The following is a 54,611-nucleotide window of genomic DNA, read 5'->3' as shown; positions in this document are numbered from 1 at the left end:
TCGCAGCATGGGGCGGCTCTCGTCGGTCTTGTCGGCCACCAGGTTGGTGTCGCGCAGCAGGGCCAGCACATGGCCGTTTTCCATGCCGTGCTCGCGGCCGCGGTTGATGGCCACGACCTGGTTCTGGGACGCAAACGTCACCGCGTTGCCGTAGACCGAGACGATCTGCCCCGCCTGGGTGCTGCCAGGGGCACGAGGGACGTAGTTGCTGAACTCGCGCGGCGGCTCGGGCAGCAGGCGGTCGCCCACGCGCATTTCTTCCTTGGCCTGCACGATGTCGATGGTGGCGGGCACCAGTTCCGTCGCCGGGGCTGCGGAGGTGTTGGCCGTTGACACCGGCTGGACGGCGACGCGGCCTTCTTCGCGGACGAGATAGGCCTTGCCCACGTATTGCGCCTCGTAGGCCAGCACCTCGCCGGTGCCGGGATCCTTGAGTGGCACCGCGTTGCGGAAGACGCGGAAGTGGCGCGGTTTGCCGGCGGCCAGGCTCAGGGATGCGCCGTCGGTGCTGCTGCCGTAGCTGCCACGGGCGTAGGCCCGGTCGCCCAGGCTGAGCAGCACGCGGTTTTCAGGGGTGGCGACGATGCGCGGCGCGCGCGCAAAGGTGGCTTCGTCCACGATCAGGGGTTCGGCCAGGAAAGCTTCGATGTCCTGCATCGAGATCGGCGGAATGGCCGAGTCGGACAGGCTCTCGGAGCGGATGCGGGGCGAGACACGCACGGTGGCGGGTTCGCCGCTGCCCGGCCGGCGGGTGCTCAGGCGGGCGCGGCCATTGGATTTGTCGAGGTACAGCACCTGGCCCGGGTAGATGCGGTGCGGGTTCCTGATTTCGTCGAGGTTCATGCCCCAGAGCTCGGGCCAGCGCCACGGGCTCCTGAGGAAGATGCCGGAGATGCGCCACAGCGTGTCACCGCGCACAACGGTGTAGCTGTCGGGCGCATTGGGGGCCAGTTCCGATAGGGCAACACCCGTCTCGGCGACCTGGTTGGCCGTGGCCCGCTGCCCGGCGGTGATGGGAAAGTTCTGGGCCCAGACGCTGTTGCTGACCAGTGCGGCGAAAAGGACAGCAGCTCCAGCCAGCGGATACAGGCGATGCGGCGAACGGAGTTGGGCGGTCTGGCAGGTGTTCAATGGCATGTGTGGGCCCCTGGGGCAGACGCCATCGCCTCGGAAGTCCGCAAGGGTCGGGACCGGGGTGAGACGGCGCTTTTTATCTTGACAAGTCGCATTTGATTTTGCGCCCAAGCCCTTGATTAGGCAATGTTTATGGCGTTTGGGCCGTGCGGGCGCCGCCAAAAGTGGCGAAAATAACGACAAACCTGCCGCCTTGTCACCGCAGCGCCCGACCCCACGTGGTGGCGGTGATCCGGAACGTCCGTCCCATTTTTGACTCCACCGAGACATGAATCCGCCCGAGCTGCTCAACATCCTGCGTTATCCCGACCCGCGCCTGAACACCGTTGCCCGGCCGGTGGCGGCGGTGGACGCGCGCATCCACCAGCTGATCGCGCGCATGTTCGCCACCATGTACGACGCCAGCGGCATCGGTCTGGCTGCCACGCAGGTGGATGTGCACGAGCGGCTGATCGTGATCGACGTGAGCGAAACCCGCGATCAGCCGCTGGTGCTGATCAATCCCGTGATCGAGTGGTCCAGCCCCGAAACCCGCAAGGGTGAAGAAGGCTGCCTGTCCGTGCCCGGCATCTATGACGGCGTGGAACGCTCGATCGCCGTGCGCGTGCGCGCGCTCGACGGGAGCGGCGTGGAGCGCACGCAGGAGGCTGAAGACATGCTCGCGGTCTGCATCCAGCACGAGATGGATCACCTGATGGGCAAGGTGTTCGTGGAATACCTCTCGCCACTCAAGCGCAACCGCATCAAGGGCAAGTTGCTCAAGGCGCAACGCGAGACGGAGCGGGTATGAACCTCGTTTCGGGCAGGCGTTACCGGCTGCTGGCGCTGGCCTTCGGGCTGGTGTTGCTGGCCGGCTGCGCGGGCATGCCCGAGCGCGTGCCCCCGGGCAGTACCCGGGCACAGATCGAAGAGCGGCTCGGGCGACCGACGGCGGAACACCGCTTGCCCGACGGCACGCGTCTGCAGTACTCCCGCCAGCCGGCCGGCGCGCAGGTGTACAACCTGGACCTGGGGCCGGACGGCCGTTTGCGCCGCCTGGAGCAGGTCATGGACGTCGCCTGGCTGGCGCGCATCAAGATCGGACGCTGGAACCGCGAAGACCTGCTGCTGCACCTGGGCCGACCGGCCCTTGTGGAACAGGTGGCGCGGTTTGATGGCGACATCTGGACCTACCGCGTCATCGATCACGTCTGGCGACGCCGGGTGCACATCCACCTGGACCGGGCCGGTGTGGTGCAGCAAGTGATGTACACCGACGAACCGATGCCCGACGACCGAACGCCCTGAGCGTGGGTCCGCGGCCCCCGGTGCCGGTGCCCGGGCCTTTATCCTTCTTCGCATGAAAATCATCTTTGCCGGTACGCCGGAGTTTGCCCGCGTGGCGCTGGAACGGCTGCTCGCGGCCGGTTTTGAGATCCCGCTGGTGCTGAGCCAGCCGGACCGCCCGGCGGGGCGCGGCATGAAGCTGCAGGCCTCGCCGGTCAAGCAGTGCGCGCTGGCGCATGGCCTGGCGGTGGCGCAGCCGCGCAGCTTGCGCCTGGATGGCAAGTACCCTGAGGACGCGGCCGCCGCGAGGCAGGCGATCGAAGCGGCGAACGCCGATGCGATGGTGGTGGCCGCCTACGGCCTGATCCTGCCGCAGTGGGTGCTGGACGACATGCGGGCGAGCGGGACCCGCCGGCTGGGCTGTTTCAACATCCACGCTTCGCTGCTGCCGCGCTGGCGCGGCGCGGCACCGATCCACCGCGCCATCGAGGCCGGCGATCCGCACACCGGGGTGACCATCATGCAGATGGACGCCGGGCTCGACACCGGCGACATGCTGCTGGTCGAGCGCCTGCCCATCGCGGCCGATGACACCACCGGCAGCCTGCACGACCGCTTGGCGGTCCTGGGCGGGCGCCTGATGGTGGAGGCGCTGGAGCTCGCGGCCTGTGGCGGACTGCGTCCGGTGCCGCAGCCGGCCGACGGTGTGACCTACGCCCACAAGATCGAGAAGGCCGAGGCGGCGATCAACTGGGCCCTGCCCGCGGCCACCATCGAGCGGCGCGTGCGCGCGTTCAACCCGTTTCCGGGCGCGGGCACGGCCCTGGCGGGTGAGGCGATCAAGGTCTGGCGCGCGCACGCCGAACCGGACAACCCTGTTGCCGCCAGCGCCGGCCAGGTGCTGAGCGCCGATCCCCGTGGCATCCGGGTCGCGACGGGCGACGGCGTGCTGGTGCTGGACGAACTGCAGCGCGCGGGCGGCAAGCGCCTGCCCGCGGCCGATTTTCTGCGCGGGTTTGCGCTGACACCCGGGCAGGTGCTGGACGCACCGGCCGCGGAAAGCGCCGCGGCCTGATGTTCTACCAGCGCGAACACCGCCAGCGGGCGGAATTCTGGGAAGGCGTGCGCGACCAGGGCACGGTGGCCATGGGCATCGGCGCCTGGGGCCTGATGACCGGTGTGGCCATGGTCAAGTCGGGGCTGTCGGTGCTCGAAGCGCTGCTGATGACGCTGATCGTCTACGCCGGCAGCGCCCAGCTGGCCTCGGTGCCCATGATCGCGGCCGGCGCGCCGCTGTGGGTGATCCTGGCGGCGGCGTTCTGCGTCAACCTGCGTTTTGTCGTGTTCTCGGCGCACCTGCGGCCCTACCTGATGCACCTGCCGCGCTGGCAGCGGCTGGCCAGTGGTTACGTGACCGGCGACCTGAGCTACGTGTTTTTCGCCCGCCGTTTTCCCAAACCCGGCCAGTCGCCCGACGAACTGGCGCGTCAGCAGGCCTACCTGATGGGCAATTGCGCGGTGAACTACATCGCCTGGATGGTGGCCAGCGTGGCCGGCATCGTGCTGGCCAACGCGATTCCCACGCAATGGGGGCTGGGGTTCGCCGGCATCCTGGCCCTGCTGGGCGTGCTCAGTTCGCTGGCGTCGTCGCCGCTGCGCATCGTCTCGGCCACCGTGGCCGGGGCGGCCGCCGTGGTCGCCTGGACGCTGCCGCTCAGGCTCAACATCCTGGTCGCCATCGCCTGCGCGGTGGCGATCTGCCTGGTCCTGGAGAAGGCGCTGCCGCACGGCCCTGCCCAGGGAGCGCCCCATGTTTGACCTCGACCCCTGGACCCTGCTCACCATCCTGGCGCTGGGCTGCATCACGGTCATCACGCGCGGTTTCTTTTTTCTGTCGGACAAGCCCTGGACGCTGCCGCACTGGGCCCAGCGTGGCCTGCAGTACGCGCCCATTGCCGCGCTGGCCGCCGTGGTGGTGCCCGAGATCGTGATGGTGCAGGGCGAGCTGGTGCGCACCTGGCAGGACGCGCGCCTGTTCGCCGCCGCCGCCGGGGGCGCCTGGTTCTACTGGCGCCGCGGGGTGCTGGGCACCATCGTGGCCGGCATGCTGGTGTACCTGCCGCTGCGCATCGGGCTGGGGTGGTGAAAGGCCGCGGCGCTGGCTTAAGGCCAGCTTAAGCAAGGTGCGTCAAAATGGAGGGCTGCTCTTTTTGCCACTGGCGGCCTTGTTGGTGCTGCGACGCCGTGTTGCGATTTTGTGAATGTTGATGAAACCCATGACAGACTCCCGGCCGACCGCTGCCTCACCCCCATCGCCCGGCGAGGCCGCACCCCTGGTGTCGGTGCTGATTCCCGCGAAGGACGAGGCCGGCAACATCGGTGCCCTGGTCGACGAAATCGTGAATGCCCTGCAGCCGACCTGCGGCTTTGAAATCGTGCTGGTGGACGATGGCAGCAGCGATGGCACCGACCAGCACTTCCTGCAGCGCTGCCTGGCCCGCGGCGCACGCGCCCAGCTGCTGCGCCACGAACGCAGCTGCGGGCAGAGCACCGCGATGTGGACCGCTTCGCGCCACGCCCGCGGGCGCTACCTGGTCACCATCGACGGCGACGGGCAGAACGACCCGGCCGACATCCCGGCCCTGGTGCGCCAGGCGCAGGCGCTGGAGGCGGGTGGCGAACATTTCTGCATCGCGGGCTTTCGCCACCAGCGCAAGGACACCGAGTGGAAGAAGCTCCAGTCGAAGATCGCCAACGCCGTGCGCCGCCAGATCCTCGATGACGGCGTGCCCGACACGGGATGTGGACTGAAGCTGATCCCGCGCAGCACCTGGGCCTTGTTGCCCTATTTTGATCACATGCACCGCTACATCCCGGCGCTGGTGCGTCGCGCGGGTGGCCGCATCGCCGTGGTGCCGGTGAACCACCGCCACCGCACGGCCGGGGTGTCCAAATACACCGCCTGGAACCGCGTGTGGGTGGGCATCGTCGACCTGTTTGGCGTGCGCTGGCTGGTCCGGCGCAGCAAGCAGCCGGTGCTGGAACGGGTGGAAACCGTCGGTGAAATCTAGCGCCAAACTGCTCGTCAAGCCGCTGGGGCTGACGGCTGTGCTGACGCTGGCCTTTGTCTCCCTGCACTATGGCTGGTGGGGGTCGTTCACCGAAGAAGACCTGCTGCGCCAGCTGTTCCAGCAGCACTGGGCCGTTGCCTGGCCGGCGTTCGCCCTGGGCGGCATCCTCTACACGGCCGTGGGCGGCCCGCGCCAGGTGCTGGCCTTCAGCTGTGGCTACCTCATGGGTGGTTTTGTGGGCGGGGTGGTCAGTGCCCTGCTCACCGGATTCGGGGCGCTGCTGACCATGGCCGTGGTGCGCCAGATGGGGATGCACTGGATGCGCCAGCGCCACGGTGACCGGATCGAGTTCTTGCGTCGGGTGCTGGCCGAAGACACCTGGCTCTGGATCTGCATCGTCCGGCTCATGCCGGTGGGCAGCAATCTGGCGACCAACGTGGCCGCCGCCCTCGCCGGCCTGAGCCGCCGCGGCGTGTTCCTGGGCAGCCTGCCGGGTTACCTGCCGCAGTCGCTGCTGTTCAGTTACGCCGGCCGTGGCGTGGCGCTGCAGGACAGCTCGAAGATCTGGATGAGTTTTGCCCTGCTGGTGGGCTCCAGCGTGCTGGCCTGGTACCTGTACCACCACGGTTTCAAGCAGCGCATGGAACAATGGAAAGTCACCCCCGCGCCGCCTGCGGCGTCACCCCCTCCAGGGGGCGCAGCCAGCGGCCCGGCAAAGCCGGTTCCGCGGCTGCCTCGGGGAGATGGCGCTACGGACTTGACTGAGAACCATCCCCATGACGCCTGACGCCACCGCACGCCGCCAGGCGCTGTTCTGGCTGGCGGCCACGGCCCTGGTGCTGCTGGCCGGCATCGGCCTGCGATACCCCTGGCCGGCCGACGAGCCGCGGTTTGCGCAGATCGCGCGCGAGATGGTCGAGAGTGGCCAGTGGCTGTTTCCGACCCGCGGCGGCGAGTATTACCCGGACAAGCCACCGGTGTTCATGTGGCTGAGCGCGCTGTTTTTCCAGCTTGTCGGCAACCTCAAGCTGTCGTTCCTGCTGCCCAGCGTGTTGGCCTCGATCGGCACGCTCTGGCTGGTGCACGACCTGGGCCGCCGCTTGTGGAATCCGCAGACGGCGCTGTTCGCCGTGCTGGTGCTGGCCTTCACGCCGCAGTTCCTGCTGCAGGGCAAGGCGGCGCAGATCGATGCCCTGGTCACCTTCTGGATCACGCTGGGCTGCTACGGTCTGCTGCGCCATTTCCTGACCGGTCCGCACTGGCGCTGGTACTTCGTGAGCTGGGTGGCCATGGGCCTGGGCATCATGACCAAGGGCGTGGGTTTCCTGCCGCTGCTGATGCTGCTGCCGCTGGGCCTGTGGAGCCATGCTCCCCCCTGCGCCGCTCCGCGTCTTCCCCCCGAAGGGGGGACCGCACCTGCGGCCCGGCAAAGCCGGTTCCGTGGTGCGTGCTGGAGCTGGCGCCTGCTGCTCGGTGTGCCGGTGATGCTGGCGGTGATCGCGCTCTGGCTGGGGCCGATGCTCTGGCAGGTGCACAGCGTTGGCACCGACACGATGGTGGCCTACCGCAACGACCTGTTGTTCCGCCAGACCGGCGAGCGCTTCGTCAACGCCTGGCACCACGTCAAACCCTGGCACTACTTTTTCACCCAGGCGATCCCGGTCGTGTGGTTCCCCTTGCCGATCGTGATGCTGGTGCTGATCAGGCCCCTGGTGGCGCTGCTGCGGCAGGATGCCAAGCTGCGTGTGCTGCTGGCCTGGGTGGGGCTGGTGCTGCTGTTTTTCTCGCTCAGCTCGGGCAAGCGCGAGGTCTACATCTTCCCCGCGCTGCCCATGTTGTCGCTGGTGGTGGCGGTGCTGTGGGCGAACGGCCGGGAGCTCCCGCTGGCGAAGAAGCTGGACGGGTTTTTCCGCTGGTTGATGCCGGGCATCGCCGCCTTGCTGACCGGTCTGGGTTTGATGATGTGGCTGGCACCCGAGCGTTTGCCCGGCAAGCTGCAGGACTACACCGACATCGTGGGCGCTGTCGCCGTGCCCCTCACGGGGCTTGGCGTGACCCTGATCGTCGTGCTCTTGTGGCTGCGCCGCTCCGACCTGTTTGTCCGTCTGGCCGCGGCCAGCCTGGTGGGCTGGCTGTTCGTCGCGCTGCTGGTCTGGCCGAGGGTGGACCCTCACCGCACGCCCCGCAACATGATGCTGCAGGTCGAGCAGCGTCTGCCCCCGGGCGCCGAGCTCGGACTGATCTATTTCAAGGAGCAGTTCCTGCTCTTCAGCCAGCGCCCGCTGACCCACTTCAGCTACCTCGCCCCGCTGCAGCAGCAGGAGCGCAACGCCTGGCTCTGGATGCGCGAGGCCCCGGGCCGCCACCTGCTGGTGCCCACCGGCGCCGGACTCGGCTGTTTCGACGAGTCGCGTGCGGATTCCCTGGGCGAAGCGCACCGGCGCGAATGGGTGCTGCTCGGGCCCGATGCGGTGCGGGCCACCTGCGAGCCGCCGCAGCGCCTGCAGCGCTACCACTACCAACCCGACACCCGCGGGGTATTGCCATGACCGAACCGATCCCCGGGCCCGGCCGGAAAATCCTGGTGACCGGCGCTGCCGGCTTCATCGGTTTCCACCTGTGCCAGCGCCTGCTCGACCAGGGTTTTGAGGTCGAGGGCCTGGACAACCTGAACGCCTACTACGAGCCCACGCTCAAGCAGGCCCGCCTGCAGCAGTTGCTGGACCGGCCCGGCTTCGTGTTCCACCGCCTGGACCTGGCCGACCGCGATGCCATGGCGCGGCTGTTTGCTGAAAACCGCTACGACGCCGTGCTGCACCTGGCCGCCCAGGCCGGCGTGCGCTATTCCGTTGACCACCCGATGACCTACCTGGACAGCAACCTGGCCGGCATGCTGACGGTGCTGGAAGGGTGCCGTCACAGCGGGGTGCGGCACCTGGTCTATGCCTCGTCCAGCTCCATCTACGGCGCGGCGCGCCAGATGCCGCTGCGCGAGGACATGGTCACCGACCAGCCGATCTCGCTCTACGCCGCGAGCAAGAAGGCCAACGAACTCATGGCCTACAGCTACAGCCACCTCTATGGCATCCCGGCCACGGGTCTGCGCCTGTTCACCGTCTACGGCCCCTGGGGGCGCCCGGACATGGCGATCTTCAAGTTCGTGCGTGCCGTGCTGGCGGGCCAGCCGATCGATGTCTACAACAACGGCCAGATGCGCCGCGACTTCACCTACGTGGACGACGTGGTAAACGCCGTGCTCAAGGTCATGGCCGTGCCGCCGGTGGCCACGGCAGACGCGCCCGCCCACCGGGTGCTCAACGTGGGCAACAACGGGCCGGTGAGCCTGCTGGACTTCATCGGCTGCATCGAAAAGGCCACGGGCATCGAGGCCATCAAACATTTCATGCCGATGCAGCAGGGCGATGTGCCCGAGACCTGGGCCGACACCACGGCGCTGGAAAAGGGTTTCGGCATCCGCCCGAACACCGATCTGCAGCTCGGTGTGCAGCGCTTTGTGGACTGGTACCGCGCTTACTACGGCGACGCGGCCACAGCCTGACCCGCATCCCCAGCAAGCCAGGGCCGAACCCCCAGCCACCCGGCCAGGCTGACGCTGGCGCAGGTCAGCAGCGTCCACAGCGTGTGGCTGGGCGGGTGTGCGCCGCGCAGGGTCTGCGCCGCACCGGCGAGCGCGCCAGCCACCAGGAAAAACATCAGCCAGCGCCAGCCGGTCGCGGCCTGGCGCTGGACCGCCCGGGGTGGCAGCAGCCAGGGCAGGCACAGGGGCAGGAAGGCCAGGGCGCTGGACGCGTGACCGCCGGGGAAGCAGCGGCCAGGCCCCCCGTCCGTGTCCAGGAAGTTCCAGTGCGACACGTAAGACGCGCCGCCACCGAAGGCCTGCAGCGCCCAGGGACAGCTGGTGAGGCTGTGGACCTTCACCAGATTCACCGCCAGCAGCGACAGCGCCACCAGCACCACCACGGTGAGGCGCTCGCGCCGGTCAATGGCCGGGCCGGGCCAGGTGGGTGGCCACAGCACCCACAGCCCGAGCAGCAGGTAGAAGCCCAGGGCGAGCTGCCGCAGGCCATCGTGCAACACCTGTTCCAGCAACCAGTGGTGGCGCCAGGGAAACCCCTTGGGCGTTCCGATGGCCTGCAGCACGGGCAGGTCCAGGCCCGAGAGGTCCCACAGCAGGGTCAGCCCCAGCACCGCCAGCAGGCCTTTCAGCAGATGCATGACGGACGGTGAATGGGCCAGCAGGGAGCGGGTACAGGGACGGTTGTGCATGGGGCAGCATCGTGCGCGGCGCACTTTAAGAGCCGCTTAAGCGCGGTCCGGATAATGGAACTCTTTTGTCACCGGGTCCCTGGCCCGCCCCTGAAATGCGCGCACTTGTGGTGGAAGACGATCCCGGCATCGCCAGCGGTCTGAGCGATTCGCTGCGCCAGGCGGGTTACGCGGTGGACGTGTGTTCGACGCTCGATACCGCCTGGGCGGCCCTGGCGGTGGAGCCCTTTGACGTGTTGCTGCTCGATCTGGGCCTGCCCGATGGCGACGGGCTGGACCTGCTGGCGCGCCTGCGCCGCCTCGGTGAGCGCAACCGGCCCCACGAAGCGCTGCCGCGCAGCGACATGCCGGTGCTGATCATGACCGCGCGCGACGGTGTGAGCGACCGCATCAGTGGCCTGGACAGCGGGGCCGACGACTACATCGTCAAACCCTTCGACGCCAACGAACTGCTCGCGCGCTTGCGCGCCATGCTGCGGCGGGCGAGCGGGCGCAGCAAGCCGTTGATCGAACATGGCGATCTGGTGCTCGACCCGGCCGCGCGCACGGTGGAGCGCGCGGGGTTGCCCGTGGCGCTGGGCGGGCGCGAGTTTGCGCTGCTGCTGACGCTGCTGCAGGCGCGGCCCCAGGTGCTGTCCAAGGCCCGGCTCGAATCGGCGCTGTACGGTTTTGGCGAAGCGCTCGACAGCAACGCGATCGAGGTGCACGTGCACCACCTGCGCCGCAAGCTGGGTGAGTCGCTCATCAAGACCGTGCGTGGCGTGGGCTACTTCATTCCCCGCGAAGTGGCACCCGCCGCCGCGCCGAAGCGGTCGGACCCCGCATGAACCCGGTGGCCGCTTTCCCATCGCGGCAGCCCGTGCTGCGCCGCTACATCCTGAGCTGGACGCTCGGCGCGCTGCTGCTGGTGTGGCTGACCCTGATCGCCGTGGCCTGGTCCACCGGGTTCCGCGAGGCGCGCAAGTTTTCGGACGGCCAGCTGGTGGCGGTGGCCAAGCTGTGGATCGAAGCCTCGCCCACCGGAGCCAGCCAGAACGTGGTGCCGGCGTCGGCCGGCCTCGAACATGAGTACCTGCAGGACGTCGCCGTGCTGGCCTGGGAGGATGGCCGCCTCGTCGTCGACACCCACCGCGTCGCGCCCGGGCTGGACATCACGGACCTGCCCCCGCGGGGGTTCCGCACCCTGACGTTGCAGACCGAACACGGCCTGGGCGACTGGCGCAGCTTCGGCGTGCGCCTGAACATGGACGGGCGCGAGCGCCGCGTGCTGGCGCTGATGGACATGAAGAAGCGTGGCGAGCTCGGCAAGGACATCGCCGAACACGTGGCGCAACCCGCGATCCTGATCCTCCCGCTGGTGGCCTTGCTGCTGTGGTGGACCATCCGGCGCGGTTTGCGTCCGCTGGACCAGCTCTCCAGCGAGGTGGCCGCGCTCGACGGGTTCGCCGGTCAGCGGCTGGACACCCGGCACCGTTTTCGCGAATTCACCAGCACGGTCTCGGCCATCAACACGCTGGTCGATACCTTGCAGAAGCAGGCGCAGCGCGAGCGCGAATTCGCCTCCGACGTGGCGCACGAGCTGCGCACGCCGCTGGCGGTCATCGCGCTGCAGGCCCGGGCCGCGCAGGCGGACGCCTCGCCCGAACGCCTGGGCCGGCTGGAGCGCGAGTCCCTGCGCGCAGGGCGCATCCTGTCGCAGCTGCTGGATCTGGCGCGCGCGCAGCGCACCGGCAACGGGGGCCCGTCCAACCTGCTGGAGACGCAGGACGTCGAGCTTGGCGAGCTCGCGGCGCGTCTGATTTCGAACCATGCGCAGCTGGCGTACGAGACGGGTCACGAGCTGTCCCTGCAGCAGCCCGAGCAGCCGGTGCGCGTATCGGCCCAGCCCATGTTGCTGGAGCTGGCCCTGCGCAACCTGATCGAAAACGCCCTGCGCCACACACCCGAAGGCACCCAGGTGTCGGTCGAGATCTGGCGCTCATCCGACGGATTCGGTGTGTCCGTGTCCGACGACGGTCAACGCGCGGGCTCGGGTGCCGTCACCGCAGCGTCCGAGCCCGGCCTCGGTCTGGGCCTGCGCCTGGTGGGGCGCATCGCCGAGCAGATGGGCGCCACGCTGGAGCGCGATGCGGGCGAGCCGCCCATGAGCACGCGGTTCAATCTGCGCTGGGCGCGCTGAGAACCCGGGATCGTTGGTGGAACAGGTCGGCATAAGGCGGGCTTAACCCAGGCTGCCTACGCTGGCGGGGCCAGTGTGTGCTGGCGCATCGAATGTGACCATGCAGGCCAGTCTGTCTCCGGCGTTGTCCGCCCCACCCACGCGGGCGCCCGCCTCCCTCACCGCCAACCCGGCCCGTTCCCCGGGCCAGACCGTCTGGCTGCTTGCGCTGTGGCTGGCCGGTCCGGGCAATCTGCCGCTGTGGCAGCGCATGCTGTCCGGCGGCGAGGTCCGCTGGACGGCGTTCATGGGCCTGGGTCTGATGATCCTGGGCGGCACGGCGGCCCTGCTGTCGCTGCTGGCGTGGCCGCGCCTGCTGCGGCCGGTCGCGTCCCTGCTGCTGGTGATGGCGGCCCTGAACAGCCACTACATGTGGCAGTACGGTGTCGTGATCGACAGCACCATGCTGGCCAACGCCTTGCACACCGATGCGCGCGAGGTGCGCGACCTGCTGTCGTGGTCGCTGGCGGGCAGCCTGCTGCTGGTGGCGGCACCGGCGCTGGGGTGGTTGTGGCACCGGCCGGTGGCGATGGGCCACGCGGCTTCGCGGCTGCTGCCCAACGGCCTGGGCGCGGTGGCCGGCCTGGTGTTGGCGGTGGGCGCGGCGCTGCTGAGCTACCAGGACCTCGCCTCACTGATGCGCAACCAGAAGACGCTGCGCTTCATGATCAATCCCCTCAACACGGTGTACGCCGCGGGCCGGCTGGCCGCGCAGCAGCTGCCCGCGCAGGCGCGCACCCTGACGCCGGTCGGTGAAGACGCGGTGCTCGGCGCGAGCTACGCAAACCAGGCGCGGCCACCGCTGTTGCTGCTGGTGCTGGGTGAGACGGCACGCGCCGACCACTTCGCGCTCGATGGCTACGCCCGTGACACCACGCCCACGCTGGCGCGCTGGCAGCAGCAGGGTGATCTGGTGAACTTCAGCCAGGTGCGTTCCTGCGGCACCAACACCCAGGTGTCGGTGCCTTGCGTGTTCTCGCCCTTGACGCGAGCCCAGGGCGGTGACGAAACCGCGCGCCACGAAAACCTGCTGGATGTGCTGCAGCGGGCCGGTCTGGCGGTGCTCTGGCTGGACAACCAGGCGGGCTGCAAGGGCGTCTGTGACCGGGTGCCCCATGCGAGCACGCGCGAGCTGGCCGTGCCGGGCGTCTGTTCTGATGGTGAGTGTTTTGACGCGGTCATGCTGCAGGACCTCGATGCGCGCATCGCCGCCCTCGACCCGCAACGCCGCGCGCGCGGCGTGGTGCTCGTCATGCACCAGATGGGCAGCCACGGCCCGGCGTATCACCGGCGCACGCCGCCCGGGCACAAGCGCTTTGAGCCCGAATGCACCAGCGCCACGCTGTCGGACTGCACCCCCGAAGCGCTGGCCAACGCCTACGACAACACCATCGCCTACACCGACCAGTTCCTGGGCCAGACGCTGGACTGGCTGCAGCGCCAGGCCGGGCAGGGCCAGCACGACACCGGGCTGATCTATCTGTCCGACCACGGCGAATCGCTGGGCGAAAACGGGCTCTACCTGCACGGCCTGCCGTACGCGCTGGCGCCCGAGCAGCAAACCCATGTGCCCATGGTGGCCTGGTTGTCGCCCGGGCTGCAGCGGCGCAGCGGTGTCTCGGTGGACTGCCTGCGCCAGCGCTCGGGCGAGGCCCTGTCCCACGACAACGTGTTCCATTCGGTGCTGGGGCTGATGGACGTGCGCACCTCGGCGTACCAGCGCCCGCTCGATGCGCTGGCGCCCTGCGCCAGGCCGCGTGTGCAGGCCGGGGTCAGTCCGCGGCCGGCAGGCTGAGGGCGACCCCCAGACCGCCCAGGCTGGCCGTTTCCAGGCGGACGTCGCCGCCGTAAAGCCGGGCCAAATCGGTCACGATGGCCAGGCCCAGCCCCGACCCGGGCACGCTTTGATCCAGCCGTGCGCCCCGCGCGAGCACGGCGGCGCGGGCCTGGTCGTCGATGCCCGGACCATCGTCCTCCACACGCAGGCACAGCCGGCCGGCTACGCTGGAGGCGCTGACCACCACCGTGTGGCGCGCCCATTTGCAGGCGTTGTCGATCAGGTTGCCCAGCATCTCCTGCAAGTCCTGTTCTTCGCCCGCAAAGGCCAGCGTGCCGGGCAGACCGCTGGCGTCGATGTGAATGTGGCGTTCGGCGTGCACCCGCTGCATCACCCGCACCAGGCCGAGCACCACCGGCGCCACGGCGGTGCGTTGGCCGGGCAGGCGCTCGGCCGCGGCTGCGCGCGCGTGGGCGAGGTGCCAGTCGATGTGGCGTTGTGCGCTCGCCACCTGCTCCTGCACCAGCCGCGCAAGATCCGGCGCTGCGCCCGGTGGCGGTGTCTGCGCGGCGGCCTGCTGCAGGACCGCCAGCGGGGTCTTGAGGGCATGGGCCAGGTTGCCCGCCTGGGTGCGCGCGCGCGCCACCACCTCGGCGTTGCGGTCGAGCACGCCGTTGAAATCGTCGATGAGGGGCTGCACCTCGCTGGGAAAACGGCCCTGCAACCGGGCGGAGCGGCCTTCGCGCACCTGCACCAGGGCCTGCTGCAGGCCCCGCAGCGGCGACAGACCCACCGCGACCTGGGCCACCGCGGCCAAGGCCAGCAGCGCACCCAGCACCAGCAGCGAAATGGAAAGCACACCGGTGAAGCGGTCCACCGCTTCCAGCGCTGGCCGGGTTTCGGCCGCCACGATCAGGCGCCAGCGCACGCCCGGCTGTTCGCCCAGCGCCACGCTGCGTTCCAGCATCAGCACGGCCGCGCCCTGCGGACCGCTGCCCTCGTGCATGTGCACGGCGCCGTTCGCCAGCGCATCCGCGCTCAGCGGCAGGGTGGTGTCCCAGAGCGAGCGCGAACGCAGCACGCCGCTGCGGATGGCGCCATCCCCGCTCACCTGGTCGAGCTGCCAGTACAGGCCGGAATAGGGTGTGCGCCAGCGCGGGTCGGACAGCTGTTGCGGATCGATCACGGGTTGGCCGCTGGCGTCCAGTTCGAGTTGGGTGGTCAGCTGGTCGAGCTGCAGGGTCAGCGCCGCTTCGAACTGGCGCATGACGTGTTCGCGAAACAGGCCGCTGAGCCACACGCCGGCCAGCAGCAGCGCCAGCGCGAGCGCGGCGAGCGTGGCGGCCAGCAGGCGAAAACGCAGGGAAGAGGCCCAGCGGCCCAGCGATGTCATGACCCTGCCGTCAGACGGTAGCCCAGGCCGCGCACGGTTTCGATCAGTTCGGGCGGGAGTTTCTTGCGCAGCCGGCCGACGAACACCTCGATGGTGTTGGAGTCGCGGTCGAAGTCCTGCGCGTAGATGTGTTCGGTGAGTTCGGTGCGCGAGACCACCGAGCCCGGGCGGTGCATCAGGTAGTCGAGCACCTTGTACTCGTGGCTGGTCAGGGCGACCGGCTGGCCCGCGAGCGTGACGCGGCCGCTGCGCGTGTCCAGCGCCAGCGCGCCGCACTGCAGCACCGGCGAGGCCAGGCCGCTGGCGCGGCGGATCAGCGCGCGCAGGCGCGCCAGCAGCTCTTCCATGTGGAAGGGTTTGGTCAGGTAGTCGTCGGCGCCGGCGTCGATGCCCGCCACCTTCTCGCTCCAGTTGTCGCGCGCGGTCAGGATCAGCACCGGCAGGGTCCGGCCGGCGTCGCGCCAGCGCTTGAGCACCGAGAGACCGTCGAGCACCGGCAGGCCGAGGTCGAGCACCACCGCGTCAAACGCCCCGGTGTCGCCGAGGAAATGGGCGTCGCGTCCGTTGTCGGCGGTGTCCACCGCATAGCCCGCGTCTTCGAGCGCGCTGCGCAACTGGGCGCGCAGCGTGGGTTCGTCTTCAACCAGGAGCACTCGCATGCGGGTTCTTTCAACGTCCACGGTTCCTGGGGTCGCGATGGTGATCGGCGCGGCTCCTGCGACGCAACACCTCGCCGGTCTTGGCGTCCAGTTCGAGCTTGATCCGCTGACCACCGGCCTGCAGCAATTTGATCTCATAGACCCAGTTGATGCCGTCACGCTCCAGTTCGACTTCCAGCACCTGGCCGGGGTGCTCGCGTTCCAGCCGCTCCAGCACCGATCGCAGCGGCAGCACCTGCCCGGCCTGCACGGCTTGCAGGGCGCGCTCGTGGTCGTCGTCGCGTGACCCGGCGTTGGTCGCGCCCAGCCCGCCCAGCAGCGCCGCCGTCACCAGCAGGGTCCGCAGCGGCGCGCTGCCGTATCCGGGGCGTGTCAACACTTTCATGGGGCCATTGTCGGTGGGCATTCCTTAACGGCAGATGAATGGCTGCTTCAGCTGGCGTTCAAGCGGGTTTTCTCACACTGCATCCCGTCCTCCCCTTCATCCCTTTGAAAGACACCATCATGTTGCTTGTGCATTCTTCCCGGCTGCCCGCCGGCCTGCTCGCGGCGATGCTGGCCAGCGGCTTGTGGTCGACCAGCGTCCACGCCGCCGACACCACGCCCACCGCACAGCTCCAGCACTGGAGCGCCCAGGCCGGTTCACCCGGCAACGCCGCCAAAGGCCAGACCTTCTTCAACGCCAAACACGGGGCCGAGTGGTCGTGCGCCTCCTGCCACGGCACACCGCCGACCACGCAAGGCAAACACGCCAACACCGGCAAGCTGATCGCGCCGCTGGCGCCGGCCTTCAACCCCAAGGCGTTCACCGACACGGCGAAAGTCGACAAGTGGTTCAAGCGCAACTGCAACGACGTGCTCAGCCGCGCGTGCAGTGCCGGCGAAAAGGCCGACGTGCTGGCCTACCTGAACAGCCTGAAGTGAACGACCTTGACACCCAGGAGCGATCCATGAACACCCCCTCCACCCGAACCCTGCTGTTGGCCTTTGGCCTGAGCTTCGCCGCACTGTCCGCCGCGCAGGCCGACGGCGGGCGCATGATGCCGCGCGACATGCCCAAGGCCTACATGGCCGAATGCGCCGCCTGCCACACCGCGTACACCCCGGGCCTGCTGCCCGCCCGATCGTGGCAGCGCATCATGGCCGGCCTGGACAAACACTACGGCACCGACGCTTCGCTGGATGACGCCACCGTCAAGCAGCTCAGCACCTGGTTGCAGGCACACGCCGGCACCTACAAGCGTGTGGTCGAGGAACCGCCCGAGGACCGCCTCACGCGCTCGGCCTGGTTCGAGCGCAAGCACCGCGAGGTCCCCGCCTCGGTCTGGAAACACGCCAGCATCAAGAGCGCGGCCAACTGCGCGGCCTGCCACACCGGCGCCGACCGCGGCGATTTCGATGACGACAACATCCGGATGCCGGCGGGCGTGAACCTGGGCCGGCGCTGGTTCTGGAAAGACTGAAACCGGGAGAACCACCATGCAAGCCACCACCCCCATGCCTTCCTCTGCTGTCGCTGGCGCGTCCCAGGCGCGACCAGCCGCCCGCCGCCGTGTCACCGATGCGCCCACGCGCATGTTTCACTGGTTGTTCGCCCTGTGTTTTCTCGGTGCCTACCTGACAGCCGATGGCGAGAGCTGGCGCATGCTGCACGTCACGCTCGGTTATTCCATGGCGGGTCTGCTGGGCTTTCGCGTGGTCTATGGCCTGTGGGGCCCGCGCCAGGCGGGGCTGGGCCTGATGTGGCGCAAGCTGGGCAGCGCGCCGGCCTGGCTCCGGTCGCTGCGCACGGCCCCATCCATCACCGCCGTCAACTGGCGCCAGGGGCAGAACCTGCTCATGGCGCTGGCGGTGGTGGCCTTGCTGGTGCTGGTGGTGCCGCTCACCTTGAGCGGTTATGCGACGTTCAACGAATGGGGCGTGTTCCCCGGTGACGACTGGCTGGGCGAAATGCACGAATTTCTGGGCGAAGCCTTTCTCTTTGTGGTGCTGGCCCATCTGGCCCTGATCCTGGGGCTGAGCCTGCTGCGCCGCAAGAACCTGGCATCGCCCATGTTGACCGGCAGCGTGGAAGGCCCGGGTCCGGGCCTGGTGCAGAAGAACCGCACCTGGCTGGCGACCCTGCTGCTGCTCGCGGTGCTGGCCTACGGCGCCTGGGAATGGCAGCAGTCGCCCAACGGGCTGGTGTCGGCCCAGGCGCTGAGCAGCCTCGTGTCGGGCAACGGCGGCGGGCGCGATCACGGTGATGACAATTGACCGCCCTGGGACCTGGACTCACTGGACGAACTGAATTCTGAAAGCAACAAACCATGAACCAATACCTCTGTGTGGTCTGCGGATGGCTGTACGACGAAGCCGCTGGCTGGCCCGAAGAAGGCTTCCCGCCGGGCACACGCTGGGCCGACGTGCCGGACGACTGGCGATGCCCAGAGTGTGGCGTGGGCAAGGCCGACTTCGTGCTGTGCGAGGTGTGAGACCCGTCCACCTGACGTGATCTCCATCCAGCCGTTGGCCCGGATCACGGGGTGGAAGAACAAACCGGTGAACACGTGCAGGGAGATGTGGGGCCTTGCAGGCGCATTCCCTACAATTTGCGCTGCTCTTCTTCACTTCGCACCGCTCAAGGTTTCACCATGCAATTCATCCGCTTCTCCGATCTCTGCGCCAGTGGCCAGGCCAAGGGCCAACGCGTTTTCATCCGCGCCGACCTCAACGTGCCCCAAGACGACGAAGGCAAGATCACCGAAGACACACGCATCCGCGCCAGCATCCCCGCGATCCAGATGGCGCTGGACGCGGGTGCCGCCGTCATGGTGACCTCGCACCTCGGCCGCCCCACCGAAGGTGAATTCAAGCCACAAGACTCGCTGGCCCCCGTGGCCGCGCGCATGGGTGAACTCATGGGCCGCAGCATCCCCGTGGTGGCCAACTGGGTCGATGGCGTGTCCGTCGAACCCGGCCAGCTCGTCATGCTGGAGAACTGCCGCCTCAACGTCGGCGAGAAGAAGAACAAGCCCGAACTCGCCAAGAAGCTCGGTGCCCTGTGCGACATCTTCGTGCACGACGCTTTCGGCACCGCGCACCGCGCCGAAGGCAGCACCTACGGCATCGCCGAGACCGCGCCGATCGCTTGCGCCGGCCCGCTGTTGGCGGCCGAGATGGACGCCATCGGCAAGGCCCTGGCGAATCCGAAGCGCCCGCTGATCGCCATCGTCGCCGGCAGCAAGGTCAGCACCAAGCTCACCATCCTGCAGGCCCTGGCCAAGAACGTGGACGGCCTGATCGTTGGCGGTGGCATCGCCAACACCTTCATGCTCGCGGCGGGTTTGAAGATCGGCAAGAGCTTGGCCGAACCCGACCTGATCGGCGAAGCCCAAGCCGTGATCGAAGCCATGAAGGCGCGCGGCGCCGCGGTGCCGATCCCCACCGACGTGGTCTGCGCCAAGAGCTTCAGCCCCGACGCCGTGGCGACGGTCAAGGCCGCCACCGACGTGGCCGAAGACGACCTGATCCTGGACATCGGCCCGCAGACCGCGCAGCTGCTGGCCGAACAACTCAAGAAGGCCGGCACCATCGTCTGGAACGGCCCGGTGGGCGTGTTCGAATTCGCCGCCTTCGAGAACGGCACCAAGGTGATCGCACACGCGATTGCCGAATCGAGCGCCTTCAGCATCGCCGGTGGTGGCGACACCCTGGCGGCCATTGCGAAGTACGGCATCGAGAAGGACGTGGGCTACATCTCCACCGGCGGTGGTGCCTTCCTGGAAGTGCTGGAGGGCAAGACCCTGCCGGCGTTCGAGGTGCTGGCACGGCGCGCGGGCTAACGCCTCCGGGTTGGAATCCGGAGAACGACCCACGCTCCGATGGCGCCCAGGGTCAGCAGCACCAGCTGCACCGCCACGCGCCCGCGGAAACTCCAGATGGACACGCTGACCATGACCGCCATGGAGACGACGGCGATGGTCTTGTTGCGCCGTGTCAGGCTGTGGTGCTTTTCCCAGTCGCGCAGCATCGGACCGGTGAGCCGGTGGTTGAGCAGCCAGCGGTGCAGGCGCGGCGAAGCCTTGGCGTAGCAGGCAGCGGCCAGCAGGATGAAGGGGGTGGTGGGCAGGCCCGGCAGCACGACGCCGATCAGGCCCAGCAGCAGCGCCAGCGAACCGGCGGCCCACAGCAGGCCTCGCACCAGGCGCGAGCCGTGGGGCTTTGGCACGCCGCTCATGGGGCGAACATTCCCAGCGGATGGTGGGCCACCGCGATGCTGGCCATGATGCCCACCACCGACAGTGCCGCGACAAAGGCGAGGGCCTTGCCGGTGCGCGTCGGCGCGCGTTTGAGGGCAAAGCTGCCCAGCACGATGTAGACCACCAGCAGCACCAGCTTGGCGCCCAGCCAGGGGTTGTGCCAGGGGTTCAGCTGCAGCAGCCACCACAGCGTGGCGCCGGCGAGCAGCAGCAGCGAGTCGATGACCGGGCTCAGGCCACGGGCCAGGTCGCGCATGGGCCAGGCCTGCCCCGCCAGCACACCCAGGCCGCGCACCACGAACACCGACACGCTCAAGACCACCAGGGTGATGTGCAGGTGTCGGAGCCAGGGGTAGAGGGCGGCAATCAGTTCGGGTGCGGGCATGGTCCGCGCATCATAGGGGGCCGCGCGCGTGGTGGCAGATTCAGTCGGCGAGGGTCGGGTAGTCGGTATAGCCCTCGGCACCGCCGCCGTAGAAGGTGGTCTTGTCGGGGGTGTTGAACGGGCCACCCGCGTGCAGCCGCGTCACCAGGTCCGGGTTGGCGATGAAAGCCTTGCCGAAGGCCACGAGGTCGGCGCCTTCGGCCAGCGCCTGGCGCGCCATCGTCAGGTCGTAGCCGTTGTTGACCATCCAGGCGCCCCGGCCGCCGGCTTCGCGGTAGGCGGCCTTGAGCGCGGCGTAGTCGAAGGGACGCTCCGGCAGTTCCCGCGGGCCGCCGGTGGCGCCTTCGATCAGGTGCAGGTAGGCCAGCTGCAGGGGAGCGAGTTTGCGCACCACGTGGTCAAACAGCGGCTGCGGATGGTCATCGCTCGCGTCGTTGGCCGGCGTCACGGGCGAGAGGCGGATGCCGGTGCGGTCGCCGCCGACGGCTTCGGTCACGGCGCGCGTCACCTCCAGCAGAAAGCGCGCGCGGTTGGCGATGCTGCCGCCGTGGTCGTCCTTGCGGTGGTTGCTGCCGCTCTTGAGGAACTGGTCGATCAGGTAGCCGTTGGCGGCGTGGATCTCGACGCCGTCGAAGCCGGCGGCGATGGCGTTGAGCGCGGCGTGGCGGTAGTCCATCACGATGCCGGGAATCTCTTCGGCGTCGAGCGCGCGCGGCTCGGAGGTGTCCACGAAGGTGGGTACGCCGTCCCTGATCAGCACCGTCTTGGTGTGGGCGCGGATCGCCGAGGGCGCGACCGGCGCGCCAAAGTGCGGCTGCAGCTCGCGGTGTGACACGCGGCCCACGTGCCAGAGCTGCACCACGATCTTGCCGCCGACATCGTGCACCGCCTGGGTCACGCGTTTCCAGCCGTCGAGCTGCTCGGTGCCGTAGAGGCCGGGCACGTCGGCGTAGCCCTGGCCCTGGTGGGTGATGGCGGTGGCCTCGGTGACCAGCAGGCCGGCGCTGGCGCGTTGGGCGTAGTACTCGGCCATCAGCGGCGTGGGGATGGCGTCGGGCGCGCGGTTGCGCGTGAGCGGGGCCATGACGATGCGGTTGGACAGGCTCAGGGCGCCGACTTGCAGGGGTTCAAACAGGGTGGTCATGGCTGGGTGTGGCGGGGTGGGTAGGTGATGTGGCCCAGTCTACGCTTCACGGTCCGCGCAGGCCGTCGCCGACGGGCGGTGACCCCGCAGCGGGTGTTTCAATAAGTGATGGCGGGCGGTATAACCTGGCCCATGATCCACCTCCGCGAAATCGACCACCTCGTGTTGCGCGTCGTGAATCTCGATGCCATGCTGCGGTTTTATGGCGATGTGCTGGGCTGCCGCATCGAGCGCCGCCAGGATGGCATCGGGCTGGTGCAACTGCGTGCCGGGCGCTCGCTGCTCGACCTGGTGCCCGTGGACGGGCCGCTCGGTCGCGCTGGCGGCGCGGCGCCGGGACCGCAGGGGCACAACCTCGACCATTTCTGCTTCCGGGTGGAGCCGTTCGACGAGGCGCAGATCCGCGCCCAGCTGCGGGCGCACGGCGTCGAGGCCGGTGAACTGGCCTCGCGTTATGGCGCCGAAGGCGAGGGCCCCTCGCTCTATGTCACCGACCCCGAAGGCAATGTGGTGGAGCTCAAGGGGCCACCCGATGGCGCGTCCCCGGCGCTGTGATCAGGCCGTGCGGCCCTGTCGCAGCACCTCGCGCAGGCCCGAGAAGCGCCTGCGGTACTGGGCCGGCGTGAGGTTGACCTCGCGCTTGAACAGGCGCGCGAAATAACCCGCGTCTTCGTAGCCCACCTGGCCGGCGATGGCCTCGATCGAGTCCTCGCTGCCCTCCAGCAACTGTTTGGCCTCTTCGAGCCGCACGTGGTGCACGTACTGCAGCGGTGACAAGCCCGTGGCCTGCTGGAAGCGGCGCACGAAGGAGCGCTCGGACAGGCCCGAGAGCTGCGTCATCGCCGCCACCGGGCTGGGCTCGCCGTAGTGGTCGGCGACCCAGAGCTGGCAGCGCGTGATGACCGCGTCGTCCGACTGCCGGCTCGCCGAGAGCCGCGCAAACGGCTGCTGGCCGCTCTCGTGCCAGTCGATCAGGTACAGGCGCGCCATCTGCATCGCCGCCTCCAGACCCACCAGCCGGGCGATCAGGTACAGCGCGAGGTCTTGCCAGGAGGTGCCGCCACCGGCCATCACCAGGCGCTGGCCCTCGCCCGCGGTCACCAGCGCGCGCCGGCGGTGCAGGCGGATGCCCGGGTGGCGCTGCGCCAGCACGTCGCAGTAGGCCCAGTGGGTGGTGGCGTCCTCGCCTTCGAGCAGGCCGGCTTCGGCCATCAGCAGCGCGCCCGAACAGGCCGCCGCGATGATGGCGCCCCGGGCATGGGCTTCGCGCAGCCAGGCCGCTTCGGCCTCATAGCGTCCGCGCAGGTCGGTGCTCGGCACCACGAACACCTCGGGGATGCAGATGACCTGCGGGGCCACGGCGTCGGCGATGGAGGTGTCGGGCGCCAGGTGCACGCCGTTGGCAATGGTCAGGGGCTGGCCGTCGGCCGAGACGATCTGCACCCGCAGCAACGAACTGCCCGGGCGGTCCTCCACCACCAGGGGCCAGTCGCGCCCCACGCCCATGAACATGTCGCTCATGCCGAACAGCATCGAGGCCGCCACCTCGGGCAGCGCCAGGATGGCCACGGTGGCGAGCACGGGGGCGCCGTCGGGGGCGGACATGGCGGTTTTGTCGGGTGGCTGTCGGATTTGACTGCAGGTGAAAACGGGGGGTCTGCCTACAGTGCCTGACCGATTCTAGAACCGTCAAATCCCCTTGCAACCCCTCACTGGAAACACCATGTCCTGGCCCGAAACCCTCACCCTGGCGGTGCTGCCCGCCTTCCTCCTGCTCGATGCCATCACCCACGCCCACGCTGGCCGCGTGCGCGGCTGGCGCTCGCGGGCCCTGTCCATCACCGTGGTCAACGCCGGGATGGCGCTGGTCGTCGGCCACCTCTGGAGCCGCTTCTTCGGAGGCCTGCACGTTTTCGACGGGGCCGCCTTCGGCACCGCTGGCGGCGCGGCGCTGGGCGTGCTGGTGTACCAGTTCTTCCACTACGGGTACCACCGCAGCGCACACCGCTTCGACACCCTCTGGCGCCTGGGCCACCAGATGCACCACAGCGCCGAATCGCTCGACCCCTGGGGTGCCTTCTACCTGCACCCGCTGGACACGGCGCTGTTCACCACGCTCTCCAGCCTGGTGCTGTTTCCGCTGCTCGGCCTGAGCCCCGAAGCGGGGGCCTGGGCGGTGGCGCTGCTGACCTTTCTCTCGGTGTTCCAGCACACCCGCGTGCGCACACCGACCTGGCTGGGCTACCTGATCCAGCGGCCCGAGAGCCACGCCATCCACCACCAGCGCGGTGTGCACGCGCACAACTACGCCGACCTGCCGCTGTGGGACCTGCTGTTCGGCACCTTCCGCAATGGACCGGCGAACGCGCCCTGGCCCGAACTGGGTTTCCACGACGGCGCCTCCGCGCGCATTCCCGAAATGCTGGCGTTCCGCGACGTGTCGCGCGCCCGGCACTGATCCCCTTCCTTCCTTTCTTTTTTCCTCACCCCAACCCTGGAGCATTCCCATGACCACGAAAGACACCGTCGGCTACACCCTCTCGGGCGGCAACGCCCACGCCCAGGACCTGCTGGAGCAGGCCTTGCACCAGTTCCGCTGCTTTGCCGACAACCCCCTGGCCACCGCCGAAGCGGCGCTGGCCGAAGCCCCCGACCTGGTGATGGCCCAGGTGCTGCGCGCCTGGCTTTTCCTGCTGTCCTCGGAAGCGGCCGCCGTGGCGCCGGCCCGCGAGGCCCTGGCGGCCGCGCGCGAGCTGCCGCACAACGAACGCGAGGCCTGGCACCTGCGGGCCATCGCGCAGTTGTGCGATGGCCAGTGGCACGCCGCCGCGCTCACGCTGGAAGACCTGAGCGTGCACTACCCGTTGGATGCACTGGCCCTGCAGGCCGGCCAGCAGCTCGACTTCTTCGTGGGCGACTCGCGCATGCTGCGCGACCGCATCGCGCGTGCGCTGCCCGCGTGGTCCGCCACCCTGCCCGGCTGGCACGCGGTGCTGGGCATGCAGGCCTTCGGGCTCGAAGAAACCGGCGACTACGCCCGCGCCGAACGCCTGGGGCGCCAGGCCGTGGACCTGCAGCCCCGCGACGCCTGGGCGCAGCACGCGGTGGCCCACGTGCTGGAGATGCAGGGCCGGCGCGACGAGGGCATCGAGTGGATGCGTGGCAACGAAGGCTGGCAGACCGACAACTTCCTGGCCGTGCACAACTGGTGGCACCTCGCGCTGCACCACCTCGCGCAGGGCGACCTGCCCGAGGTGCTGGCGCTGTACGACGGGCCGATCCACGGCCACCGTCCCGAGGTCCATGTGGAGCTGGTGGACGCGAGCGCCTTGTTGTGGCGGCTGGACCTGCAGGGGGCGGACGTGGGTGCGCGCTGGGAGCGTCTGGCCGAGCGCTGGGCGCCCTTCGCGGGCGACGGCCACTACGCCTTCAGCGACTGGCACGCGGCCATGGCCTTCGTGGCCGCCGGGCGCGAGGACCTGCTGCAGGCGTTGCTGCAGGCCCAGCGCCAGGCCATGGCCAGCGAGGGCGACAACGCGGCCTTCACGCGCGAGGTCGGCTCGGCGGTCACGCAGGCCTGCATCGCCTTCGGCCAGCAGGACTGGGCGCGTGCGGTGGCCCTGCTGCGCCCGGTGCGCAGCCAGTCGCACCGTTTCGGTGGCAGCCATGCGCAGCGCGACCTGATCGACCTCACGCTGATCGCGGCGGCCCAGCGCAGCGGCCAGAAAGCCCTGGCGCGCGCGCTGGAGCAGGAGCGTTTGGCCCTGGCCCGGCAGCGCCTGCCCGCGCGGCGCGAGGCGCTGACCGCCTGACGCCCGTTCCTTCCCACCTTTCGCTGGCCCCGCCGGCCTTGAACCATGCACACCGTACAGCTGTCCCTGCCTTCCACCCTGCGCCTGTCGCGCCGGCCGCACCCGGCCGCCAGCTCGCGCCCCGCCACCGACACCTGGGTGCTGCTCCGGGGGACCCTGCATCGCATCGCGCGGCCACTGGGCTGCCGCATCGAGTGCATCGCCGGGCGGGCCTGGATCACCCACGACCGCGACCCGCGGGACACCGTGCTGGAAGCGGGTGAAAGCCACACCTGCGACCGGCCCGAGCGCCTGATCGTGCAGGCCCTCGAAGCGCTCACCCTGCGGGTGCTCCCGCCGGCCGGGTGAGCCGGATGGCGCTGCGTTGACCGCGTTTCCCGTGCGTCGGCGCTCCGGTGGGGCCATCAAGGGACGCTGATCGGTGGGTGGATGCGGCGCGCCGGGGGAGGGGTACAGGGGTCTTTCGCGGGCTCACCGGCCTGCGGGATGCAAAGCATCTGACAATGCGGTCCATGAATCCCATGCCCAAGCCCCTGCAAGACATCCGCCTCTCCCTGCTCGATCTCGTGGCCGTGCGCGAAGGCGGCACGGTGGCCGATGCGCTGGCCATCACCGTGCGCACCGCGCAACACGCCGAAGCCCTGGGCTTCACACGCTACTGGCTGGCCGAGCACCACAACATGAGCGGCATCGCCAGTTCGGCCACGGCCGTGCTGGTGGGCCACATCGCTGGCGCCACGCAGCGCATGCGCGTCGGCTCTGGCGGCGTGATGCTGCCCAACCACGCGCCGCTGGTGGTGGCCGAGGCTTTTGGCACGCTGGCCGAGCTCTACCCCGGCCGCATTGACCTGGGCCTGGGTCGCGCGCCCGGCACCGACCCGCTGACCATGCGCGCGCTGCGCCGCGACCGGCGCGAAACCGAAGACGATTTCCCGCGCGACGTGGCCGAACTGCAGCGCCTGCTGGGCGATGCGGTGCCGGGCCAGAAGCTGATCGCCATGCCCGGCGCGGGCACCCATGTGCCGATCTGGCTGCTGGGCTCCAGCCTGTTCTCGGCCCAGCTGGCGGCCGAGCGTGGTCTGCCCTACGCCTTCGCCTCGCACTTTGCACCGCGTTACCTGCTGCAGGCGCTGGACCTGTACCGCCACAACTTCAAGCCCTCGGCGGTGCTGGACAAGCCCTACGCCATCGTCGGCGTGCCACTGATCGCCGCACCCACGGACGACGAAGCCGAGTACCTGGCCAGCAGCACCTACCAGCGTGTGCTGGGCATCCTCACCGGCAAACGCGGCCAGCTGCCGGCGCCGGTCGCCGGTTTCATGGAAACGCTGGACACCCAGGCCAGTGCGGCGATCGCCGACTTCCTGGCCTGTGCGGTGATCGGTGGCCCGGACACGGTGCGCGCCGGTTTGCAGAAACTCGCCAACGCGACCCAGGCCGACGAGTTCATGCTGGTGAGCGACGTGTTCGACCCGGCGCTGCGCCTGCGTTCACTGGACATCGCTGCGGCGGCGATGCGCGAGCCGGTGGCGGCCTGAACTGGGCCCTTCAGGCCGACAGGTGTGGCGGCGTGCGCATCTGCTCGGGCGTCGTGAAGTAGGCCGAAGACGCGCCCATGCGCGCGCGGGCCCGCTCCAGCTCGTGCCGCGCCACGCTGCGCAGGTGCACCTCGTCGGGGCCGTCGAGCAGGTGCAGGGCGCGGCCCCAGGTCCAGAACTGCGCCAGCGGCGTGTCGGGCGACAGGCCCATGGCGCCGAAGATCTGCATCGCGCGGTCCACCACGCGGGTCTGCAGGCCCGCGGCCACCACCTTGATCGCGGCCACCTGCGCGCGCACGGCGGCGGGTTCGGCTTGCTCGGGGTGGTCAAGCAGCCAGGCGCAGCGCAGCACCAGCAGGCGCGCCTGGTCGATCTCGATGCGCGACAGCGCGATCCACTCCTGCACGTTGGCGTAGTCCGCCAGGTATTTGCCGAAGGTCTGGCGCTCCAGCGCGCGTTCGGTGGCGAGCGCCAGCGCCAGCTCGCACTGGCCGATGGTGCGCATGCAGTGGTGCACGCGGCCCGGTCCCAGCCGCGCCTGCGCCATCGCAAAACCTTCGCCCCAGCCGCCGAGCAGGTGGTCGGCCGGCACGCGCACCTGGCGGAACACGATCTCGCCATGCCCCTCGGGCGCGTGGTGGTGCACCACGCTGATGTTGCGCACCACGTCCACGCCCGGCGTGTCCAGCGGCACCAGCACCATGCTGTGCTGGCGGTGCCGGGTCTCGGCCGCGGCGCTGTCGTCGGGCGCGTTGCGCGCCATCACGATCAGCAGCCTGCAATGCGGGTGCGCCACGCCGGTGATGAACCACTTGCGGCCGTTGAGCACGAGGTCGTCGCCCTCGCGCCGCACCGTGGTCTGCAGGTTGGTCGGGTCCGACGAGGCCACGTCGGGCTCGGACATGGCGAAGGCGGATCGGATCGTTCCATCGAGCAGCGGCGTGAGCCACTGCGTGCGCTGCGCCGATGTGGCGAAGCGGTGCAGCAGCTCCATGTTGCCGGTGTCGGGCGCGCTGCAGTTGAACACCTCGGCCGCCCAGTGCAGTTGGCCCATCGCCTCGGCCAGCGGCGCGTAGTCGAGGTTGTCCAGCCGCGTGCCAGGCTCGTCCTTGCGCAGCCCGGGCAGGAACAGGTTCCACAGCCCTTCCTCGCGCGCCAGGGTCTTCAGGTCTTCGAGGAAGGGTGGCGGGTAGTCCCCCTGCTGCACCGCCTGGTGCCAGGCCGCGTTGTGCGGCAGCAGGTAGGTGTGCATGAAGGTCTCCAGCTGCTGCTGGAGCGCCTGCGCCCGGGGGCTGTGATCGAAGTCCATGCCGGGATTCTTCAGGCTCAGCGCCGTCCTGTCAGAACGCGCGTGACAGCCGCACCCGGTTGACGCAGATCAAGCCGGTGAAAGGCCGGAAACGGCGTTGGAAGCTGCGTCGACCTTGCGTCAAATCAAACTACCTATGGTGTCTGGCGGGTATCTTGAACACCATAGGTAGTGTTTTTGATCCAGGAGGCGAGAGCTATGAAAGATGCGATGGTGGTCAGTCTTCCAAGGGAGGTGATCAAGCGTTCGGGCCTGCGCGAGGCCTTCGATGCCGACAAGATCCGGTCCGCGCTGGCGCGGGCCGGCCAGGCCAGCGGCGAGTTCGACGGCGCCGAGGCCGCGCTGTTGTGCGCCCAGGTGGTCAAGGTGCTGATCCACCGCTTCAAGGGTGCGCCGCCCGGCATCGAGCCGATCCAGGACGTGGTCGAACAGACGCTGATCGCGGCCAACCACCTCCAGACCGCGCGCGCCTACATCGTCTACCGCGAGCAGCACGCCACGCTGCGCGCCGACCAGCAGACGCTGGTGGACGTGGAATCGTCGATCAACGAGTACCTCACGCGCGCCGACTGGCGCGTGAACGCCAACGCCAACCAGGGCTATTCGCTGGGCGGGCTGATCCTGAACGTGGCGGGCAAGGTCACGGCCAACTACTGGCTTTCGCACGTGTACACGCCCGAGATCGGGCAGGCGCACCGCGAGGGCGACCTCCACATCCACGACCTCGACATGCTCAGCGGCTACTGCGCGGGCTGGTCGCTGCGCACCCTGCTCAACGAAGGCCTCAACGGCGTGCCGGGCAAGGTGGAGTCGGGGCCGCCGAAACACATGTCCTCGGCCGTGGGGCAGATCGTGAACTTCCTGGGCACGCTGCAGAACGAGTGGGCCGGCGCGCAGGCCTTCTCGTCGTTCGACACCTACATGGCGCCCTACGTGCGACAGGACGGCATGGATTACGCGGCGGTGCGCCAGTGCATCCAGGAGCTGATCTACAACCTCAACGTGCCCTCGCGCTGGGGCACGCAGACGCCCTTCACCAACCTCACCTTCGACTGGGTCTGCCCCGACGACCTGCGCGAGCAGGTGCCGGTGATCGCCGGGCAGGAAATGCCGTTCTGCTATGGCGAGCTGCAGGCCGAGATGGACCTGATCAACCGCGCCTACATCGAGGTGATGACCGAGGGCGACGCCAAGGGGCGCGTCTTCACCTTCCCCATCCCCACCTACAACATCACGCCCGATTTCCCCTGGGAGAGCGAGAACGCGCGGCGCCTGTTCGACATGACGGCCAAGTACGGCCTGCCGTACTTCCAGAACTTCATCAACTCGGAGCTGCAGCCGAACATGGTGCGCTCCATGTGCTGCCGCCTGCAGCTCGATCTGCGCGAGCTGCTCAAGCGCGGCAACGGCCTGTTCGGCAGCGCCGAGCAGACCGGCAGCCTGGGCGTGGTCACGGTGAACTGCGCGCGCCTGGGGCATCTGCACGCGGGCGACGAGGCCGGCCTGCTGGCCGCGCTGGACCGCCTCATGGAACTGGGCAAGCAAAGCCTGGAGACCAAGCGCAAGCTCATCCAGCGCCTGATGGACCAGGGCCTGTTTCCCTACACCAAGCGCTACCTGGGCACCTTGCGCAACCACTTCAGCACGCTGGGCGTGAACGGCATCAACGAGATGGTGCGCAACTTCACGGCGGACCAGCACGACATCACCAGCGACTGGGGCCATGCGTTTGCCGTGCGCCTGCTCGACCATGTGCGCGAGCGCATGACGGCCTTTCAGGAGGAAACCGGCCACCTCTACAACCTGGAGGCCACACCGGCCGAGGGCACCACCTACCGCTTCGCCAAGGAAGACAAGAAGCGCTGGCCCGGCATCCTGCAGGCGGGCACGGCTGAGCAGCCGTACTACACCAACTCCTCGCAGCTGCCCGTGGGCTTCACCGACGACCCGTTCGAGGCCCTGATGCGGCAGGAGGCGCTGCAATCCAAATACACCGGCGGCACCGTGCTGCACCTGTACATGGGCGAGCGCCTGTCCAGCGGCGCGGCCTGCGGTGAACTGGTCAAACGCGCGCTGACGCGCTTTCGCCTGCCGTACATCACCGTCACCCCCACCTTCTCCATCTGCCCCACCCACGGCTACCTCGCGGGCGAGCACCCGTTCTGTCCGGTCTGCGACGCTGAGAAGCTGGCCGCCAAACGCCAGCTGCAGGCCGCTTGATGCCCCGTCTTTCAACCACCCCAAAAGGAAACACCCATGAACACATCCACCCCATCGGCCGTCAGGTCAACGGCCGCTGACATGTCCCTGCGCGACGACGAACGCCAGCCCTGCGAGGTCTGGACCCGCGTCATGGGCTACCACCGGCCGGTCAGCAGCTTCAACCGGGGCAAACAGGGCGAACATGCCGAACGCCGATTCTTTGCCGAGCCGGCCGCCCGCGCCTGAGGTCGCGGGCACCGCCGCACCACCACCCGCGACCCGTGGTGCGCAGGCGCTGCGCATCGGCGGACTCACGCGGCTGACCGGGGTTGACTTCCCGGGCCGGCTGGCGGCGGTGGTGTTCCTGCAGGGCTGTCCGTGGCGCTGCGTGTACTGCCACAACCCGGCCCTGCTCGACGCCGCGGTTCCGGGGGCCCTGTCGTGGCAGGCGGTGCACGGCTTCCTGCTGCAGCGCTGCGGGCTGCTCGACGGCGTGGTGTTCTCGGGCGGCGAGCCCACGCTGCAGGCGGCGCTGGGCCCGGCCCTGGCCGAGGTGCGCGCGCTCGGTTTTGCCACAGGCCTGCACACCGGCGGCATGTACCCCGAGCGACTGCAGCGGGTGTTGCCGCAGCTGGACTGGGTCGGGCTGGACATCAAGGCGCCGCAACACCGCCACGACCAGGTCACCGGCACACGCGGCGGTGGCGCGCGCGCGGCACGCAGCCTGCGCCTGCTGCAGCACAGCGGGGTGGCGCTGGAGTGCCGCACCACCTGGCACGCCGGCCTGTTCGGGCGGGACGACCTGTTCCGCCTGGCCGACGCGCTGGCCGCGCAGGCGGTGTCGCACTGGGTGCTGCAGACCTGCCGCAGCCCGGGCCTGGCTGCCCCGGTGCTCGACGCGGAGGACCTGGCCGCTCTGGCCGCGCGGTTTGCCCGGTTCGAATGCCGCTGAAGCGCCGCCCTGGCGGGCGGCTCAGCCCAGCACGACCCAGTGGTTGTCGGGCGCCATGGCGCTGGGCCAGGCCAGCATGGCCGGTGGCAGGGCCGGGTGCCAGAAGCCGACCCCGCGGCTCGCGCCCATCAGCACCCCGCCGCTTCCCGGCCAGGGCGCCAGCGCGCAGGGTTCGGTGAGCCGTGCGATGGTGGTCCAGCGGTCCGGTGCGTCGGGGTGCCAGAGCAGGCCTTCGTGGCTGCGCTGGCCGCTCACGATGAAGCCACCACCGGGACCGGGCGCGATGTCGCCCGCGTAGCCATTCCCGGCGATGCTGTGGCTGGCCAGCCGCAGGTCCTGCCCGTCCCAGAGCGCCAGCACGGGGGCGTCGCGGCGCTGGGCGGCCTCGTCGTGTTCGGCCTGCAGCGCGATGCCCAGCAGCGGCGCGCGCGCCGGTGTGCCGTCGCCGGGGCCCACCGGAAGGCCCCAGGCCACATGGCGCAGGCTCAGGCGCGGGTCGCCCAGCCGCCACTGACCCAGCAGCGCGCCGCTCCGCGGGTCCAGCCGCACCAGCGACGGGTCCATGGCCTCCAGCCGGGTTTTCTGGCCGCTGGCGGTGCGCGGAATGCCCCCGTTGACGACCAGCAGCGCCCCGCCAGCGTCCAGTGCCATGTGGTGCGGGTCCAGGCCATGGCTGGGCCATTGCGCGACCCGTTGCAGCGTGCGGTGGTCGCGCACACCGATCCAGCCACGGCCGTCGCGGGTGTCGGTCTCGGTGGTGTAGAGCCACTGCCCGTCGGCGCTCGCCAGCACGTGGCCACCCAGGGTGCGGTGCGGGGTTTCGGCGTCGATCAGGTGCCGGGTCTGCAGCTCACCCAGTGGGTCGCAGCGCAGCAGCCAGCGGCCGGGCCGGGTGGCGACGGCGAGGAAACCGCCGCCGGGCTCGGCCAGCAGACCGTGGGCACGCCCCTGCACCGGCAGGTGGGCGGCCACGCGCACCTCGCGCGCAGCCCAGTCGAGTTCAAGCACCCCCACCTGGTCGCAATCGCGGCCGCAGTCGGGGGTGTTGCCGTGGCTGCGCCAGGCGGCGGCCAGGCGCACCCGGGATGGCAGCGGTGGGGCCCCGATGGTGTCGGAAGGGGCGGTGTCGCTTTGCGCCAGGGCCGGGGCGCTGACGGCGCCCGAGGCCAGCAGCCAGGCGGTGTGGCGCAGCAGGGTGCGGCGGTGCAGGTTGGTGCTCATGGAGGCAGGCAGAAATGAGGGGAGGGGCCGGACAACAGCGTCCGTGAGCACCTTAGTCAGGGGCACCGGCCGGAACCTTGATGTGTGTCAATTGAATGATATTGATTCTTGTTTAGCATCGCCCTGCATTCAGCCATCGGGCTGTCTCACCACCCTAAGGATCACCACATGAACCACCCGTTGCTCGCGATCGCCCTGGCGGGCGCTGTCCTGTTCTCCCTGCCGTCCCATGCCAAGGAATTCCCGATCGGCACGCCGCACAAGGTGGCCGGCATGGAGATCGCCGCGGTCTACCTGGCACCGGTCAAGATGGAGCCCGAGGGCATGATGCGCAAGGCCGAGGCCTCGGACATCCACCTGGAAGCCGACATCCACGCGCTCAAGGACCACCCGAACGGCTTCGAGGAAGGGGCCTGGATGCCCCACCTCAGCATTCATTTCGAGCTGGTCAAGCTGGGCACGACCGAGAAGGTCAGCGGCCACTTCATGCCCATGGTGGCCTCCGACGGCCCGCACTACGGCGACAACGTCAAGCTGATGGGTCCCGGCAAATACAAGCTGACCCTGCGCATCAGCCCGCCCGGCGACCACGCGGCGCATTTTGGCCGCCACACCGACAAGGAAACCGGCGTCGCCCCGTGGTTCAAGCCTTTCGACGTGAGCTACGAGTTCACCTACGCGGGCACGGGCAAGAAAGGCGGGTATTGATGGTCCACCCCTGCCGCGCTGCGCGCGACCCCCTCAAGGGGGCGACACCCGCCGTCCGGCGGAGCCGGCCCGGCGGTGTCCTGGGCTGGGCTGCCTCGCGCTCCGGCTGGTTGACCTGGAGTGTGCGGCTGGTGGCGGTGCTGCTCATGGGGTCGGCCCTGGGCCTGGCGCATGCGGACGACATGCCGACCTACCGGCTCACGGCACGGGACGGGCGGTTCGAGCCGGCGGAGCTGGTGGTGCCTCGGGGGCTGAAGTTCCGGCTGGAGATCACCAACGCCGGGCGCGATCCGGTGGAGTTCGAGAGCCTGGAGCTGCGCAAGGAAAAGGTGCTGGCGCCGGGCGTGACCTCGTCGCTGGTGTTCCGTCCGCTGGACGCGGGTCGCTACCGCTTCTTCGACGATTTCCACCAGACCACGGGGCAGGGCGCCATCGTGGCGAAGTGATGGATCACTGAGGCAAGAACGCATGGGCGAAGTCATTTTCATCACCTGGCGCGAAAGCGTGGAAGCGCTGCTGGTGGTCGGCATCCTGCACGCCTGGCTCAGCGAGCGCCCCGACCGGGCCTGGGGCCTGCGCTGGCTCTGGGCGGGCGTGGCGCTGGGCCTGGCCGCCGCGCTCGGGCTGGCGCTGCTCATGCTGGGTGCGGCCAGTGTGCTGGACGGCGAGTCCGGTGAATGGTTCCAGGCCGCGATGGTGCTGAGCGCGGCGGCGCTGATCCTGCAGATGGTGTGGTGGATGCGCCGCCATGGGCGCGCCCTGCGCCAGGACCTTGAACAGCAGGCCGCGGGCCAGCTCGCGCGCGCCAGCGGCTGGGGCATCGCGCTGCTGGCGGCGCTGGCCATCGCGCGCGAGGGCAGCGAAACCGTGATCTTTCTCTACGGCGTGGCCGGCCGGCACACCGGCGCCGGCCAGATGGGCTTCGCCGCCTCGGCGCTGCTGGGCCTGGGGCTGGCGCTGGCGAGCTTCTGGCTGCTGCGGTCGGGCCGGCGCTGGCTGTCGTGGCGCAGCTTCTTCCGCATCAGCGAGGCCCTGCTGCTGTTGCTTGCCGCGTCCCTGTGGGTCAACGCGGTGGACCGGCTGATTTCGCTGGACGTGCTGCCCACGCTGGTGGACCCGCTCTGGAACAGCGCGGACCTCCTGGACGACAGCGGCGCCGTGGGCGGCCTGCTCGCGGCGCTGACCGGCTACCGGGCGCAGCCCGCGCTGACCACGGTGCTGGCCTACGCCGGGTTCTGGCTCGGTGTGGTGGCGCTGTTGCGCGCCGGCCAGCCGGCGCGGGTCCGTCCTGCCACGGTGGTTCCATGAGCGCCGCACCGGGCCGCCCCGTGGGCGCGCTGGCGGCGCTGGGCCACACCATGCGCCGCCACGGGCGCCTGATCCGCGGCATCCAGTGGGCGATCGTGGTGTTCTACGGCGTGTTGGTGGTGCTGCCGGCGTTCCTGCCACTGCCCGACGACGAGGCGCGCATCCTGAACCACCTCGGCCTGTTCGCGCAGTTCCTGTTCTGGGGCGTCTGGTGGCCCTTCGTGCTGCTGAGCATGGTGCTGTTGGGGCGCGTGTGGTGCGGGGTGTTCTGCCCGGAGGGCGCGCTCAGCGAGGCCGTCAGCCACCACGGGCGCGGGCGCGGCATCCCGCGCTGGATGCGCTGGGGCGGCTGGCCCTGCACGGCCTTCGTCATCACCACGGTCTATGGCCAGCTGGTCAGCGTCTACCAGTACCCCCAGGCGGCGCTGCTCGTGTTGGGCGGCTCCACGGTCGCGGCGGTGGTGGTGGGCCTGCTGTACGGGCGCGGCAAGCGGGTGTGGTGCCGCCACCTGTGCCCGGTCGGCGGGGTGTTCGGCCTGCTGGCGCGGCTGGCGCCGTTGCACTTCCGGGTCGACCGCGCGCGCTGGGAGGCGCGCACCGGCGGCATCGTCGCCCTGCCCAACTGCGCCCCCCTGATCGACATCCGCCGCATGGAGGGCGCGTCGGCCTGCCACATGTGCGGGCGCTGCAGCGGCCAGCGCGACGCCGTGGCGCTGGCCCTGCGACCGCCGGGGGTGGAGATCTCGGTGAACGGGCAACGGGCCGCCGGGGGCTGGGACACGGTGCTGCTGCTGTTCGGCCTGATCGGCGTGGCGATGGGGGCCTTCCACTGGGCGGCCAGCCCCTGGTACGTCACGCTGCGCGTGGCGGCCGCCGACTGGCTGATCGAACACGGCGGCGTGTGGATGCTCGCCGACAACGCGCCGTGGTGGCTGCTGACGCACTACCCCCAGAACCACGACAGCTTCTCCTGGCTCGACGGCGCCCTGATCGCCAGCTACATCCTGGCCACGGGCGTGCTCCTGGGCGCGGCGCTGTACGCGCTGTGCGTCGCAGGCGCGCGGCTGCTGGGGCGCCCCGGTGCCCGGCATCACCTGGCCCTGGCCTACGTGCCGCTGGGCGGCTGCGGGGTGTTTCTGGGGCTGTCGATGACCACCCTGTCGATGCTGCGGCACGAGGGCGTGGCGCTGCCCTGGGTGGGCACGGCGCGCGCCCTGCTGCTGGCGGGCGCCGCCGCCTGGAGCCTGTGGCTGGCGTGGCGCTGCACGGCCCGGTACGGCGCGTCGATCCCCCGCCGCCTGGCGGCCCTGGTGCCGATGGCCGCGGGGGCGCTGCTGATCGCCGGCGGCTGGGGCCTGCTGTTCTTCTGGTGGTGACGCCCGCCGCCGGGGCGGCCCGCCCTGGCCTACAGCCCCAGCTGTTCGCCCAGCCGGTCCATGCGCTCGCGCACGGCCGGGTCCATGGCCATCACGCGGCCCCATTCGCGCTGCGTCTCGCCGGGCCACTTGTTCGTTGCGTCCAGCCCCATCTTGCTGCCCAGACCGCTCACGGGTGAGGCGAAGTCGAGGTAGTCGATGGGCGTGTGCTCGATGGTGAAGCTGTCGCGCGCCGGGTCCATGCGCGTGCTCATGGCCCAGATGACGTCGCCCCAGTTGCGCACGTCGATGTCCTCGTCCACGACCACGATGAACTTGGTGTACATGAACTGGCGCAGGTGGCTCCACACGCCCATCATCACGCGCCGCGCGTGGCCGGCGTAGGCCTTGCGGATCTGCACCACCGCCATGCGGTAGCTGCAGGCCTCGGACGGCAGGTGGAAGTCGGTGATCTCGGGGAACTGGCGCTGCAGCAGCGGGACGAACAGCTCGTTCATCGCCAGCGCCAGCACGGCCGGTTCGTCGGGCGGCTTGCCGGTGTAGGTGGAGTGGTAGATCGCGTCGCGACGTTGCGTGATGCGCTCGACCGTGAACACAGGGAACTCGGCGCGTTCGTTGTAGTAGCCGGTGTGGTCGCCGTAGGGGCCTTCGAGCGCGTGCTGGAAGCCGCTGGCGTGCGAGGGGTCGGGGAGGATGTGGCCTTCGAGCACGATCTCGGCCGAGGCCGGCACGCGCAGCGGCACGCCCAGGGCGCGCACGAGGCCGGTGCGCGCGCCGCGCAGCAGGCCGGCGAACTGGTATTCGGAGAGGCTGTCGGGCACCGGCGTGACCGCGCCCAGGATGGTGGCCGGGTCGGCGCCCAGCGCCACCGCCACCGGGTAGGGCTGGCCGGGGTGCAGCCGGCCGTGGTCGCGGAAGTCGAGTGCGCCGCCGCGGTGCGCGAGCCAGCGCATGATGAGCTGGTTGCGCGAGAGCACCTGCTGGCGGTAGATGCCCAGGTTCTGGCGCGGCTTGTGCGGGCCCTGCGTGATCACCAGGCCCCAGGTGATGAGCGGGGCCACGTCGCCGGGCCAGCAGTGCTGGATGGGCAGGCGCGCCAGGTCCACGTCGGCGCCTTCCCACACGACGTCCTGGCAGGGTGCCGACGCGTGCTCCTGCGGCGTCATGTGCCACAGCTTCTTGAGCAGGCCGCCCAGGGCCACCATGTCTTTCAGCCCGCCCGGCGCCTGCGGCTCCTTGAGTGCGGCGAGCACCTCGCCGAACTGGCGCAGATCGGCCAGGCTGTCCACGCCCATGGCGCGCGCCACGCGGCCGGTGGTGCCGAACAGGTTGCCCAGCACCGGCATGCGGTGGCCGGTGGGCCGCTCGAACAGCAGGGCCGGGCCGCCGGCGCGCAGGACGCGGTCGCACAGCGCGGTCATTTCCAGGTGCGGCGAGACCGGTTCGTTGATGCGCCGCAGCTCGCCGGTTTGTTCCAGCTGGGCCATGAAGTCGCGCAGATCCCTGTAAGTCATGCGGGCGCGATGTCCATGCCCTGCCAGCGTTGGCTCAGCGTGTGCGGCACGTCCAGCAGGTCGAGCACGCGCGCCACGCTGGCGTCCACGATGTCGTCGAGCGTTTTGGGCCGCAGGTAGAAGGCGGGCATGGGTGGGCAGACGATGGCGCCCATCTCGGTGACCGTGGTCATGTTGCGCAGGTGGCCCAGGTGCAGCGGGGTCTCGCGCGTCATCAGCACGAGCCGGCGGCGTTCCTTGAGCATCACGTCGGCCGCGCGGGTGACCAGGTTGTCCGACAGGCCGTGGGCGATGGCCGCGAGCGTGCGCATGGAGCAGGGCGCGATGACCATGCCGTCGCAGCGGAACGAGCCGCTGGCCGGCGCGGCGCCGAGGTGGGCCGCGTCGTGCAGCGTGTGCACCAGCGGGCGCAGCGCGTCATGCGCGAGCTTCAGTTCGTGGCGCAGCGTGAGCCAGCCGGCGTCGGACACGACCGCGTGCACCTGCACACCGGACATCGCGCCCAGCACCTGCAGCAGGCGCAGGCCGTACACCGCGCCGCTGGCGCCGGTGATGGCCACCAGCAGGCGCCGCTGGGCGGAAGGGGCCTCAGTCATGCAGGGCCTCTGGTTCGGGTTCCGTCGCCGTTGCAGCCGTCGGTTCGGTCGCGGCGAGCTGGTGCAGACCGGCGCTCACCTGCGCCAGCACCTGCTGGGCCTGCTCCGGGTCGAAGTCTTCGTGCTGGCGCTTGCGCACGCCATAGGTTTGCAACTGGTGGTGCTGGTCGGGGACGATGCCGTGGCGCGCCAGGCTGCTCTTCACGCACACCAGCGGGCAGCCATCGAGCGCCACGATGGGGCGGCCCGAGCGCGCGGTTTTCAGCAGCGAGGGCACGTCGCCGCCGACGCCGGCGATGCACGACATCTCGGCCAGACCGGCGCGGTCCAGGCGCACGGCCACATGGTTGGCCAGCTGCGCGGCACTGGAGCAGCCCGAGCAGGCGTAGACCAGCGGGCGGGCTGCGGCGGCGCGGCTCGCTGGCGTGCTCATCGCTGCCAGGGGCGCGAGCCCGCGGCTGGGCTGGCCAGGCGTGCGCGCAGGCGCTCCCACACGCGCGGCGGCGTCCAGTGCTGCGCATCGAACACCGGCAATTCCAGCGCGTCGAGCGCGTTCTTGACCACGAGGCCGAGCTCGGTGTCGCCCTCCATCGAGAGGCGGCGGTTGAAGAACAGGGTGTCGGGGTCGTCCTGTCGCCGGGCCAGGCGCACGAAGTCGTGCGCGTTGGCGCTCAGCGTCAGCTCGGTTTCGGGCTGCGGCGGGCAGGCACGGAACAGCGTGCCACGCCAGACGAAGTCGAAGCGCAGGCCGGCGTCGCGCACCTGGATGCGGATGCGCTGGCCCTGCAGGCGCTGGCGCACGTCGGCCGGCAGCTGGCGCGCGAGCACGAGGTTGAGCGCGGTGACCAGCAGCATCGAGCCGGGGTAGGCCGGCAGGCGCCCGAGCAGGGCGCCCACCGGAGCGGGCAGCACGTGGTGGGTGTCGGTGCGGGCGGTGGTGGTCGTGTGCATGGGGGCTTTCAGGCGAGGGCGGGTTCGATGCGGTCCTGCCCGGGCTGGCCGTGCCAGTAGCCGTTGCAGTCGCGGTCGGGCAGCAGAGGCAGCAGGGCAGCGCGCGCCGCAGGACCCGCAAGCGTTTTGCGGCGCACCGCGTCGTACAGGCCGATCACCTCGGCCGTGTGCAAGGACTGCGGGCTGATGCGCGCCACGTCCACGCCGAGCGTGCACAGATCGTCCCAGGCGTCGATCAGGTTGTGCACCCGTGCGGACTGGGTCTGGATGCCGTTGAGCACGAGGAACTCGGCCTGCTCGCGCGTCTTGAGCATCAGGCCGTCGGGGTGATCGATGCAGCTGAAGCGGCAGTCGTCCTTGGGCAGGTTGCGGTGGCGCGCGGTGAAGCAGCGGGCCGAGAAAGCGAGCGGCAGGCGGCCGTGCACGAACACCTCGGTCTGCAGGCCGGCCGGGCGCTCTTGCTGCAGCAGGGCCAGGTCCTGGCGCGGCATCTCCAGCGGCGCGACCCAGCGCGTGGCGCCCATCGACGCCATCCATTGCAGCGAGGGGCCGTTGTAGATGTTGAGGTGCGGGCCGGCGACGAAACCGCGCTGACCGGCCAGTGCCCCCACCGCACCCATGTCGTTGGCCTCGACCAGGAAGTCGGTGTTCGCCGCGACCTTCTGCATCGCGCTCACGTCCGATCCCGACTCCAGCAGCACCTGGGTGGAGAGCACGGCGGTCTTGCCCGCCGAGCGCAGCAGCTCGGCCACGTCGAGCCAGTCGGACAGGCGCAGCTCGTGGCGGCGCGAGCAGGTGACTTCGCCGAGGTAGACGATGTCCACCGCGGTGGCGGCCATGGCCTCGTAGAAGTCGAACACGGTCTGGCGCGGCCAGTAGTACTGCAGGGGTCCGAGAGAAAGTTTCATGTTCACTTCCATGGACGGTGGTAGGCGCCCAAGGTGTGTTGCTGACCTTCCGCGACCTGGTCGAGCGAGGCCATCCAGGCGCTCCTGGGCGTGTAGTGCTGGGGCTGGGCCTGGCAGCTGTCGATGGCTTCGCGCCAGACCTTCGTGACCTGGGCCACGTAGGCCGGGCTGCGCTGGCGCCCTTCGATCTTGATCGCGCGCACGCCCATCTGCGCCAGCTGCGGCAGCAGCGAAAGCGTGTTGAGGCTGGTGGGCTCTTCGATCGCGTAGTAGCTGGTGTCGTCTTCCACATCAAAGCGCCCCTTGCACAGCGTGGGGTAACCCGCGCTTTCGCCGGTGGCGTAGCGGTCGATCAGCACGCCGTTCAGGCGCGACTCCAGGCCCTTCGGGGTTTCCTGCCAGCGCACCGCCTTGGCGGGTGAACACACGCCGTGCGTGTTGGGCGATTCGCCGGTGACGTAGGACGAGAGCGCGCAGCGCCCTTCGACCATCACGCACAGGCTGCCAAAGCCGAACACCTCGATCTCCACCGGTGTCTTCTGCACCACCTGGCGCACCTGGTCGAGCGAGAGCACGCGCGGCAGCACGGCGCGCGAAATGCCGAACTCGCGGTGGTAGAGGTTGATCGCTTCCGGGTTGGTGGCCGAGCCCTGCACCGAGAGGTGCAGCCGCAGCTGCGGGTGGCGCTGCGTGGCGTAGCGCATGAGGCCGGGGTCGGCGAGGATCACCGCGTCCACGCCCAGGTTCACCGCCTTGTCCATCGCCTCGCGCCAGCGCTCCGGCTGCGCGGCCTGGGGGTAGGTGTTGAGCGCCATGAACACCTGGCAGCCGCGCGCATGCGCGTAGGCCACGCCGCTGGCGATGGCCGCGTCGTCGAAGTTCAGGCCGGCGAAATTGCGCGCGTTGGTGGCGTCGCGCAGGCCCAGGTAGACGCAGTTCGCGCCGTGGTCCACCGCGGCCTTGAGCGCGGGCAGGCTGCCGGCCGGGCAGACCAAGTCCAGGTAGGGGTGGGCTTCTTGCGTGGGTTCGATGGCCATAGAGAAGGAGGTCGTGAACGGGGCATGGCGGACAGGCCGGAGCCAGGCCGGCGCGACCTTATCAACCGCCCGCCGCGCGGGCGTTGACCTGGGTCAAGGGGCTCATGGCTTGATCTGGCGCAAGTCAGGCACAACCACAGGCCGATCCGCAGCCGGTCTGCACCTGGGCCTCGAACTGCGGGAACAGCACGTTGTTCTCCAGGTGGATGTGGTTGATCAGGTCGTCGGACAGCTGCGCAATGCCGGCGTACAGGGCGCGCCAGGTGTTGCAGGCGCCGCGCGGCGGGTTGGCGTCGTCGGTGAGGGCCATCAGGCGTTCGAGCTGCGCGCCGTGGCCGGTGTGGTCGTCGCGCATGGCCTGGATCGGCCCGCTGTCCGCACCCTGGCCACCGCTGCGCAGCAAGGGGAACAGCACCTGTTCTTCCAGCGCCATGTGGCCCAGCAGTTCGGCCTCCATGGTCTCCAGCAGATCGGCCAGTCCGACCGGCACGTCGGGGCTCTCGCGGTGCACGGCCTCCACGCGGCGGGCCATGCGGATCAGTTCGGGCAGCTGCTCGCGGTGCACCGCGTGGTAACGCGTGAGGATGTGGTCCACCAGCGCTTCGGGCGATTCGGTGGCGGGCAGTTCGCTCGGGCGCTCCAGTTCCGCGAGTTCGGCCAGCACCGCGTCCAGCGGCAGGCCCTTGCTGGCGCAGGCCTGTTGCAGCGGCACCTGGCCACCGCAGCAGAAGTCGAGCTTGAGACGGCGGAACACCGCGGTCGATCCCGGCAGGTTGACGGCGATCTGGCCAATGGCCTGCTGGGCGCGGTCGGCGGTGGGGATGGCAACGGTGGCGGCGTGGTTCATGGGGCTTCCTTAAATATTCACAACGAATGCATGTATTAAAAGATAAAATTCAGACGAGGTGAATATTTCCTCAGAACGACACGGGGTATCCGGAAGAACGATGCCCCGCCGCCAGGAGATCCCGGCATGCGACTGACCCACTGGAGCGACTACAGCCTGCGGGTGCTGATGTACTGCGCCGCCTGCGCGCAGCGCGAAAAGCCCGCCACCATCAGCGAGATCGCCGAGGCCCACGGCATCTCGCGCAGCCACCTGACCAAGATCGTGATGACGCTCTCGGGTCTGGGGCTGCTGGAGACCACGCGCGGTCGCGGCGGCGGTCTGCGCCTGCTCAAGCCGGCGCAGGCGATCGTGCTGGGCGACGTGATCCGCCAGACCGAGACCGACTTCACCCTGGTTGAATGTTTCGACAGCGAGCACAACACCTGCCGGCTCGACGGCTATTGCCGCCTCAAGGGCGCGCTGCAGCAGGCGATGGACAGCTACCTCGCGGTGCTCGACGGGGTGACACTGGCCGACCTGATTGCGCCCATGCCGGCTGTCGGTGGCGCGAAATCGGCTGCCCGCATCCAGCTGGTACCGGGCTTGCCTGCCTTCAGGAACTGAGCTGAGCCGCTCAGTGACGCGGCACGACGAAGGTCGTGCGCACGGTGAGCGCTGGCTCCGTTGGACCGTCCACCGGCAGGACCTCGATCGCCACCGGCAGTGTCTGGCCACTGTGGCGCTGTGCCCATGCGAGCGGCAGCACCAGGCGCACCGGCATGCTGGCGGTGCCGTTGGCGCCCACCGACAGTTCGGCCGCCGTGTCCAGGCGCAGGCCCTCCAGACCGGTGACCCGGGTGATGTAGTCGCGCGGTCGCTCCAGGCTGTTGGTGATCTGCATCCGGTAGGTGTTTTCCACGTCGCCGTTGCCGGTCTGGCGCGCCAGCGCGCCGCGGTCGCGGCTGAGCGCCACGCCGTAGTCGCTGCGGTTCCCGACGCTCCAGACGAAGGCGCTGCCCAGCACCAGCAGCAGGGCGGCGTAGACCAGCACGCGCGGGCGCCAGACCCGCCGCAGCATGCGCGCAACCGACCAGCCCTGCTCGATGCCGTTGCCCGACGAGTAGCGGATCAGGCCGGGCGCGTAGCCCATCTTGTCCATCACCTCGTCGCAGACGTCGATGCAGGCCGCGCAGGCGATGCATTCGTTCTGCAAACCGTTTCGGATGTCGATGCCGGTCGGGCACACCTGCACGCACAGCGTGCAGTCGACGCAGTCACCCAGGCCCAGCGCCTTGGGGTCGGCCTTGCGCGAGCGCGCACCGCGGTTTTCGCCCCGCTTCGTGTCGTAGGCGATGACCATGGAATCCATGTCGATCAGCGCGCTCTGGAAGCGCGCGTAAGGACACATGTATTTGCACACCTGCTCGCGCATGAAGCCGGCGTTGCCGTAGGTGGCGAAGCCGTAGAAGAAGACCCAGAACGTGGCCCAGGGCGTGAGCGTCAGCGCCAGGCTCTGCCCGGCCAGGCTGTGGATGGGGATGAAATAGCCGGTGAAGCTGAAACCGGTGAACAGCGCGATGGCGATCCAGGCCACCTGCTTGCCGGCCTTGCGCAGCAGCTTCTCCAGCCCCCAGGGCCGGGCGTCCAGCCGCATGCGCGCACTGCGGTCGCCTTCGGTGTGCCGCTCGATCCAGAGGAAGATCTCGGTGTAGACGGTCTGCGGACAGGCGTAGCCACACCACACGCGGCCGGCGATGGCGGTGACGAAAAACAGCGCCAGTGCCGACAGCACCAGCAGCGCGGCGAGGTAGATGAAGTCCTGCGGCTGCAGCACCAGGCCGAACACATAAAAGTGCCGATCCTCCAGGTTGAACAGCACCGCCTGGCGGCCATTCCAGCGCAGCCAGGGCAGGCCGTAGAACACGATCTGGGTCAGCCAGACCATCACCCAGCGCCAGCGCGCAAAGCGCCCGCTGACCGAGCGCGGGTAGATCTTCTGCTGCTGGTCCAGCAAGGGAAAGAACACCGGCTGGGCCGCCGGTTCGCGGGGATTTGACATGGCATCGATGGCGCTAAAAGATGCATTTTAAATGCACATTAGTTTGACGATCTGGCGCCGTGCAAACCCCTGCCCGTGCCGGGGTCTCCGGCCCCGGGTGTGCAACGGGCTGGTATCGGGGTCGGTGCAAAGCCGCTAACCTACGGTCATGCCATCCACCGTCTCGCTCTCGATCAAGCTGATCCGCATCGGCGCCAGCCTGCTGGTCGTCGCGCTGGCTTCGATCGGGCTCACGCTGTGGGTGACCTGGCAGCTCGAAGGCGGTGCCGCGGCGGTGAACGAAGCCGGCCGCATGCGCATGCAGACCTGGCGCCTCAACAGCGCGGTGGCGGCCCAGCTGCCGGCCAGCGAGGTCCAGGCCCTGGTGTCCCAGTTCGACGGCAGCCTGGGCCTGCTGCGCAGCGGCGACCCCAGCCGTCCGCTGTTCGTGCCCTGGGACGACGAGGTGGCCCAGCAGTTCGTCATTGTCGAGGCGCTCTGGCAGAACCAGCGCCCGCTGTGGCTGGGTGAGCAGCCACCCGATGCGGCGCGCTCGCTGCAGGCCGCGGGCGAGTTTGTCGACGCCATCGACCGCTTCGTGCTGGTGATCGAGAAGCAGCTCTCGGGCTACACCGCCATCCTGAACCTGTTCCAGTTCGTGATGATGGCGCTGGCCATTGGCGGGGCGGTGATCATGCTCTACACCGGTTACCTCTATGTCATCAACCCGCTGGCGCACCTGCGCAGGGTGCTGGCGCAGGTGGAAGCGGGCGAATTCGGCACCCGCATCGACGTTGACACGCAGGACGAGTTTGGCCAGGTGGCTGCCGGCTTCAACCGCATGGCCAGCACCCTGCAGTCGCTCTACGAGGGGCTGGAGGCCAAGGTGCAGGCCAAGACGCAGCGCATCGAGGCGCAGCGCGCCCGGCTGGAATCGCTGTACGAGGTGAGCGCCTTTCTGGCCCAGGCCAACACCATCGAGGAACTCTCGCGCGGCTTTTCGCAGCGCGTGCGCCAGGTCATGAAGGCCGACGCGGTGGCGGTGCGCTGGTCCGACGAAGCCAACCAGCGTTACCTGATGCTGGCCTCCGACTGTTTTCCGCAGGAGATGCAGGAGGAAGAGCGCAGCCTGCTGGCCGGCGCCTGCGCCTGTGGCAACCTCAAGCCCGACGCCCGCACGCGCGTCATCCCCATCCACAGCCACGACGACGCGCCCATGCGGCACTGCGCGCGCGCGGGCTATGAAAGCCTGGTGAGTGTGCCGGTGCGCCTGCAGCAGCGGCTGATCGGCGAGATCGACCTGTTCTTCCGCAGCGACGTGCAGCTCAACGCCGACGAGACCGAGCTGCTCGACGCGCTCGCCAGCCACCTGGCCAGCGCGCTCGAAGGTTTGCGCGCGGCGGCACTGGAGCGCGAGGCTGCGGTGGGCGAGGAGCGCGCCCTGCTGGCGCGCGAGCTGCACGACTCGATCGCACAATCGCTCGCTTTCCTGAAGATCCAGGCCGGCCTGCTGCGCAGCGCGTTGCAGAAGCAGCAGCCCGACCAGGTGAGTTCCACGCTGGACGAGCTCGATGCCGGACTGAAAGAGAGCATCAACGACGTGCGCGAGCTGCTGGTGCACTTCCGCACCCGCACCAACACCGACGACATCGAGGCCGCGCTGCAGGAAACGCTGCAGAAGTTCCAGCACCAGACCGGTCTGCCCACGCGCCTGCAGCTCGATGGGCAGGGTCTGCCGCTGCCGGCCGACGTGCAGGTGCAGGTGCTGCATGTGCTGCAGGAAGCGCTGTCCAACGTGCGCAAGCACGCCGGCGCCAGCCACGTCAGCCTCGACGTGTTCAAGGGCGCGCACTGGCGCTTTGCCGTGCGCGACAATGGCGCCGGCTTCGACACCCGGCAGCAGCGCAGCGAGAACCACGTCGGCATGAAGATCATGCGCGAGCGCGCCGAACGCATCGGTGCCAGCGTCGAGCTGGTGTCCAGCCCCGGCCAGGGCACCACGGTGACCCTGACCCTGCCCCCGTACCCGGTGAGCGGCCGTGGCATCGGCACGCTGGGCCTGAACCTGCAAGAACTGTCCGAGACCCTGCCCGCCCCATGAGCCAAGCCCCCGCGCCCCGCATCCAGCTGCTGCTGGTCGACGACCACAACCTGTTCCGCCGCGGCCTGCGGGCCCTGCTGTCGCAGGACGAGCGCTTCGAGGTGATCTGTGAGGCGGGTGACATCGGCGAAGCCCTGCGCTGCCTGGCGCAGGCGCCCAGGCCCGACGTGATCCTGCTCGACAACCACCTGCCCGGTGTGCGCGGGGTGGACGCCATTCCCGCGCTGAAAGACGCCGCGCCGGGCACGCGCATCCTGATGCTCACCGTGAGCGAAAACGAAGACGACCTGGCCGCCGCCCTGCGCGCCGGCGCCGACGGCTACCTGCTCAAGACGGTGGAGTCCGACCACCTGGGCGACACCATCGTCAAGGTGCTCGACGGTGAATCCGTGATCAGCCCCGAGATGCTGACCAAGCTGGTCTCGGTGTTCCGCGCGCGCCCGGCCGAGAGCGCGCCTGCCCCCCTGGAACCGGCCAGCGGCCCATCGCCCGACCTGCTCTCGCCGCGCGAGCGCGAGATCCTGGTCCTGATTGCGCGCGGCGACAGCAACAAGCTGATCGCGCGCGCGCTCGACATCGCCGAGACCACGGTGAAGATCCACGTGCAGCACATCCTGCGCAAGCTCGGCCTGAGCTCGCGCGTGCAGGCCGCGGTCTACGCCACCAGCCGCGGTCTGGCCTGAAATCCGCTTGATCCACATCAAGTCGGCGTGATTCCGACTCCGGGGTAGTTCTTCCGGACGATGCCGGTTGTCGGGCCATCGTTCGTCTGCCTTGTGCTCGCGCCACCATCGGTGGATATTCGGCCGGGCGCGAAAAGCAGACATTCCTGTCATGCCTCAGGAGAAAAACATGGCCTCTGAACTTCGCAATCAACGGAAAGCCTGGTCGGTGCTGATCGTCAGCACGCTGGCCTTCACCGTCTGCTTCATGGTGTGGATGATGTTTGGCGTCATCGGCATCCCGATCAAGAAAGCGCTCGACCTCAATTCCACGCAGTTTGGCCTGCTGATGGCCACGCCGGTGCTCACCGGCTCGCTGGTGCGCGTGCCGCTGGGCATCTGGACCGACCGCTACGGCGGCCGCATCGTGATGACCATCCTGATGGCGCTCACCGTGCCGGCGATCTGGATGATGAGCTACGCCACCGCCTACTGGCACTTCCTCACCATCGGCCTCTTCGTCGGCCTGGCCGGTGGTTCGTTCTCGGTCGGCACGCCCTATGTGGCGCGCTGGTTTCCGAAGAACCGCCAGGGCATGGCCATGGGCGTGTACGGCGCCGGCAACTCGGGTGCTGCGGTCAACAAGTTCGTCGCGCCGGTGCTGCTGGTCGCCTTCGGCTGGACCATGGTGCCGCAGGTCTACGCGGCCATCATGCTGGGCACGGTGATCCTGTTCTGGCTCTTCAGCCACAGCGACCCGGCGCACCTGGTGCCGAGCAACGTCACCTTCAAGGACCAGCTCAAGTCGCTGAAGGACCCCAAGGTCATCAAGTACTGCCAGTACTACAGCATCGTGTTCGGCGGCTACGTGGCGCTCTCGCTCTGGATGGTGCAGTACTACGTCGGTGAGTTCGGCCTCGACATCCGCGTCGCCGCCCTGCTGGCCGCAGCGTTCTCGCTGCCCGGTGGCGTGCTGCGCGCCATCGGCGGCATCCTGTCGGACAAGTTCGGCGCCCACAAGGTCACCTGGTGGGTGATGTGGGTGAGCTGGATCTGCCTGTTCCTGCTGAGCTACCCGCAGACCGACTTCACCATCGCCACCGTTGACGGCCCCAAGACCTTCCACATCGGCCTCAATGTCTACATGTTCACCGGCCTGATGTTCATCCTGGGCATCGCCTGGGCCTTCGGCAAGGCCAGCGTCTTCAAGTACATCAGCGACGACTACCCGAAAAACATCGGCGCCATCAGCGGCATCGTCGGCCTGGCCGGCGGCATGGGCGGCTTCGTGCTGCCCATCATGTTCGGCGCGCTGATGGACCTCACCGGCATCCGCTCCAGCGCCTTCATGCTGATGTACGGCGTGGTCTGGGTCTCGCTGATCTGGATGTACTGGACCGAGGTGCGCCAGACCCCCGTCATGGGCACCGACGCCAAACCCTTTTCCCTTCAGAACTGACCCCCGCGGTCGGCACACACCACCATGAACACCAAAGCCAACCTGTCTGCCTCGGGCGCCGCTGCCGGCGACCACGGGGCCGACATCGCCGACTGGCGGCCCGAGGACGAACGCTTCTGGGAAACCAGAGGCAAAAAAATCGCCTACCGCAACCTCTGGATCTCGGTGCCCGCGCTGCTTTGCGGCTTCGCGGTCTGGGGCATGTGGGGCATCATCACCGTGCAGATGCTCAACCTGGGCTTTCCCTTCACCCAGGCCGAACTCTTCACGCTGACCGCCATCTCGGGCATCGCCGGTGCCACCATGCGCATCCCGGCCTCCTTCCTGGTGCGCCTGGCCGGCGGCCGCAACACCATCTTCCTCACCACCGCGATGCTGCTGGCCCCGGCCATCGGCACCGGCGTGGCGCTGCAGCACCCCGAGTGGCCGCTGTGGGTGTTCCAGCTGCTGGCGCTGTGGTCGGGCGTGGGTGGCGGCAACTTTGCGTCCTCCATGTCCAACATCAGCACCTTCTTTCCGAAGCGGCTGCAGGGCACGGCGCTGGGCCTGAACGCCGGCCTGGGCAACTTCGGCGTGACGACGATGCAGATCGTGATCCCGCTGGTGATGACGGTGCCGCTGCTGGGCGCCCTCGGCGGTGAGTCCATGACGCTGGTGAAAGACAGCGGCTGGATCTTCGGCAAGATCGCCGCCGGCACGCCCACCTGGATCCAGAACGCCGGCTTTGCCTGGGTGATCTCGCTGATTCCCCTGTCGATCCTGGCCTGGTTCGGCATGAACAACCTGAAGACGGTGTCGCCCGATGCAGGCAACCCGATCGCCGCGTTCGCCAAGGTCACCTACCTGTACACGCTGGCCTTCATCCCGGCCATCTTCATGCTCTATTTGTACCTGCCGGCACCCACCGGCCTGGGCATCCTGAACATGTGGGTGGCGATCCCGCTGGACATCATCCTCGCGCTGCTGATGATGAAGCTGGCGGCCTTCGGCCCCATGAAGGAGGGCGTGAGCAAGCAGTTCGCGATCTTCCGCAACAAGCACACCTGGTCGCTCACCGCGCTCTACATCGTCACCTTCGGCAGCTTCATCGGCTTCTCGATGGTGCTGCCGCTGGCCATCACGGTGATCTTCGGCTTCCAGCACGTGGCCGATGCGGCCGGTGTCATGACGCACACGCTGAAGAACCCGAATGCGCCCTCGGCCCTCACTTACGCCTGGATCGGCCCCTTCGTCGGCGCTGCGGTGCGCCCCATCGGCGGCTGGATCAGTGACAAGGTCGGTGGCTCCATCGTCACCCAGGTCATCTCGGCCGTGATGGTGCTCGCGTCCGGCGCGGTGGGCTACGTGATGATGATGGCCTACGGCTCGGCCACGCCCGAGCAGTACTTCCCCGCCTTCATTGGCCTGTTCATCGTGCTGTTCTTCGCCAGCGGTATCGGCAACGGTTCGACCTTCCGCACCATCGGCGTCATCTTCGACCGCCAGCAGGCCGGCCCCGTGCTGGGCTGGACCTCGGCCGTTGCCGCCTACGGTGCCTTCATCGCCCCGGTGGTGATCGGCGCCCAGATCAAGGCCGGCACGCCGCAGTTCGCGATGTACGGCTTTGCGATCTTCTACGCCGTCTGCCTCGTTTTGAACTGGTGGTTCTATCTGCGGGCGGACTCGGAGTTCAAGAACCCATGAAGTCACTTCGCTCCACGGTTGCCTCGGGACTCAGGCCGGCGTGGCACTCCGCTCCGTCCGTGTCCCCCGCCCTTCGGGCTCCTCCTTTACCTACCGGAGCGGAGCGCCACACCGTCCTGAGTCAGCCAACGAGGTTGGCGCACCAAGGTCTTCAGTCAGCGCACCCACACGCTGGCAGCCGAGGGCAGTGGGGTGAATGGTGCAGTGAGGTAAAGGAGGAGGCCGCAGGCCGGGGGACACGAACGGAACCGTTCGCTCCGCTGCCCTCGGCCCCCACAAGAGCAGGCCCGCACCTCGCGATGAACCAGCAACCGAATAAACAGCCAATGACCCACACAACACACCCCAACCGGAGCCACCCATGAGCCACTTTCTGGACCGATTGACCCACTTCAGCCTGCCCAAGGAAGCCTTCGCCGGCAACCACGGCCTGACCACCAACGAAGACCGCACCTGGGAAGACAGCTACCGCAACCGCTGGGCGCACGACAAGATCGTTCGCAGCACGCACGGTGTGAACTGCACCGGTTCGTGCTCGTGGAAGATCTATGTCAAGGGCGGTATCGTCACCTGGGAAACCCAGCAGACCGACTACCCGCGCACGCGCTGGGACATGCCCAACCACGAGCCGCGCGGCTGCGCCCGTGGGGCCTCGTACAGCTGGTACCTGTATTCCGCCAACCGCGTGAAATACCCCATGGTGCGCGGGCGCCTGCTGGAACGCTGGCGCGCCGCGCTCACGGTCAGCAAGAGCCCGGTGGATGCCTGGGCGCTGATCCAGCAAGACCCCGAAGCCCGGCGCGACTACCAGCAGGTGCGTGGCATGGGTGGCTTCGTGCGCAGCACCTGGGACGAGGTCAACCAGCTCATCGCCGCGGCCAACGTCTACACCATCAAGCAGCACGGCGCCGACCGCGTCATCGGCTTCTCGCCGATCCCCGCCATGTCCATGGTGAGCTACGCCGCCGGCTCGCGTTACCTGTCGCTCATTGGCGGCGTGTGCATGAGCTTCTACGACTGGTACTGCGACCTGCCCCCGGCCAGCCCGCAGGTCTGGGGTGAACAGACCGACGTGCCCGAATCGGCCGACTGGTACAACAGCTCGTTCATCATCGCCTGGGGCAGCAACGTGCCCCAGACCCGCACGCCCGACGCCCACTTCTTCACCGAGGTGCGCTACAAGGGCACCAAGACGGTGGCGATCACGCCCGACTATTCCGAAGTCGCCAAGCTGTCCGACCTGTGGCTGCACCCCAAGCAGGGCACCGACGCCGCGCTCGCCATGGCCATGGGCCATGTGGCGCTGAAAGAGTTCTATTTCCCCGATGGCGGCAAGCAGCGCAGCAGCTATTTCGACGACTATGCCCGCCGCTACACCGATCTGCCGCTGCTGGTGATGCTGAAGGAACACACCCTGCCCGACGGCACGGTGACCATGGTGCCCGACCGCTACCTGCGCGCCAGCGACTTCAACGGCCAGCTGGGCCAGAAGAGCAACCCCGAGTGGAAGACCGTGGCCTTCGACACCGACGGCAAAGCGGTGCTTCCCAACGGCTCCATCGGCTTCCGCTGGGGCGAGCCCGGTCGCGAAGACGAAGGCAAGTGGAACCTGGAGTCCAAAGAGGCGCGCGGCAACAGCGACGTCAAGCTCAAGCTGTCGGTGATCGAAGACGGCGAGCAGGAACACCAGGTGGTGGACGTGGGCTTCCCGTATTTCGGCGGCAACGCCACGCCCCACTTCACCGCCAACGCACAGAACGGCGAGATCAACCACGCCAAGGTGCCCGCGGTGCGCCTTCGCCTGGGCAAGGCCGGTGAAGAACGTTACGCCATGGTCGCCACCGTGTTCGACCTGCAGGTCGCGCAGTACGGCATCGACCGCGGTCTGGGCAGTGGCGCGAAGGACTTCAACGACGACGCCGCCTACACGCCGGCCTGGCAGGAAAGCATCACCGGTGTGCCACGCGACCAGGTCATCACCGTGGCACGCCAGTTCGCCGACAACGCCGACAAGACACACGGCAAGTCCATGGTGATCATCGGCGCGGCCATGAACCACTGGTACCACGCCGACATGAACTACCGCGGCGTCATCAACCTGCTGATGATGTGCGGCTGCATCGGCCAGAGCGGCGGCGGCTGGGCGCACTACGTGGGCCAGGAAAAGCTGCGTCCGCAGACCGGCTGGGTGCCGCTGGCCTTTGCCACCGACTGGGTGCGCCCGCCGCGCCAGATGAACAGCACCAGTTTCTTCTACGCCCACACCGACCAGTGGCGCTACGAGAAGCTCGGCATGGAAGAGATCGTCTCGCCCACCCTGAGCGCCGCCGACAAGGCCGCCTTCAGCGGCAGCATGATCGACTTCAACGTGCGCGCCGAACGCATGGGCTGGCTGCCCAGCGCACCGCAGCTCAAGACGAATCCGATGCAGGTGGTCCAGGACGCGCAGGCCGCCGGCCTGGACACCAAGGACTACGTGGTCAAGGCCCTGAAGGATGGCACGCTGGAGATGAGTTGCGAAGACCCGGACGCACCGCAGAACTGGCCGCGCAACATGTTCGTGTGGCGCTCCAACCTGCTGGGCTCCAGCGGCAAGGGCCACGAGTATTTCTGCAAGCACCTGCTGGGCACCGAAAACGGCGTGCAGGGCAAGGACCTCGGCAAGGACGACGCCAAGCCGGCCGAAGTGAAGTGGCACCCGAACGCGCCGCAAGGCAAGCTGGACCTGCTGGTCACGCTCGACTTCCGCATGAGCACCACCTGCCTGTACTCCGACATCGTGCTGCCCACCGCCAGCTGGTACGAGAAGAACGACCTCAACACCAGCGACATGCACCCCTTCATCCACCCGCTGTCGGCGGCGGTGGACCCGGTGTGGCAGAGCCGCAGCGACTGGGAGATCTACAAGGGGTTTGCCAAGTCCTTCAGCGAGGTCTGCGTCGGCCACCTGGGTGTGGAAAAAGAGGTGGTGCTGACGCCCATCATGCACGACACCCCCGGCGAAATGGCGCAGGCCTTTGAAGTCAAGGAATGGAAAAAAGGCCACTGCGAACTGATCCCGGGCAAGACGGCGCCGCAGGTCACCGTGGTCGAGCGCGACTACCCCAACACCTTCAAGCGCTTCACGGCCCTGGGGCCGCTGCTCGACAAACTGGGTAACGGCGGCAAGGGCATCGGCTGGAAGACCGGCACCGAGGTCGAACAGCTCGGCCAGCTCAACGGCAAGACGCTGGACGAAGGCGTGTCGCAGGGCATGCCAAAGATCGTCACCGACATCGACGCCTGCGAGGTGATCCTGCAGCTCGCGCCCGAGACCAACGGCCACGTGGCCGTGAAGGCCTGGGAAGCGCTGGGCAAGCAAACCGGGCGCGACCACACCCACCTGGCGGTCTACCGCGAAGACGAGAAGATCCGTTACCGCGACATCCAGGCGCAGCCGCGCAAGATCATCAGCTCGCCCACCTGGAGCGGTATCGAGAGCGAAACGGTGAGCTACAACGCCGGCTACACCAACGTGCACGAATACATCCCGTGGCGCACCCTCACCGGCCGCCAGCAGTTCTACCAGGACCACCCCTGGATGATCGCCTTCGGTGAAGGCTTTGGCAGCTACCGCCCGCCGGTGGACCTGAAGACCACCGAGGGCATCCACAACATCAAGCCCAACGGCAACAAAGAGATCCAACTCAACTTCATCACGCCGCACCAGAAGTGGGGCATCCACTCCACCTACAGCGACAACCTGATGATGCTCACGCTCAACCGCGGCGGCACCGTGGTCTGGCTCAGCGAAGACGACGCGAAGTCGGCCGGCATTGAAGACAACGACTGGGTCGAGCTCTTCAACATCAACGGCGCCGTGGCGGCGCGTGCGGTGGTGAGCCAGCGCGTGAACCCCGGCATGGTGATGATGTACCACTCGCAGGAGAAGATCATCAACACCCCCGGGTCGGAGATCACCGGCGTGCGCGGCGGCATCCACAACTCGGTGACCCGCATCGTCTTGAAGCCGACCCACATGATCGGCGGCTACGCGCAGCTGAGCTACGGCTTCAACTACTACGGAACCATCGGCACCAACCGCGACGAGTTCGTGGTGGTGCGCAAGATGGACAAGGTCGACTGGCTCGACACACCGGCGGACGACCACCTGGTCCGCGCCTACCAGTCGCAAGGCGAGAACCCCTGAGCCCACTGCCCTTCATTCGGAGTCAAACATGAAAATACGCGCTCAAATCGGCATGGTGCTCAACCTGGACAAGTGCATCGGCTGCCACACCTGTTCGGTCACCTGCAAGAACGTCTGGACCAGCCGCCCCGGGGTGGAATACGCCTGGTTCAACAACGTCGAGACCAAGCCCGGCATCGGTTACCCCAAGGAGTGGGAGAACCAGGACAAGTGGAACGGGGGCTGGGTCCGCAAGGCCGACGGTTCCATCGTGCCCAAGCAGGGTGGCAAGTGGTCGCTGCTGATGAAGATCTTCAGCAACCCCAACCTGCCGCAGATCGACGACTACTACGAGCCCTTCACCTTCGACTACGACCACCTGCAGTCGGCGCCGGAGATGAAGCACGCGCCCACCGCCCGCCCGCGTTCGCTGATCACCGGCAAGCGCATGGAGAAGATCGAGTGGGGACCGAACTGGGAAGAGATCCTGGGCGGGGAATTTTCCAAGCGCAGCAAGGACGCGAACATGGACGGTTTCGAGCAGGCCCAGAAAGACATGATGGGCCAGTTCGAGAACACCTTCATGATGTACCTGCCGCGCCTGTGCGAGCACTGCCTGAACCCGGCCTGTGTGGCCTCGTGCCCCTCGGGCTCGATCTACAAG

55 protein-coding genes (2 of these 55 cut by a window edge) are annotated in these 54,611 nt (G+C 68.7%); 36 read left to right on the top strand and 19 right to left on the bottom strand.

The window, feature by feature from the left end; genetic code table 11:
* Positions 1–1,137: the 5' portion of a LysM peptidoglycan-binding domain-containing protein gene (locus tag AC23D4_RS14070; protein WP_472889827.1), read on the bottom strand. 120 nt of this gene lie to the left of the window's left edge; 1,137 of the gene's 1,257 nt are visible here — the first part of the coding sequence; its start codon is at positions 1,135–1,137; its stop codon lies off the left edge, out of view.
* A gap of 265 nt (positions 1,138–1,402) precedes the next feature.
* Between AC23D4_RS14070 and def the strand changes: the two genes are divergently transcribed.
* From def to AC23D4_RS14025, 9 genes are all read left to right on the top strand, one after another.
* Positions 1,403–1,924, top strand: coding sequence for a peptide deformylase (def, locus tag AC23D4_RS14065; RefSeq protein ID WP_472889828.1), 522 nt, complete (start codon positions 1,403–1,405; stop codon positions 1,922–1,924).
* Positions 1,921–2,421 (top strand): hypothetical protein, encoded by a 501-nt coding sequence (locus AC23D4_RS14060; protein ID WP_472889829.1) that lies wholly within the window; start codon positions 1,921–1,923, stop codon positions 2,419–2,421. The genes def and AC23D4_RS14060 overlap by 4 nt, the downstream gene beginning before the upstream one ends.
* A gap of 52 nt (positions 2,422–2,473) precedes the next feature.
* Positions 2,474–3,475, top strand: a complete 1,002-nt coding sequence (fmt, locus tag AC23D4_RS14055) for a methionyl-tRNA formyltransferase (protein WP_472889830.1) — start codon at positions 2,474–2,476, stop codon at positions 3,473–3,475.
* Positions 3,475–4,218: an AzlC family ABC transporter permease gene (locus AC23D4_RS14050; RefSeq protein ID WP_472889831.1), complete on the top strand. Its 744-nt coding sequence runs from the start codon at positions 3,475–3,477 to the stop codon at positions 4,216–4,218. Before fmt ends, AC23D4_RS14050 begins: the two co-directional genes overlap by 1 nt.
* On the top strand, positions 4,211–4,546 hold the full coding sequence (locus AC23D4_RS14045; protein ID WP_305361797.1) for an AzlD domain-containing protein: 336 nt from the start codon (positions 4,211–4,213) through the stop codon (positions 4,544–4,546). Before AC23D4_RS14050 ends, AC23D4_RS14045 begins: the two co-directional genes overlap by 8 nt.
* A 130-nt stretch (positions 4,547–4,676) precedes the next feature.
* On the top strand, positions 4,677–5,471 hold the full coding sequence (locus AC23D4_RS14040) for a glycosyltransferase family 2 protein (RefSeq protein WP_487623628.1): 795 nt from the start codon (positions 4,677–4,679) through the stop codon (positions 5,469–5,471).
* Positions 5,461–6,258, top strand: coding sequence for a TVP38/TMEM64 family protein (locus AC23D4_RS14035; RefSeq protein WP_472889833.1), 798 nt, complete (start codon positions 5,461–5,463; stop codon positions 6,256–6,258). Before AC23D4_RS14040 ends, AC23D4_RS14035 begins: the two co-directional genes overlap by 11 nt.
* On the top strand, positions 6,248–8,020 hold the full coding sequence (locus AC23D4_RS14030; RefSeq protein WP_472889834.1) for an ArnT family glycosyltransferase: 1,773 nt from the start codon (positions 6,248–6,250) through the stop codon (positions 8,018–8,020). The genes AC23D4_RS14035 and AC23D4_RS14030 overlap by 11 nt, the downstream gene beginning before the upstream one ends.
* Positions 8,017–9,030, top strand: coding sequence for an SDR family NAD(P)-dependent oxidoreductase (locus AC23D4_RS14025; RefSeq protein ID WP_472889835.1), 1,014 nt, complete (start codon positions 8,017–8,019; stop codon positions 9,028–9,030). Before AC23D4_RS14030 ends, AC23D4_RS14025 begins: the two co-directional genes overlap by 4 nt.
* Here the strand turns inward: AC23D4_RS14025 and AC23D4_RS14020 are convergent.
* Positions 9,006–9,758 (bottom strand): phosphatase PAP2 family protein, encoded by a 753-nt coding sequence (locus AC23D4_RS14020; protein ID WP_472889836.1) that lies wholly within the window; start codon positions 9,756–9,758, stop codon positions 9,006–9,008. The two genes, AC23D4_RS14025 and AC23D4_RS14020, sit on opposite strands and share 25 nt — an antisense overlap.
* 95 nt (positions 9,759–9,853) lie before the next feature.
* Between AC23D4_RS14020 and AC23D4_RS14015 the strand changes: the two genes are divergently transcribed.
* From AC23D4_RS14015 to AC23D4_RS14005, 3 genes are all read left to right on the top strand, one after another.
* Positions 9,854–10,585 carry a response regulator gene (locus tag AC23D4_RS14015; protein ID WP_472889837.1) on the top strand — a complete coding sequence of 244 codons (732 nt, stop codon included), beginning with the start codon at positions 9,854–9,856 and terminating at the stop codon, positions 10,583–10,585.
* Entirely contained in the window at positions 10,582–11,937 is a 1,356-nt protein-coding gene (locus AC23D4_RS14010) for a sensor histidine kinase (protein WP_472889838.1), read from the top strand. The genes AC23D4_RS14015 and AC23D4_RS14010 overlap by 4 nt, the downstream gene beginning before the upstream one ends.
* A 100-nt stretch (positions 11,938–12,037) precedes the next feature.
* The gene (locus tag AC23D4_RS14005; RefSeq protein WP_472889839.1) at positions 12,038–13,771 is read left to right on the top strand and encodes a phosphoethanolamine transferase; all 1,734 of its coding nucleotides are present in this window, start codon (positions 12,038–12,040) and stop codon (positions 13,769–13,771) included.
* Here AC23D4_RS14005 and AC23D4_RS14000 read toward each other — a convergent pair.
* From AC23D4_RS14000 to AC23D4_RS13990, 3 genes are read right to left on the bottom strand one after another with little or no spacing between them, the layout of a single operon-like run.
* Entirely contained in the window at positions 13,749–15,146 is a 1,398-nt protein-coding gene (locus AC23D4_RS14000) for a sensor histidine kinase (RefSeq protein WP_472889840.1), read from the bottom strand. The genes AC23D4_RS14005 and AC23D4_RS14000 overlap by 23 nt on opposite strands.
* Positions 15,143–15,805: a response regulator transcription factor gene (locus tag AC23D4_RS13995; protein WP_472889841.1), complete on the bottom strand. Its 663-nt coding sequence runs from the start codon at positions 15,803–15,805 to the stop codon at positions 15,143–15,145. Before AC23D4_RS13995 ends, AC23D4_RS14000 begins: the two co-directional genes overlap by 4 nt.
* A 10-nt stretch (positions 15,806–15,815) precedes the next feature.
* The gene (locus tag AC23D4_RS13990) at positions 15,816–16,190 is read right to left on the bottom strand and encodes a PepSY domain-containing protein (RefSeq protein ID WP_472889842.1); all 375 of its coding nucleotides are present in this window, start codon (positions 16,188–16,190) and stop codon (positions 15,816–15,818) included.
* A 119-nt stretch (positions 16,191–16,309) separates the two neighbouring features.
* Between AC23D4_RS13990 and AC23D4_RS13985 the strand changes: the two genes are divergently transcribed.
* The 5 genes from AC23D4_RS13985 (at position 16,310) to AC23D4_RS13965 (ending at position 19,629) form a co-directional block, all read left to right on the top strand.
* On the top strand, positions 16,310–16,729 hold the full coding sequence (locus tag AC23D4_RS13985) for a DUF1924 domain-containing protein (protein WP_472889843.1): 420 nt from the start codon (positions 16,310–16,312) through the stop codon (positions 16,727–16,729).
* 26 nt (positions 16,730–16,755) lie between these two features.
* The gene (locus AC23D4_RS13980) at positions 16,756–17,268 is read left to right on the top strand and encodes a diheme cytochrome c (protein ID WP_472889844.1); all 513 of its coding nucleotides are present in this window, start codon (positions 16,756–16,758) and stop codon (positions 17,266–17,268) included.
* 16 nt (positions 17,269–17,284) lie between these two features.
* Positions 17,285–18,061 (top strand): cytochrome b/b6 domain-containing protein, encoded by a 777-nt coding sequence (locus AC23D4_RS13975; protein ID WP_472889845.1) that lies wholly within the window; start codon positions 17,285–17,287, stop codon positions 18,059–18,061.
* A gap of 53 nt (positions 18,062–18,114) precedes the next feature.
* Entirely contained in the window at positions 18,115–18,279 is a 165-nt protein-coding gene (locus AC23D4_RS13970; RefSeq protein ID WP_472889846.1) for a rubredoxin, read from the top strand.
* 159 nt (positions 18,280–18,438) lie between these two features.
* Complete coding sequence (locus tag AC23D4_RS13965; protein ID WP_472889847.1) at positions 18,439–19,629, top strand: phosphoglycerate kinase; 1,191 nt, start codon at positions 18,439–18,441, stop codon at positions 19,627–19,629.
* Here AC23D4_RS13965 and AC23D4_RS13960 read toward each other — a convergent pair.
* From AC23D4_RS13960 to AC23D4_RS13950, 3 genes are read right to left on the bottom strand one after another with little or no spacing between them, the layout of a single operon-like run.
* Positions 19,626–20,024 carry a YbaN family protein gene (locus tag AC23D4_RS13960; protein WP_472889848.1) on the bottom strand — a complete coding sequence of 133 codons (399 nt, stop codon included), beginning with the start codon at positions 20,022–20,024 and terminating at the stop codon, positions 19,626–19,628. The two genes, AC23D4_RS13965 and AC23D4_RS13960, sit on opposite strands and share 4 nt — an antisense overlap.
* Complete coding sequence (locus tag AC23D4_RS13955) at positions 20,021–20,431, bottom strand: SirB2 family protein (protein ID WP_472889849.1); 411 nt, start codon at positions 20,429–20,431, stop codon at positions 20,021–20,023. Before AC23D4_RS13955 ends, AC23D4_RS13960 begins: the two co-directional genes overlap by 4 nt.
* 40 nt (positions 20,432–20,471) lie before the next feature.
* Positions 20,472–21,575 (bottom strand): alkene reductase, encoded by a 1,104-nt coding sequence (locus AC23D4_RS13950; protein ID WP_472889850.1) that lies wholly within the window; start codon positions 21,573–21,575, stop codon positions 20,472–20,474.
* Positions 21,576–21,707: 132 nt separating this feature from the next.
* Here AC23D4_RS13950 and AC23D4_RS13945 point away from each other — a divergent pair, with 132 nt between their 5' ends.
* Positions 21,708–22,130, top strand: coding sequence for a VOC family protein (locus AC23D4_RS13945; protein WP_472889851.1), 423 nt, complete (start codon positions 21,708–21,710; stop codon positions 22,128–22,130).
* Here the strand turns inward: AC23D4_RS13945 and AC23D4_RS13940 are convergent, their stop codons facing one another.
* Positions 22,131–23,180 (bottom strand): GlxA family transcriptional regulator, encoded by a 1,050-nt coding sequence (locus AC23D4_RS13940; RefSeq protein WP_472889852.1) that lies wholly within the window; start codon positions 23,178–23,180, stop codon positions 22,131–22,133. It lies immediately after the preceding gene.
* Between the two features lie 118 nt (positions 23,181–23,298).
* On the opposite strand from AC23D4_RS13940, the gene AC23D4_RS13935 reads away from it, so the two are divergent.
* The 4 genes from AC23D4_RS13935 to AC23D4_RS13920 all read left to right on the top strand — a co-directional run bounded on the left by AC23D4_RS13935 (position 23,299) and on the right by AC23D4_RS13920 (position 26,925).
* Complete coding sequence (locus AC23D4_RS13935; protein WP_472889853.1) at positions 23,299–24,033, top strand: sterol desaturase family protein; 735 nt, start codon at positions 23,299–23,301, stop codon at positions 24,031–24,033.
* A gap of 49 nt (positions 24,034–24,082) precedes the next feature.
* Positions 24,083–25,387, top strand: coding sequence for a tetratricopeptide repeat protein (locus AC23D4_RS13930; RefSeq protein ID WP_472889854.1), 1,305 nt, complete (start codon positions 24,083–24,085; stop codon positions 25,385–25,387).
* Positions 25,388–25,432: 45 nt separating this feature from the next.
* The gene (locus tag AC23D4_RS13925; RefSeq protein WP_472889855.1) at positions 25,433–25,735 is read left to right on the top strand and encodes a DUF2917 domain-containing protein; all 303 of its coding nucleotides are present in this window, start codon (positions 25,433–25,435) and stop codon (positions 25,733–25,735) included.
* A gap of 164 nt (positions 25,736–25,899) precedes the next feature.
* Positions 25,900–26,925, top strand: a complete 1,026-nt coding sequence (locus AC23D4_RS13920) for an LLM class flavin-dependent oxidoreductase (protein ID WP_472889856.1) — start codon at positions 25,900–25,902, stop codon at positions 26,923–26,925.
* Between the two features lie 10 nt (positions 26,926–26,935).
* On the opposite strand, the gene AC23D4_RS13915 is transcribed toward AC23D4_RS13920, so the two are convergent.
* Positions 26,936–28,234 (bottom strand): acyl-CoA dehydrogenase family protein, encoded by a 1,299-nt coding sequence (locus AC23D4_RS13915; RefSeq protein ID WP_472889857.1) that lies wholly within the window; start codon positions 28,232–28,234, stop codon positions 26,936–26,938.
* 198 nt (positions 28,235–28,432) lie between these two features.
* On the opposite strand from AC23D4_RS13915, the gene AC23D4_RS13910 reads away from it, so the two are divergent.
* The 3 genes from AC23D4_RS13910 to AC23D4_RS13900 are packed head-to-tail and all read left to right on the top strand — an operon-like array spanning position 28,433 to position 31,388.
* Positions 28,433–30,454 (top strand): ribonucleoside triphosphate reductase, encoded by a 2,022-nt coding sequence (locus tag AC23D4_RS13910; protein ID WP_472889858.1) that lies wholly within the window; start codon positions 28,433–28,435, stop codon positions 30,452–30,454.
* 36 nt (positions 30,455–30,490) lie between these two features.
* A complete protein-coding gene (gene nrdD / locus AC23D4_RS13905; RefSeq protein WP_236962722.1) occupies positions 30,491–30,682 on the top strand; it encodes an anaerobic ribonucleoside-triphosphate reductase in 192 nt (63 codons plus the stop codon).
* Positions 30,639–31,388 (top strand): anaerobic ribonucleoside-triphosphate reductase activating protein, encoded by a 750-nt coding sequence (locus AC23D4_RS13900; RefSeq protein ID WP_472889859.1) that lies wholly within the window; start codon positions 30,639–30,641, stop codon positions 31,386–31,388. The genes nrdD and AC23D4_RS13900 overlap by 44 nt, the downstream gene beginning before the upstream one ends.
* Before the next feature lie 21 nt (positions 31,389–31,409).
* On the opposite strand, the gene AC23D4_RS13895 is transcribed toward AC23D4_RS13900, so the two are convergent.
* Entirely contained in the window at positions 31,410–32,609 is a 1,200-nt protein-coding gene (locus AC23D4_RS13895; RefSeq protein WP_472889860.1) for a DUF1513 domain-containing protein, read from the bottom strand.
* A gap of 168 nt (positions 32,610–32,777) precedes the next feature.
* Between AC23D4_RS13895 and AC23D4_RS13890 the strand changes: the two genes are divergently transcribed.
* The 4 genes from AC23D4_RS13890 to AC23D4_RS13875 all read left to right on the top strand — a co-directional run bounded on the left by AC23D4_RS13890 (position 32,778) and on the right by AC23D4_RS13875 (position 36,001).
* Complete coding sequence (locus tag AC23D4_RS13890) at positions 32,778–33,317, top strand: iron transporter (RefSeq protein WP_472889861.1); 540 nt, start codon at positions 32,778–32,780, stop codon at positions 33,315–33,317.
* 146 nt (positions 33,318–33,463) lie between these two features.
* Entirely contained in the window at positions 33,464–33,763 is a 300-nt protein-coding gene (locus AC23D4_RS13885) for a cupredoxin domain-containing protein (RefSeq protein ID WP_472889884.1), read from the top strand.
* Positions 33,764–33,785: 22 nt separating this feature from the next.
* Entirely contained in the window at positions 33,786–34,625 is an 840-nt protein-coding gene (locus tag AC23D4_RS13880; protein ID WP_472889862.1) for an FTR1 family iron permease, read from the top strand.
* Positions 34,622–36,001, top strand: a complete 1,380-nt coding sequence (locus AC23D4_RS13875) for a 4Fe-4S binding protein (RefSeq protein WP_472889863.1) — start codon at positions 34,622–34,624, stop codon at positions 35,999–36,001. Before AC23D4_RS13880 ends, AC23D4_RS13875 begins: the two co-directional genes overlap by 4 nt.
* Positions 36,002–36,030: 29 nt before the next feature.
* Here AC23D4_RS13875 and ubiD read toward each other — a convergent pair whose 3' ends face one another.
* The 7 genes from ubiD to ytfE form a co-directional block, all read right to left on the bottom strand.
* The gene (ubiD, locus tag AC23D4_RS13870; protein ID WP_472889864.1) at positions 36,031–37,515 is read right to left on the bottom strand and encodes a 4-hydroxy-3-polyprenylbenzoate decarboxylase; all 1,485 of its coding nucleotides are present in this window, start codon (positions 37,513–37,515) and stop codon (positions 36,031–36,033) included.
* Positions 37,512–38,111 (bottom strand): UbiX family flavin prenyltransferase, encoded by a 600-nt coding sequence (locus AC23D4_RS13865; RefSeq protein ID WP_472889865.1) that lies wholly within the window; start codon positions 38,109–38,111, stop codon positions 37,512–37,514. The genes ubiD and AC23D4_RS13865 overlap by 4 nt, the downstream gene beginning before the upstream one ends.
* Complete coding sequence (locus AC23D4_RS13860) at positions 38,104–38,544, bottom strand: putative zinc-binding protein (RefSeq protein WP_472889866.1); 441 nt, start codon at positions 38,542–38,544, stop codon at positions 38,104–38,106. The genes AC23D4_RS13865 and AC23D4_RS13860 overlap by 8 nt, the downstream gene beginning before the upstream one ends.
* Complete coding sequence (ubiT, locus tag AC23D4_RS13855; RefSeq protein WP_472889867.1) at positions 38,541–39,062, bottom strand: ubiquinone anaerobic biosynthesis accessory factor UbiT; 522 nt, start codon at positions 39,060–39,062, stop codon at positions 38,541–38,543. Before ubiT ends, AC23D4_RS13860 begins: the two co-directional genes overlap by 4 nt.
* Positions 39,063–39,070: 8 nt before the next feature.
* A complete protein-coding gene (ubiV, locus tag AC23D4_RS13850) occupies positions 39,071–39,970 on the bottom strand; it encodes a ubiquinone anaerobic biosynthesis protein UbiV (RefSeq protein WP_472889868.1) in 900 nt (299 codons plus the stop codon).
* 2 nt (positions 39,971–39,972) lie between these two features.
* Positions 39,973–41,007 (bottom strand): ubiquinone anaerobic biosynthesis protein UbiU, encoded by a 1,035-nt coding sequence (gene ubiU, locus AC23D4_RS13845; protein WP_472889869.1) that lies wholly within the window; start codon positions 41,005–41,007, stop codon positions 39,973–39,975.
* 124 nt (positions 41,008–41,131) lie between these two features.
* Positions 41,132–41,854: an iron-sulfur cluster repair protein YtfE gene (gene ytfE / locus AC23D4_RS13840; protein ID WP_472889870.1), complete on the bottom strand. Its 723-nt coding sequence runs from the start codon at positions 41,852–41,854 to the stop codon at positions 41,132–41,134.
* Positions 41,855–41,980: 126 nt separating this feature from the next.
* Between ytfE and AC23D4_RS13835 the strand changes: the two genes are divergently transcribed.
* Entirely contained in the window at positions 41,981–42,460 is a 480-nt protein-coding gene (locus AC23D4_RS13835; protein WP_472889871.1) for an Rrf2 family transcriptional regulator, read from the top strand.
* A gap of 10 nt (positions 42,461–42,470) precedes the next feature.
* On the opposite strand, the gene ccoG is transcribed toward AC23D4_RS13835, so the two are convergent.
* Positions 42,471–43,895 carry a cytochrome c oxidase accessory protein CcoG gene (ccoG, locus tag AC23D4_RS13830; protein WP_472889872.1) on the bottom strand — a complete coding sequence of 475 codons (1,425 nt, stop codon included), beginning with the start codon at positions 43,893–43,895 and terminating at the stop codon, positions 42,471–42,473.
* 148 nt (positions 43,896–44,043) lie between these two features.
* Between ccoG and AC23D4_RS13825 the strand changes: the two genes are divergently transcribed.
* The 6 genes from AC23D4_RS13825 to narH form a co-directional block, all read left to right on the top strand.
* The gene (locus AC23D4_RS13825; protein ID WP_472889873.1) at positions 44,044–45,975 is read left to right on the top strand and encodes a type IV pili methyl-accepting chemotaxis transducer N-terminal domain-containing protein; all 1,932 of its coding nucleotides are present in this window, start codon (positions 44,044–44,046) and stop codon (positions 45,973–45,975) included.
* Positions 45,972–46,658, top strand: coding sequence for a response regulator (locus AC23D4_RS13820; RefSeq protein ID WP_472889874.1), 687 nt, complete (start codon positions 45,972–45,974; stop codon positions 46,656–46,658). Before AC23D4_RS13825 ends, AC23D4_RS13820 begins: the two co-directional genes overlap by 4 nt.
* A 169-nt stretch (positions 46,659–46,827) precedes the next feature.
* The gene (locus AC23D4_RS13815) at positions 46,828–48,096 is read left to right on the top strand and encodes an MFS transporter (protein WP_472889875.1); all 1,269 of its coding nucleotides are present in this window, start codon (positions 46,828–46,830) and stop codon (positions 48,094–48,096) included.
* A 24-nt stretch (positions 48,097–48,120) separates the two neighbouring features.
* Positions 48,121–49,779: an MFS transporter gene (locus AC23D4_RS13810; protein ID WP_472889876.1), complete on the top strand. Its 1,659-nt coding sequence runs from the start codon at positions 48,121–48,123 to the stop codon at positions 49,777–49,779.
* 361 nt (positions 49,780–50,140) lie between these two features.
* Positions 50,141–53,968: a nitrate reductase subunit alpha gene (locus AC23D4_RS13805; protein WP_472889877.1), complete on the top strand. Its 3,828-nt coding sequence runs from the start codon at positions 50,141–50,143 to the stop codon at positions 53,966–53,968.
* Positions 53,969–53,996: 28 nt separating this feature from the next.
* Positions 53,997–54,611 carry the beginning of a nitrate reductase subunit beta gene (gene narH, locus AC23D4_RS13800; protein WP_472889878.1) on the top strand. The gene runs 918 nt beyond the window's last position, so the window shows 615 of its 1,533 coding nt (coding positions 1–615); it begins with the start codon at positions 53,997–53,999; its stop codon lies off the right edge, out of view.

This window comes from Hydrogenophaga sp. L76 (genome assembly GCF_057654755.1).
Note: the sequence above shows the minus strand (reverse complement) of the source record. Positions and strands in the feature narration are given on the sequence as shown.

Coding starts and splice junctions, on each gene's coding strand:
- def (WP_472889828.1), top strand. CDS start 1,403: ATGAATCCGCCCGAGCTGCTCAACATCCTGCGTTATCCCGACCCGCGC.
- AC23D4_RS14060 (WP_472889829.1), top strand. CDS start 1,921: ATGAACCTCGTTTCGGGCAGGCGTTACCGGCTGCTGGCGCTGGCCTTC.
- fmt (WP_472889830.1), top strand. CDS start 2,474: ATGAAAATCATCTTTGCCGGTACGCCGGAGTTTGCCCGCGTGGCGCTG.
- AC23D4_RS14050 (WP_472889831.1), top strand. CDS start 3,475: ATGTTCTACCAGCGCGAACACCGCCAGCGGGCGGAATTCTGGGAAGGC.
- AC23D4_RS14045 (WP_305361797.1), top strand. CDS start 4,211: ATGTTTGACCTCGACCCCTGGACCCTGCTCACCATCCTGGCGCTGGGC.
- AC23D4_RS14040 (WP_487623628.1), top strand. CDS start 4,677: ATGACAGACTCCCGGCCGACCGCTGCCTCACCCCCATCGCCCGGCGAG.
- AC23D4_RS14030 (WP_472889834.1), top strand. CDS start 6,248: ATGACGCCTGACGCCACCGCACGCCGCCAGGCGCTGTTCTGGCTGGCG.
- AC23D4_RS14025 (WP_472889835.1), top strand. CDS start 8,017: ATGACCGAACCGATCCCCGGGCCCGGCCGGAAAATCCTGGTGACCGGC.
- AC23D4_RS14020 (WP_472889836.1), bottom strand. CDS start 9,758: ATGCACAACCGTCCCTGTACCCGCTCCCTGCTGGCCCATTCACCGTCC.
- AC23D4_RS14015 (WP_472889837.1), top strand. CDS start 9,854: ATGCGCGCACTTGTGGTGGAAGACGATCCCGGCATCGCCAGCGGTCTG.
- AC23D4_RS14010 (WP_472889838.1), top strand. CDS start 10,582: ATGAACCCGGTGGCCGCTTTCCCATCGCGGCAGCCCGTGCTGCGCCGC.
- AC23D4_RS14005 (WP_472889839.1), top strand. CDS start 12,038: ATGCAGGCCAGTCTGTCTCCGGCGTTGTCCGCCCCACCCACGCGGGCG.
- AC23D4_RS14000 (WP_472889840.1), bottom strand. CDS start 15,146: ATGACATCGCTGGGCCGCTGGGCCTCTTCCCTGCGTTTTCGCCTGCTG.
- AC23D4_RS13995 (WP_472889841.1), bottom strand. CDS start 15,805: ATGCGAGTGCTCCTGGTTGAAGACGAACCCACGCTGCGCGCCCAGTTG.
- AC23D4_RS13990 (WP_472889842.1), bottom strand. CDS start 16,190: ATGAAAGTGTTGACACGCCCCGGATACGGCAGCGCGCCGCTGCGGACC.
- AC23D4_RS13985 (WP_472889843.1), top strand. CDS start 16,310: ATGTTGCTTGTGCATTCTTCCCGGCTGCCCGCCGGCCTGCTCGCGGCG.
- AC23D4_RS13980 (WP_472889844.1), top strand. CDS start 16,756: ATGAACACCCCCTCCACCCGAACCCTGCTGTTGGCCTTTGGCCTGAGC.
- AC23D4_RS13975 (WP_472889845.1), top strand. CDS start 17,285: ATGCAAGCCACCACCCCCATGCCTTCCTCTGCTGTCGCTGGCGCGTCC.
- AC23D4_RS13970 (WP_472889846.1), top strand. CDS start 18,115: ATGAACCAATACCTCTGTGTGGTCTGCGGATGGCTGTACGACGAAGCC.
- AC23D4_RS13965 (WP_472889847.1), top strand. CDS start 18,439: ATGCAATTCATCCGCTTCTCCGATCTCTGCGCCAGTGGCCAGGCCAAG.
- AC23D4_RS13960 (WP_472889848.1), bottom strand. CDS start 20,024: ATGAGCGGCGTGCCAAAGCCCCACGGCTCGCGCCTGGTGCGAGGCCTG.
- AC23D4_RS13955 (WP_472889849.1), bottom strand. CDS start 20,431: ATGCCCGCACCCGAACTGATTGCCGCCCTCTACCCCTGGCTCCGACAC.
- AC23D4_RS13950 (WP_472889850.1), bottom strand. CDS start 21,575: ATGACCACCCTGTTTGAACCCCTGCAAGTCGGCGCCCTGAGCCTGTCC.
- AC23D4_RS13945 (WP_472889851.1), top strand. CDS start 21,708: ATGATCCACCTCCGCGAAATCGACCACCTCGTGTTGCGCGTCGTGAAT.
- AC23D4_RS13940 (WP_472889852.1), bottom strand. CDS start 23,180: ATGTCCGCCCCCGACGGCGCCCCCGTGCTCGCCACCGTGGCCATCCTG.
- AC23D4_RS13935 (WP_472889853.1), top strand. CDS start 23,299: ATGTCCTGGCCCGAAACCCTCACCCTGGCGGTGCTGCCCGCCTTCCTC.
- AC23D4_RS13930 (WP_472889854.1), top strand. CDS start 24,083: ATGACCACGAAAGACACCGTCGGCTACACCCTCTCGGGCGGCAACGCC.
- AC23D4_RS13925 (WP_472889855.1), top strand. CDS start 25,433: ATGCACACCGTACAGCTGTCCCTGCCTTCCACCCTGCGCCTGTCGCGC.
- AC23D4_RS13920 (WP_472889856.1), top strand. CDS start 25,900: ATGAATCCCATGCCCAAGCCCCTGCAAGACATCCGCCTCTCCCTGCTC.
- AC23D4_RS13915 (WP_472889857.1), bottom strand. CDS start 28,234: ATGGACTTCGATCACAGCCCCCGGGCGCAGGCGCTCCAGCAGCAGCTG.
- AC23D4_RS13910 (WP_472889858.1), top strand. CDS start 28,433: ATGAAAGATGCGATGGTGGTCAGTCTTCCAAGGGAGGTGATCAAGCGT.
- nrdD (WP_236962722.1), top strand. CDS start 30,491: ATGAACACATCCACCCCATCGGCCGTCAGGTCAACGGCCGCTGACATG.
- AC23D4_RS13900 (WP_472889859.1), top strand. CDS start 30,639: ATGCCGAACGCCGATTCTTTGCCGAGCCGGCCGCCCGCGCCTGAGGTC.
- AC23D4_RS13895 (WP_472889860.1), bottom strand. CDS start 32,609: ATGAGCACCAACCTGCACCGCCGCACCCTGCTGCGCCACACCGCCTGG.
- AC23D4_RS13890 (WP_472889861.1), top strand. CDS start 32,778: ATGAACCACCCGTTGCTCGCGATCGCCCTGGCGGGCGCTGTCCTGTTC.
- AC23D4_RS13885 (WP_472889884.1), top strand. CDS start 33,464: ATGGGGTCGGCCCTGGGCCTGGCGCATGCGGACGACATGCCGACCTAC.
- AC23D4_RS13880 (WP_472889862.1), top strand. CDS start 33,786: ATGGGCGAAGTCATTTTCATCACCTGGCGCGAAAGCGTGGAAGCGCTG.
- AC23D4_RS13875 (WP_472889863.1), top strand. CDS start 34,622: ATGAGCGCCGCACCGGGCCGCCCCGTGGGCGCGCTGGCGGCGCTGGGC.
- ubiD (WP_472889864.1), bottom strand. CDS start 37,515: ATGACTTACAGGGATCTGCGCGACTTCATGGCCCAGCTGGAACAAACC.
- AC23D4_RS13865 (WP_472889865.1), bottom strand. CDS start 38,111: ATGACTGAGGCCCCTTCCGCCCAGCGGCGCCTGCTGGTGGCCATCACC.
- AC23D4_RS13860 (WP_472889866.1), bottom strand. CDS start 38,544: ATGAGCACGCCAGCGAGCCGCGCCGCCGCAGCCCGCCCGCTGGTCTAC.
- ubiT (WP_472889867.1), bottom strand. CDS start 39,062: ATGCACACGACCACCACCGCCCGCACCGACACCCACCACGTGCTGCCC.
- ubiV (WP_472889868.1), bottom strand. CDS start 39,970: ATGAAACTTTCTCTCGGACCCCTGCAGTACTACTGGCCGCGCCAGACC.
- ubiU (WP_472889869.1), bottom strand. CDS start 41,007: ATGGCCATCGAACCCACGCAAGAAGCCCACCCCTACCTGGACTTGGTC.
- ytfE (WP_472889870.1), bottom strand. CDS start 41,854: ATGAACCACGCCGCCACCGTTGCCATCCCCACCGCCGACCGCGCCCAG.
- AC23D4_RS13835 (WP_472889871.1), top strand. CDS start 41,981: ATGCGACTGACCCACTGGAGCGACTACAGCCTGCGGGTGCTGATGTAC.
- ccoG (WP_472889872.1), bottom strand. CDS start 43,895: ATGTCAAATCCCCGCGAACCGGCGGCCCAGCCGGTGTTCTTTCCCTTG.
- AC23D4_RS13825 (WP_472889873.1), top strand. CDS start 44,044: ATGCCATCCACCGTCTCGCTCTCGATCAAGCTGATCCGCATCGGCGCC.
- AC23D4_RS13820 (WP_472889874.1), top strand. CDS start 45,972: ATGAGCCAAGCCCCCGCGCCCCGCATCCAGCTGCTGCTGGTCGACGAC.
- AC23D4_RS13815 (WP_472889875.1), top strand. CDS start 46,828: ATGGCCTCTGAACTTCGCAATCAACGGAAAGCCTGGTCGGTGCTGATC.
- AC23D4_RS13810 (WP_472889876.1), top strand. CDS start 48,121: ATGAACACCAAAGCCAACCTGTCTGCCTCGGGCGCCGCTGCCGGCGAC.
- AC23D4_RS13805 (WP_472889877.1), top strand. CDS start 50,141: ATGAGCCACTTTCTGGACCGATTGACCCACTTCAGCCTGCCCAAGGAA.